This window comes from Nesterenkonia suensis, from assembly GCF_054782935.1.
On record NZ_BAAGRN010000005.1, the window covers coordinates 57,240 to 114,511 of the forward strand.

Annotated in this window: 49 protein-coding genes and 1 tRNA gene (2 of these 50 cut by a window edge); 34 read left to right on the forward strand and 16 right to left on the reverse strand. The window is 69.8% G+C overall.

Annotated elements, in window-relative coordinates:
- A protein-coding gene (locus tag ACYVKI_RS06760) for a proline dehydrogenase family protein (RefSeq protein WP_460689582.1) crosses the window boundary here: on the reverse strand, nt 1-2,928 show its 5' portion. The gene continues 681 nt to the left of window position 1, outside the view; the window shows 2,928 of its 3,609 coding nt (coding positions 1-2,928); it begins with the start codon at nt 2,926-2,928; its stop codon lies off the left edge, out of view.
- Between the two features lie 234 nt (nt 2,929-3,162).
- On the opposite strand from ACYVKI_RS06760, the gene ACYVKI_RS06765 reads away from it, so the two are divergent.
- The 3 genes from ACYVKI_RS06765 to ACYVKI_RS06775 all read left to right on the forward strand — a co-directional run bounded on the left by ACYVKI_RS06765 (nt 3,163) and on the right by ACYVKI_RS06775 (nt 8,724).
- Nucleotides 3,163-4,710: a GntR family transcriptional regulator gene (locus ACYVKI_RS06765; RefSeq protein WP_460689583.1), complete on the forward strand. Its 1,548-nt coding sequence runs from the start codon at nt 3,163-3,165 to the stop codon at nt 4,708-4,710.
- A 184-nt stretch (nt 4,711-4,894) separates the two neighbouring features.
- Nucleotides 4,895-6,031 carry a Gfo/Idh/MocA family protein gene (locus tag ACYVKI_RS06770; RefSeq protein WP_460689584.1) on the forward strand — a complete coding sequence of 379 codons (1,137 nt, stop codon included), beginning with the start codon at nt 4,895-4,897 and terminating at the stop codon, nt 6,029-6,031.
- 179 nt (nt 6,032-6,210) lie between these two features.
- Nucleotides 6,211-8,724, forward strand: a complete 2,514-nt coding sequence (locus tag ACYVKI_RS06775; protein WP_460689585.1) for an ATP-dependent Clp protease ATP-binding subunit — start codon at nt 6,211-6,213, stop codon at nt 8,722-8,724.
- A 153-nt stretch (nt 8,725-8,877) separates the two neighbouring features.
- On the opposite strand, the gene ACYVKI_RS06780 is transcribed toward ACYVKI_RS06775, so the two are convergent.
- Complete coding sequence (locus ACYVKI_RS06780) at nt 8,878-9,342, reverse strand: DUF3817 domain-containing protein (protein WP_460689586.1); 465 nt, start codon at nt 9,340-9,342, stop codon at nt 8,878-8,880.
- A gap of 155 nt (nt 9,343-9,497) precedes the next feature.
- Here ACYVKI_RS06780 and ACYVKI_RS06785 point away from each other — a divergent pair, with 155 nt between their 5' ends.
- Nucleotides 9,498-11,126 (forward strand): hypothetical protein, encoded by a 1,629-nt coding sequence (locus tag ACYVKI_RS06785; protein ID WP_460689587.1) that lies wholly within the window; start codon nt 9,498-9,500, stop codon nt 11,124-11,126.
- Between the two features lie 33 nt (nt 11,127-11,159).
- On the opposite strand, the gene ACYVKI_RS06790 is transcribed toward ACYVKI_RS06785, so the two are convergent.
- Nucleotides 11,160-12,104 (reverse strand): alpha/beta hydrolase fold domain-containing protein, encoded by a 945-nt coding sequence (locus tag ACYVKI_RS06790; RefSeq protein WP_460689588.1) that lies wholly within the window; start codon nt 12,102-12,104, stop codon nt 11,160-11,162.
- A gap of 108 nt (nt 12,105-12,212) precedes the next feature.
- Here ACYVKI_RS06790 and ACYVKI_RS06795 point away from each other — a divergent pair, with 108 nt between their 5' ends.
- Both ACYVKI_RS06795 and radA read left to right on the forward strand, forming a co-directional pair.
- Entirely contained in the window at nt 12,213-13,424 is a 1,212-nt protein-coding gene (locus tag ACYVKI_RS06795) for a hypothetical protein (protein WP_460689589.1), read from the forward strand.
- Between the two features lie 101 nt (nt 13,425-13,525).
- Entirely contained in the window at nt 13,526-14,941 is a 1,416-nt protein-coding gene (radA, locus tag ACYVKI_RS06800; RefSeq protein ID WP_460689590.1) for a DNA repair protein RadA, read from the forward strand.
- Between the two features lie 63 nt (nt 14,942-15,004).
- On the opposite strand, the gene ACYVKI_RS06805 is transcribed toward radA, so the two are convergent.
- The 4 genes from ACYVKI_RS06805 to arsB form a co-directional block, all read right to left on the reverse strand.
- Entirely contained in the window at nt 15,005-15,502 is a 498-nt protein-coding gene (locus tag ACYVKI_RS06805) for an OmpA family protein (RefSeq protein ID WP_460689591.1), read from the reverse strand.
- Nucleotides 15,503-15,675: 173 nt separating this feature from the next.
- Nucleotides 15,676-16,638: an HhH-GPD family protein gene (locus ACYVKI_RS06810; RefSeq protein ID WP_460689592.1), complete on the reverse strand. Its 963-nt coding sequence runs from the start codon at nt 16,636-16,638 to the stop codon at nt 15,676-15,678.
- A 41-nt stretch (nt 16,639-16,679) separates the two neighbouring features.
- Complete coding sequence (locus ACYVKI_RS06815; protein ID WP_460689593.1) at nt 16,680-17,096, reverse strand: arsenate reductase ArsC; 417 nt, start codon at nt 17,094-17,096, stop codon at nt 16,680-16,682.
- A complete protein-coding gene (gene arsB, locus ACYVKI_RS06820) occupies nt 17,093-18,211 on the reverse strand; it encodes an ACR3 family arsenite efflux transporter (RefSeq protein ID WP_460689740.1) in 1,119 nt (372 codons plus the stop codon). The genes ACYVKI_RS06815 and arsB overlap by 4 nt, the downstream gene beginning before the upstream one ends.
- Nucleotides 18,212-18,555: 344 nt before the next feature.
- Here arsB and ACYVKI_RS06825 point away from each other — a divergent pair, with 344 nt between their 5' ends.
- The 6 genes from ACYVKI_RS06825 to ACYVKI_RS06850 all read left to right on the forward strand — a co-directional run bounded on the left by ACYVKI_RS06825 (nt 18,556) and on the right by ACYVKI_RS06850 (nt 23,903).
- Nucleotides 18,556-18,954, forward strand: a complete 399-nt coding sequence (locus tag ACYVKI_RS06825) for an ArsR/SmtB family transcription factor (protein ID WP_460689594.1) — start codon at nt 18,556-18,558, stop codon at nt 18,952-18,954.
- 7 nt (nt 18,955-18,961) lie between these two features.
- On the forward strand, nt 18,962-19,186 hold the full coding sequence (locus ACYVKI_RS06830) for a hypothetical protein (RefSeq protein WP_460689595.1): 225 nt from the start codon (nt 18,962-18,964) through the stop codon (nt 19,184-19,186).
- A gap of 93 nt (nt 19,187-19,279) precedes the next feature.
- Nucleotides 19,280-19,963: a hypothetical protein gene (locus ACYVKI_RS06835; protein WP_460689596.1), complete on the forward strand. Its 684-nt coding sequence runs from the start codon at nt 19,280-19,282 to the stop codon at nt 19,961-19,963.
- A gap of 308 nt (nt 19,964-20,271) precedes the next feature.
- Nucleotides 20,272-21,321 carry a hypothetical protein gene (locus ACYVKI_RS06840; RefSeq protein ID WP_460689597.1) on the forward strand — a complete coding sequence of 350 codons (1,050 nt, stop codon included), beginning with the start codon at nt 20,272-20,274 and terminating at the stop codon, nt 21,319-21,321.
- Between the two features lie 127 nt (nt 21,322-21,448).
- Nucleotides 21,449-22,450: a YdcF family protein gene (locus ACYVKI_RS06845; RefSeq protein ID WP_460689598.1), complete on the forward strand. Its 1,002-nt coding sequence runs from the start codon at nt 21,449-21,451 to the stop codon at nt 22,448-22,450.
- 106 nt (nt 22,451-22,556) lie between these two features.
- Nucleotides 22,557-23,903, forward strand: coding sequence for an FUSC family protein (locus tag ACYVKI_RS06850; RefSeq protein WP_460689599.1), 1,347 nt, complete (start codon nt 22,557-22,559; stop codon nt 23,901-23,903).
- A gap of 9 nt (nt 23,904-23,912) precedes the next feature.
- On the opposite strand, the gene ACYVKI_RS06855 is transcribed toward ACYVKI_RS06850, so the two are convergent.
- The gene (locus ACYVKI_RS06855) at nt 23,913-24,455 is read right to left on the reverse strand and encodes an amino-acid N-acetyltransferase (RefSeq protein ID WP_460689741.1); all 543 of its coding nucleotides are present in this window, start codon (nt 24,453-24,455) and stop codon (nt 23,913-23,915) included.
- A gap of 291 nt (nt 24,456-24,746) precedes the next feature.
- Between ACYVKI_RS06855 and ACYVKI_RS06860 the strand changes: the two genes are divergently transcribed.
- From ACYVKI_RS06860 to pstB, 4 genes are all read left to right on the forward strand, one after another.
- Nucleotides 24,747-25,721, forward strand: coding sequence for a phosphate ABC transporter substrate-binding protein PstS family protein (locus ACYVKI_RS06860; RefSeq protein ID WP_460689600.1), 975 nt, complete (start codon nt 24,747-24,749; stop codon nt 25,719-25,721).
- 97 nt (nt 25,722-25,818) lie between these two features.
- Entirely contained in the window at nt 25,819-26,775 is a 957-nt protein-coding gene (pstC, locus tag ACYVKI_RS06865) for a phosphate ABC transporter permease subunit PstC (protein ID WP_460689601.1), read from the forward strand.
- The gene (gene pstA, locus ACYVKI_RS06870; RefSeq protein ID WP_460689602.1) at nt 26,772-27,695 is read left to right on the forward strand and encodes a phosphate ABC transporter permease PstA; all 924 of its coding nucleotides are present in this window, start codon (nt 26,772-26,774) and stop codon (nt 27,693-27,695) included. The genes pstC and pstA overlap by 4 nt, the downstream gene beginning before the upstream one ends.
- Nucleotides 27,696-27,827: 132 nt before the next feature.
- Nucleotides 27,828-28,598, forward strand: coding sequence for a phosphate ABC transporter ATP-binding protein PstB (gene pstB / locus ACYVKI_RS06875; RefSeq protein WP_460689742.1), 771 nt, complete (start codon nt 27,828-27,830; stop codon nt 28,596-28,598).
- Nucleotides 28,599-28,664: 66 nt separating this feature from the next.
- Here the strand turns inward: pstB and ACYVKI_RS06880 are convergent, their stop codons facing one another.
- On the reverse strand, nt 28,665-29,684 hold the full coding sequence (locus ACYVKI_RS06880; RefSeq protein WP_460689603.1) for an inorganic phosphate transporter: 1,020 nt from the start codon (nt 29,682-29,684) through the stop codon (nt 28,665-28,667).
- A gap of 10 nt (nt 29,685-29,694) precedes the next feature.
- On the reverse strand, nt 29,695-30,312 hold the full coding sequence (locus tag ACYVKI_RS06885) for a DUF47 domain-containing protein (protein WP_460689604.1): 618 nt from the start codon (nt 30,310-30,312) through the stop codon (nt 29,695-29,697).
- A 509-nt stretch (nt 30,313-30,821) separates the two neighbouring features.
- On the opposite strand from ACYVKI_RS06885, the gene ACYVKI_RS06890 reads away from it, so the two are divergent.
- Nucleotides 30,822-33,374 carry a GcvT family protein gene (locus tag ACYVKI_RS06890; protein ID WP_460689605.1) on the forward strand — a complete coding sequence of 851 codons (2,553 nt, stop codon included), beginning with the start codon at nt 30,822-30,824 and terminating at the stop codon, nt 33,372-33,374.
- Nucleotides 33,375-33,499: 125 nt separating this feature from the next.
- Here ACYVKI_RS06890 and ACYVKI_RS06895 read toward each other — a convergent pair whose 3' ends face one another.
- Nucleotides 33,500-34,249 (reverse strand): IclR family transcriptional regulator, encoded by a 750-nt coding sequence (locus ACYVKI_RS06895; RefSeq protein WP_460689606.1) that lies wholly within the window; start codon nt 34,247-34,249, stop codon nt 33,500-33,502.
- 189 nt (nt 34,250-34,438) lie between these two features.
- Here ACYVKI_RS06895 and ACYVKI_RS06900 point away from each other — a divergent pair, with 189 nt between their 5' ends.
- The 3 genes from ACYVKI_RS06900 to ACYVKI_RS06910 are packed head-to-tail and all read left to right on the forward strand — an operon-like array spanning nt 34,439 to nt 38,385.
- Nucleotides 34,439-35,689: a glycine cleavage T C-terminal barrel domain-containing protein gene (locus ACYVKI_RS06900; protein ID WP_460689607.1), complete on the forward strand. Its 1,251-nt coding sequence runs from the start codon at nt 34,439-34,441 to the stop codon at nt 35,687-35,689.
- A 12-nt stretch (nt 35,690-35,701) separates the two neighbouring features.
- A complete protein-coding gene (locus ACYVKI_RS06905) occupies nt 35,702-36,613 on the forward strand; it encodes a methylenetetrahydrofolate reductase (RefSeq protein WP_460689608.1) in 912 nt (303 codons plus the stop codon).
- On the forward strand, nt 36,610-38,385 hold the full coding sequence (locus tag ACYVKI_RS06910) for a formate--tetrahydrofolate ligase (protein ID WP_460689609.1): 1,776 nt from the start codon (nt 36,610-36,612) through the stop codon (nt 38,383-38,385). Before ACYVKI_RS06905 ends, ACYVKI_RS06910 begins: the two co-directional genes overlap by 4 nt.
- A 3-nt stretch (nt 38,386-38,388) precedes the next feature.
- Here the strand turns inward: ACYVKI_RS06910 and ACYVKI_RS06915 are convergent, their stop codons facing one another.
- On the reverse strand, nt 38,389-38,793 hold the full coding sequence (locus ACYVKI_RS06915; RefSeq protein ID WP_460689610.1) for an MmcQ/YjbR family DNA-binding protein: 405 nt from the start codon (nt 38,791-38,793) through the stop codon (nt 38,389-38,391).
- 205 nt (nt 38,794-38,998) lie between these two features.
- On the opposite strand from ACYVKI_RS06915, the gene ACYVKI_RS06920 reads away from it, so the two are divergent.
- The 4 genes from ACYVKI_RS06920 (at nt 38,999) to ACYVKI_RS06935 (ending at nt 41,585) form a co-directional block, all read left to right on the forward strand.
- On the forward strand, nt 38,999-39,385 hold the full coding sequence (locus tag ACYVKI_RS06920) for a VOC family protein (protein WP_460689611.1): 387 nt from the start codon (nt 38,999-39,001) through the stop codon (nt 39,383-39,385).
- A 72-nt stretch (nt 39,386-39,457) separates the two neighbouring features.
- On the forward strand, nt 39,458-39,853 hold the full coding sequence (locus tag ACYVKI_RS06925) for a VOC family protein (RefSeq protein WP_460689612.1): 396 nt from the start codon (nt 39,458-39,460) through the stop codon (nt 39,851-39,853).
- A 221-nt stretch (nt 39,854-40,074) separates the two neighbouring features.
- On the forward strand, nt 40,075-40,665 hold the full coding sequence (locus tag ACYVKI_RS06930) for a hypothetical protein (RefSeq protein ID WP_460689613.1): 591 nt from the start codon (nt 40,075-40,077) through the stop codon (nt 40,663-40,665).
- A complete protein-coding gene (locus ACYVKI_RS06935; protein ID WP_460689614.1) occupies nt 40,662-41,585 on the forward strand; it encodes an ATP-grasp domain-containing protein in 924 nt (307 codons plus the stop codon). The genes ACYVKI_RS06930 and ACYVKI_RS06935 overlap by 4 nt, the downstream gene beginning before the upstream one ends.
- Before the next feature lie 40 nt (nt 41,586-41,625).
- Here the strand turns inward: ACYVKI_RS06935 and ACYVKI_RS06940 are convergent, their stop codons facing one another.
- The gene (locus ACYVKI_RS06940) at nt 41,626-44,451 is read right to left on the reverse strand and encodes an aminotransferase class I/II-fold pyridoxal phosphate-dependent enzyme (protein ID WP_460689615.1); all 2,826 of its coding nucleotides are present in this window, start codon (nt 44,449-44,451) and stop codon (nt 41,626-41,628) included.
- 181 nt (nt 44,452-44,632) lie between these two features.
- Here ACYVKI_RS06940 and ACYVKI_RS06945 point away from each other — a divergent pair, with 181 nt between their 5' ends.
- Nucleotides 44,633-45,628, forward strand: a complete 996-nt coding sequence (locus ACYVKI_RS06945) for a hypothetical protein (RefSeq protein ID WP_460689616.1) — start codon at nt 44,633-44,635, stop codon at nt 45,626-45,628.
- A 16-nt stretch (nt 45,629-45,644) separates the two neighbouring features.
- Complete coding sequence (locus ACYVKI_RS06950; protein ID WP_460689617.1) at nt 45,645-47,081, forward strand: hypothetical protein; 1,437 nt, start codon at nt 45,645-45,647, stop codon at nt 47,079-47,081.
- Nucleotides 47,082-47,129: 48 nt separating this feature from the next.
- Here the strand turns inward: ACYVKI_RS06950 and ACYVKI_RS06955 are convergent.
- Nucleotides 47,130-47,205 (reverse strand) — tRNA-Lys (locus tag ACYVKI_RS06955).
- Between the two features lie 246 nt (nt 47,206-47,451).
- Here ACYVKI_RS06955 and ACYVKI_RS06960 point away from each other — a divergent pair.
- The 4 genes from ACYVKI_RS06960 to cutA all read left to right on the forward strand — a co-directional run bounded on the left by ACYVKI_RS06960 (nt 47,452) and on the right by cutA (nt 51,779).
- Nucleotides 47,452-48,081 carry a hypothetical protein gene (locus ACYVKI_RS06960; RefSeq protein WP_460689618.1) on the forward strand — a complete coding sequence of 210 codons (630 nt, stop codon included), beginning with the start codon at nt 47,452-47,454 and terminating at the stop codon, nt 48,079-48,081.
- A gap of 310 nt (nt 48,082-48,391) precedes the next feature.
- Nucleotides 48,392-49,849: a hypothetical protein gene (locus ACYVKI_RS06965; protein ID WP_460689619.1), complete on the forward strand. Its 1,458-nt coding sequence runs from the start codon at nt 48,392-48,394 to the stop codon at nt 49,847-49,849.
- Nucleotides 49,850-49,921: 72 nt separating this feature from the next.
- Entirely contained in the window at nt 49,922-51,292 is a 1,371-nt protein-coding gene (locus ACYVKI_RS06970) for an MFS transporter (RefSeq protein WP_460689620.1), read from the forward strand.
- Nucleotides 51,293-51,410: 118 nt separating this feature from the next.
- Nucleotides 51,411-51,779, forward strand: coding sequence for a divalent-cation tolerance protein CutA (gene cutA, locus ACYVKI_RS06975; RefSeq protein ID WP_460689621.1), 369 nt, complete (start codon nt 51,411-51,413; stop codon nt 51,777-51,779).
- Nucleotides 51,780-51,989: 210 nt separating this feature from the next.
- Here cutA and ACYVKI_RS06980 read toward each other — a convergent pair whose 3' ends face one another.
- Complete coding sequence (locus ACYVKI_RS06980; RefSeq protein ID WP_460689622.1) at nt 51,990-53,666, reverse strand: sodium:solute symporter family protein; 1,677 nt, start codon at nt 53,664-53,666, stop codon at nt 51,990-51,992.
- Nucleotides 53,663-53,989, reverse strand: a complete 327-nt coding sequence (locus tag ACYVKI_RS06985) for a DUF4212 domain-containing protein (protein WP_460689623.1) — start codon at nt 53,987-53,989, stop codon at nt 53,663-53,665. The genes ACYVKI_RS06980 and ACYVKI_RS06985 overlap by 4 nt, the downstream gene beginning before the upstream one ends.
- Nucleotides 53,990-54,309: 320 nt before the next feature.
- Here ACYVKI_RS06985 and ACYVKI_RS06990 point away from each other — a divergent pair, with 320 nt between their 5' ends.
- The 4 genes from ACYVKI_RS06990 to ACYVKI_RS07005 form a co-directional block, all read left to right on the forward strand.
- Nucleotides 54,310-54,810: a hypothetical protein gene (locus ACYVKI_RS06990; RefSeq protein WP_460689624.1), complete on the forward strand. Its 501-nt coding sequence runs from the start codon at nt 54,310-54,312 to the stop codon at nt 54,808-54,810.
- Between the two features lie 65 nt (nt 54,811-54,875).
- Complete coding sequence (locus ACYVKI_RS06995; protein ID WP_460689625.1) at nt 54,876-55,400, forward strand: hypothetical protein; 525 nt, start codon at nt 54,876-54,878, stop codon at nt 55,398-55,400.
- Nucleotides 55,397-57,178 (forward strand): sodium/solute symporter, encoded by a 1,782-nt coding sequence (locus ACYVKI_RS07000; RefSeq protein WP_460689626.1) that lies wholly within the window; start codon nt 55,397-55,399, stop codon nt 57,176-57,178. The genes ACYVKI_RS06995 and ACYVKI_RS07000 overlap by 4 nt, the downstream gene beginning before the upstream one ends.
- On the forward strand, nt 57,168-57,272 hold the 5' portion of the coding sequence (locus tag ACYVKI_RS07005; protein WP_460689627.1) for a histidine kinase. 1,326 nt of this gene lie beyond the right edge of the window; only the first 105 of its 1,431 coding nucleotides appear in the window; its start codon is at nt 57,168-57,170; its stop codon lies beyond the right edge, outside the window. The genes ACYVKI_RS07000 and ACYVKI_RS07005 overlap by 11 nt, the downstream gene beginning before the upstream one ends.

A 57,272-nucleotide genomic window follows, 5' to 3' on the forward strand; every position in this document is an offset into this window, starting at 1 on the left:
GTCGGCCCACCGGCCGAAGAGCATCACATAATTGGGGCCGCCGGCCTTGGAGCCCAGCCCCACTGAGGACTGCTTCCAACCGCCGAAGGACTGACGCTGCACGATCGCGCCGGTGATGCCGCGGTTGACGTAGGCGTTGCCCGCCTCGACCCGCTCGAGCCAGGTGCGGACCTCCTTGGGCTCCAGCGAGTGGATGCCTCCGGTCAGGCCGAAGTCGACGGCATTCTGCAGCTCGATGGCCTCATCCAGGTCCTTGGCCTTCATCAGGCCCAGCACCGGTCCGAAGACCTCGGTCATGTGGAAGAACGAGCCGGGCTTCACACCCTCCTTGATGCCGGGGCGCCACAGCTTGCCGGTGTCATCCAGCGGCTTCGGCTCCACCAGCCAGGACTCACCCTCCTCCAGCGTGGTCAGTGCCCGCTGCAGCTTCTCGCTCGGCAGCTCGGTGAGCGGACCCACAGTGGCCGAGAGGTTGGTGGGCCAGTCCACCACCAGGGAGGCGGCGGCGTCGACCAGCTGACGGCGGAACCGCTCAGAGTCATAGACGCTGCCGACCAGGATGCCCAGCGAGGCGGCCGAGCACTTCTGCCCGGCGTGGCCGAAGGCGGAGGTCACCAGGTCCTCCACGGCCAGGTCACGGTCGGCCGAGGGGGTGATCACCAGGGCGTTCTTCCCGGAGGTCTCGGCGTTGATCTGCATCTCCGGACGCCAGGACCGGAACATCGCGGCAGTCTCCGAAGCGCCGGTGAGGATGATCCGGTCGACCTCCGGGTGGCTGACCAGCTTCTGGCCGGCGTCGCGCTCGTCCGGGTAGACCCCGTGGAGCACCTCGTGCGGCACTCCGGCCTCCCACAGGGCCTCCAGGATCGCCATCGAGCAGTGCGGGGTCGGCTTCGAGGGCTTGTGGATCACTGCGGCGCCGGCGGCCAGCGCGGCGAAGGTGGAGCCGGCGGGGATCGCCAGCGGGAAGTTCCACGGCGGGGTCACCAGCACCAGCCGGTCCGGGGTGAACTCGGCGTGCTCGACCTCCTCCAGCTCCAGTGCCCGGTGGGCGTAGTAGCGGGCGAAGTCGATCGCCTCGGAGACCTCGGGGTCGGACTGGGCCACAGCCTTGCCGACCTCGGCGGCAGCGATCGAGACCAGGTGACCGCGGCGGGCCGCGAGGATGTCAGCGGTGCGGTAGAGGATGGCGGCACGCTCCGCCGCCGGGCGGGCGGCCCAGTCGGCGGCCGCATCACGGGCGGTGGAGACCAGCGTGTCGACGTCGTCGGCGGAGATCTGCTCAGGCACCGGCTGGGCGTCCAGCCAGCCCGGCTGGGCGGCGCGTTCCATGGCCTCCCGGGCCCAGGCCTGGTTGGCCGGCAGGGCCGGGTCGGTGTCCGGTTCGTTGACGAACTCCGGGATCCCAGTCGCGTAGTCGTCGGCCTCGGCCGCGGCCTCAGCCAGGTTCCGGTCCTCCTCGCGGCGATCCTGAGTGTGCTGCGGAGACGGCGGCAGGTGGCCGTGCGTCTCGAGGATCTCTCCCAGGGTGCCCAGCGAGGCGCGGAAGCGGTCCTCCTCGCGGTGGAAGATCTCGCTGCCGGGCGCCAGGTCGAAGATCCCGGACATGAAGTTCTCGGAGGAGGCGTTCTCCTCCAGGCGACGGACGAGATAGGAGATGGCGACGTCGAACTCGGCCGGACGCACCGCCGGCACGTACAGCAGCAGCTGGCCGACATCGGCGCTGACCGCCTCGGCCTGCTCGGCGGCCATGCCCTGGAGCATCTCGAACTCCAGGCGCTCGCTGACGCCGCGCTCGACGCCGAGCAGATGGGCGAAGGCGATGTCGAACAGGTTGTGTCCGGCCACCCCGAGACGTACCCCGGCCATGTTCTCCCGGGTGAGCAGCCAGTGCAGCACCAGTTTGTAGTTGGCGTCCGAGGCCTGCTTGGACTCGCAGACCACACTCGGCCATCCGGCGATCTCGGCGTGCACGGTCTCCAGGGCGAGGTTCGCCCCCTTGACCAGGCGCACCTTGATCCCCGCGCCGCCGTCGGCGACACGCTCTGCCGCGAAGCCGGCCAGGTCCTGCATGGCGGCCAACGCGTCGGGCAGGTAGGCCTGCAGCACGATGCCGGCCTCCAGGTCCTTCACCTCGGGCAGGGAGAGGAGCCGCTTGAACACGGCGATGGTCAGGTGCAGGTCGCGGTACTCCTCCATGTCCAGGTTGATGAACTTCGAACCTGCGGGGGCCTTGGCGGCCTCCTGGTACATGGGGACCAGCCGCTCGACGACGTAGTCGACCGTCTCGTCGAAGCCCCACATGGACAGCTGGGAGGCGATGGAGGAGACCTTGATGGAGACGTAGTCGACGTCGTCACGGCGGAGCAGCCGCAGCGTGTCCTCCAGGTGCTTGTCCGCCTCGGCCTCGCCGAGGACAGCCTCGCCGAGGAGGTTGATGTTCAGCCGGTGCCCGTCCTTGGTGATGGTGTGCACCGCCTTGCCGAACTGCTTGTCCCGGGCGTCGACGACCATGTGGCCGACCATGGAGCGCATGCGGGCGCGGGCGGCGGGGACGACGACGTTCGGCAGCATCCGGCCCAGCGCAGAGCCGGCCTTGATCTGGGCCCGGTCCAGCGATCCGAGGGTGTCCGGGGCGATCTCGCCGAGCTCGGCCAGCGCCTCTGCGGCGGCCTTGGTGTCCTCGGTGCGGATGACGCGGTCGACGAAGCCGACGGTGAAGTCGAGCCCACGGGGGTGGGAGAGCACGGCGGAGAGCCGCTCCGCGGAGGCGTGGGGTTTGGCGCCGGAGGTCTGGGTGGACTCCAGCCACCGGGTGACCTTGTCCACGGCGGCGTCCGCGATGGCGGTGAGCTCCGAGGGCGCCTCGGGGAGCGGCTGGAAGCCGTCGGCGGGCGGGGTGGGGGTGTCCTGCAGGTCTGCCGTCATAGTGCCTCGCTCGGGTCGTGGGGTGGGTCTGGAGCGCCGCCGGCCGGGCGGTGGTGCGGGGCGGTGCGGGGTGTCCGCCACGGCGCCCGGCGCGAGGGGCGGCCGCCTGCGTGGCATGCGACCGATGCCCTCCGGCAGGTGCTCGGGTCTCTTCTCTGCCAGTGTGCGACCGGGCACAGGCGTGGGGGAAGGGTGATCGACCCCTCCTCGGCGAGAATGAGTCAGAATAGATCCATGACATCATCCCGCGGGCGGCCCCGCATCCAGGAGACCGCCGATGAGATCGTGGCCAGCGTGCTGGCCACTGCCGGTCCACGGGTCAGCACTCCGGAGTTCTCGACACGACGCGTGGCGGAGCTGACCGGCCTGAGTCAGGCCGTGGTGTCGAGGTCCTTCCGGCGGATTCGGCAGGGCGGTGGGGCAGTGGCTGCGCGGCCGGGTGCGGCAGAGGCCGCCGGCGCTGCGGCCGGTGGTGCGGCGGAGCCGCCTCGGGGGCCGCTGCAGCTGGAGAGGATGCAGCTGGAGAGGGTGCAGGTCAGCTTCCCGGTGATCCGGGTGGAGTTCGGGCCGATCGCCGGGGAGAGGGAGCGCAGTGTGGCACCTCGGCCCACGGCGTTCAGCCGGCGGGCGGCGGCGTTGATGGCCGCGCTGCAGGTCTCCGGTGCACGGGACTGGCCGATCCCGGACGAACTGATGGGGTCGGCGGAGCTGACGGAGCTGACGGAGTCGGACGAGCTGAAGAGGTCGGAGGTGCCGTCGGGGCGGGCCGAGCAGGCGGAGGACACGGTCCGCGGGGTGCCAGGTGACGGTGCGGGGCGGGGTGACCCGGAGGGTGCCGGCAGGGTGCGGGTGATCTGGCGGCCGGGCCGGGGTGACTGGGAGGACTTCGCCCGCCAGGTGGCCGGACTGCTGGACCGCAGTCCGCCCGGTGATGACGCAGTGCCCGGTGATCTGCTCCGGCAGCTCAGTGCCCGGGCCGGCCGCGGGCTGCACGGGGTGGACTGGCGTCGAGGCAGGCCCAGCGAAAGACGTCCAGATTTTGACTCAGAATCCCTGGCGGTTCCGGAATATCCTGCCCCCGGACGGGCGAGTCGCTGGTTGCCGCATGCGCAGCTCTCGGTGACCGAGCAGATCGCGATCGCCCTGCGCAAGGAGATCATGAATGCCGGGTACCGGCCGGGAGACCGGATCACGGCGGCCCCTCTGGCCTCCCGTCTGGGGCTCGGGGCTGGAACGGTACGCACTGCCATGCGCCGGCTGGCCGACGACGGGCTGCTGGCTTCCGGGTCGGGCGGGTTCAGCGTCCCGCAGGTGACCGGGGCTGATGTCATCGACCTCTACGCGGCGCGCCTGCATGTGGGGATGGTCCTGCTGCGCGGCTGTGCGATGCAACCCCGTCACCGGCTGCTGCCGGCCCGGCTGGCGTTGGGGGCGGTGGAGGCGGCCGTGCGGGAGGGCGACGGCGCCGACGTCGACCAGGCGGACCTGCAGTTCCAGCAGGAGCTGGCCGATGCGGCGGGACTGGACCAGTCGGCGCGCAGCTTCCACGCGCTCACACTGCGGGTTCGGATGTTCATCTCGGTGCTGCAGCTGGACTACACCCCCGCAGTCGACAGGATCGTCCATGACGATCGCCGTCTCATGGCTGAGCTGCTGGCCGGCCGGGCGGAAGAGGCCGTGCGGATCTGGCGAGGGAAGCTGGACAACGCGGTGCGCCACATGTCGGCCCTGGCGCCGGAGGCCTTCGACGCCGACCTGTGGACCCGGCTGAGCCGGGGGTGAGGGTGGCATGTCCTGCCCTGGACCTGGTGCCGCCCGGGCGGACCGTGAAGGATGGACCCATGACACCCGCTGACCACACCGCCCCCTCCCTCGGCGTCACCCCGCCCGGCCGGGTGTCGGCTCACCCGCCCGGCCGGGTGTCGGCTCAGACGATCTCCGGGACGCCGTCGGGGGAGGCTCGCGCATGAGCACCCCGCTGATCCTCGTCGGCGCCGGCGGAATGGGCCGGGCCTGGCTGCAGACCATTCGGGACGAGCCCCGGGCCGAGCTGGTCGGCGTCGTCGACCTCGACCTCGAGGCCGCCCGCGCCGCCCTAGGTGCGGCTGGCTGCGATGAGGTGTCGGTGGGCGACGACGCGGTCGCGCTCGCCGCGAAGACGGGCGCCGAGGCGGTGGTGAACGTGACGATCCCGCGGGCGCATCACCCGGTGTCCATCGCGGCGCTGTTCGCCGGGCTGCCAGTGCTCAGCGAGAAGCCGGTGGCGGATGTCCTTCCGCGGGCCCTGTCCCTGGCCGCCGCCTCCGCACTCACCGGACAGCTGCTCATGGTCAGCCAGTCACGCCGGTACAACCAGCAGCTTGTCGCCCTCCGTGCACAGGCCCGCGGCCTGGGTGCGCCGGGCGCGCTGGTGACGGAGTTCTTCAAGGCCCCGCGTTTCGGCGGCTTCCGAGAGCAGATGTCCCATCCGCTGCTGCTGGACATGGCTATCCACCCGTTCGACACCGCACGGTTCCTGCTCGACGCTGATCCGGTGTCCGTGTACTGCGAGGAGTTCAACCCGTCCTGGTCCTGGTACGACGGCGACGCCGCGGCCACCGCGATCTTCCAGATGTCCGGCGGCGTGCGATTCGTCTACACCGGGAGCTGGTGCAGCCCGGGGCAGGAGACCTCCTGGAACGGGTCGTGGCGGCTTTCGGCCGAGCACGGGACGGCGATCTGGGACGGCGACCACGAGCCCAGGGCGGAGGCACCGGAGGCACCGGAGAAGGCGCCCGCGGTGGCAGGCGCCGCTGACGAGACGGTCGCCGGCGAGGCCGCCGTCGCGCCGAGGGAGGGCATCGCCGGGGCGCTGGTGGAGTTCCTGGACGCCCTGGAGGCCGGCCCGGGCGACTCCGCCCCGATGGGCGAGGTCCACCAGAACATCATGAGCCTGGCCATGGTGGAGGCCGCCGTCGAGTCTGCCTCCCGCGGCGGGCGCGTGCGGATCGACGAGGTGCTCGACAACGCCTGGCGTCAGGCGCTCGCCGAAGAGGCCCGCGCCGACGTCCGCGCCTGGATGGCGGCCTGGCCCTCGGTGCGGGAGGCACTGGCACCCCGCTGAAGATCGTCTCTCTGTGAGAGATCGTCCCTGGATTCGGGGACGATCTCTCACAGAGAGACGATCCGCGAGGGAAGGGTCCGACCCGGACCGAACTTTCCCCGGTGGCGAACAGGCGCCCCAAAGCGGTCGCACCCCCGTAGCATCGAAGGTGAGCATCAACGCGAGGAGTGTCATTGGCCATGTTCGAGAGATTCACCGACCGCGCACGGCGAGTGGTTGTGCTGGCCCAAGAAGAGGCCCGCATGCTCAACCACAACTACATCGGCACCGAGCACATCCTGCTCGGCCTCATCCACGAGGGTGAGGGCGTCGCCGCCAAGGCCCTGGAGTCTCTGGACATCTCGCTGGGCGGAGTCCGCGAGAAGGTCCAGGAGAAGATCGGCCCGGGCCAGAACGCGCCCAGCGGCCACATCCCCTTCACGCCGCGCGCCAAGAAGGTCCTGGAGCTCTCGCTGCGTGAGGCCCTGCAGCTGGGCCACAACTACATCGGCACCGAGCACATCCTGCTCGGCCTGATCCGCGAGGGCGAGGGCGTCGCCGCCCAGGTCCTCGTGGAGCTCAACGCTGACCTGAACAAGGTGCGCCAGCAGGTCATCCAGCTGCTGTCCGGCTACCAGGGCGGCGGCCAGGAGAAGGCGGGCGCCGGCGTCGGGCAGGGGGCGACCGAAGGTCAGCCCTCGGGCTCCGTGGTGCTGGACCAGTTCGGCCGCAACCTCACCGCCGCGGCCCGTGAGGCCGCACTGGACCCGGTGGTCGGCCGGGACTACGAGCGGCAGCGTGTGATGCAGGTGCTCTCCCGCCGCACCAAGAACAACCCGGTGCTCATCGGTGAGCCCGGCGTCGGCAAGACCGCCGTCGTCGAGGGTCTGGCCCAGGCGATCGTGAACAACGACGTCCCGGAGATCCTGCGGGACAAGCAGCTCTACACGCTGGACCTCGGGTCCCTGGTGGCCGGCTCCCGCTACCGCGGTGACTTCGAGGAGCGCCTGAAGAAGGTGCTCAAGGAGATCCGCACCCGCGGTGACATCATCCTGTTCATCGACGAGATCCACACCCTCGTGGGCGCCGGTGCCGCTGAAGGGGCCATCGACGCCGCCAACATTCTCAAGCCGCTGCTGGCCCGTGGCGAGCTGCAGACCATCGGTGCGACCACTCTGGACGAGTACCGCAAGCACATCGAGAAGGACGCCGCACTGGAGCGCCGCTTCCAGCCGATCCAGGTGGACGAGCCCTCGGTGGAGACCACCGTGCAGATCCTGCGCGGGCTGCGTGACCGCTACGAGGCCCACCACAAGGTCTCCATCACCGAGGAGGCCCTCGAGGCGGCCGCTTCCCTGGGCCACCGGTACATCAACGACCGGTTCCTGCCGGACAAGGCGATCGACCTGATCGACGAGGCCGGTGCCCGACTGCGCATCCAGAAGATGACCGCGCCGCCGGAGCTCAAGGAGTTCGACGCCAAGATCGAAGACGTCCGGCGGGAGAAGGAGGCCGCCATCGACGCCCAGGACTTCGAAGGTGCGGCCTCCCTGCGGGACACGGAGCAGAAGCTCGTCGAGGAGCGTCAGAAGAAGGAGGACGCCTGGAAGTCCGGCTCCATGGACGAGATCGCCGAAGTCGATGCCGATCTGATCGCCGAGGTCCTGGCCTTCTCCACCGGCATCCCGGTGTTCAAGCTCACCGAGCAGGAGTCCGACCGCCTCAAGCGGATGGAGGAGGAGCTGCACAAGCGGGTCATCGGCCAGGACGAGGCTGTGAAGTCCCTGTCCCGGGCGATCCGCCGCACCCGCGCCGGGCTGAAGGACCCGAACCGGCCGTCGGGCTCGTTCATCTTCGCCGGCCCCACCGGCGTCGGCAAGACCGAGCTGGCCAAGACGCTGGCCGAGTTCCTCTTCGGCGACGAAGACGCGCTCATCACCTTGGACATGTCGGAGTACTCCGAGAAGCACACCGTCTCCCGGCTCTTCGGTGCGCCCCCCGGCTACGTGGGCTACGAGGAGGGCGGTCAGCTGACCGAGAAGGTCCGGCGTCGTCCGTTCTCCGTGGTCCTGTTCGACGAGGTGGAGAAGGCCCACGCGGACCTGTTCAACTCTCTGCTGCAGATCCTCGAGGACGGTCGGCTCAGCGACTCACAGGGCCGCGTGGTGGACTTCAAGAACACGGTGATCATCATGACCACCAACCTCGGCACCAGCGAGATCTCCAAGAGCGTGATGACCGGCTTCCAGTCGACCACGGACACCACCACGAACTACGAGCGGATGAAGGGGAAAGTCAGCCAGGAGCTGCGCCAGCACTTCCGCCCGGAGTTCCTCAACCGTGTGGACGACACCATCGTCTTCCCGCAGCTGCAGCAGTCCGAGATCGTCAAGATCGTGGACCTGTTCGTCGACCGCCTGCGGGAGCGTCTGGCCGAGCAGGCGATGACCCTCGAGGTCTCCCAGCCGGCCCGCGAGTTCCTCGCGGACAAGGGATACGACCCCTCGATGGGTGCCCGTCCGCTGCGCCGGGCGATCCAGTCGATGGTCGAGGACCAGCTCTCCGAGCAGATCCTCTACGGGGAGATCCCGCACGGCGCCGAGATCAGCATCGGCCTGAAGGGCGAAGGGGAGGATCGCGAGCTCACCTTCGACTGGAAGGCGCCGGCGCCCCAGATCGAAGGCACTGAGGAGCCGGCGGCGATCGAGAGCTGAGCCGGCCGGTCTGAGCCGGTGGTGCTGATCCGGTCCTGCTGAACGAGAGCGGGGGCCGGGTTCCTTTCCAGGAACCCGGCCCCCGCTCTCGTCTGTGCGTCGGATGTGCCGAACTCGCTGCGGCGTGCCCGGCCGGGGCGCCGACGCCGGGAGTCAGCCCTTCGGCACGGGCGGGCCCACCGCCAGCAGTCCCACGAACACGACGACGACGCCGACCGCCAGCGCCCCGCCGACCAGTGCCGGCCGGTTCAGCAGGACCCGCAGCAGCCGGTCATGCCAGCGGTGGTCGCGCGGATCCTCTCCGGGGCGGGTGCGCCACGCGCCGTCGAGCCGGCCGCTGCGCTTGAGCCAGATGTCCACCGGCACAGTGGCGTAGGGGACGATCGCGCTGATGATCGCGGTGGTGGCCGGACCGGCGCTCCAGCGCTGATTCTTCGCCACGATCACCGCGGTGGCCGCATAGGCGAGGAACACGAAGCCGTGGATGCCGCCGCCGATGGTCACAGCGACGTCGAGCCCGTGGGTGGCACGCAGGATCATCCCGCCGATCAGCAGGGTCCAGGAGATCGCCTCGGCGATCGCCAGCACACGGAAGAAGATCTTGGGGGAGCGGAACACGCTTCTCCTGGGGGTCTGGGGTGAACGGTGTGTGAGGGGCGACGTCGGCGGCCCCGGTGCCGGGTCGCGATCGCCCGCCAGCATGGTACGGGGTCCACCTGGGAACGACGGTCAGGGTGTCGGGACGGTGCCAGCGGATGTCATAGGGTGCTCCAGTGATGGAGAACCACCAGCACCCTGCCGCACAGGCCGCAGCCGACTCGGACGAGCCTCCTCTTCTCCTGCAGCACCACGGCGATCAGCACCGCTGGGTCCCCCACCTGACGGCGTCGGTGCTCGGCCTGGCGGTCGGCCTCGCCGTGGTCGGCCCGGGTGGGGGTGCGTGGGGATGGGGCCTGGGCGTCGGACTGTTCGTCGCGGTCATCGTCTGGGGTCCCCTGAGGGTCTTCATGGAACCACGGGCCCCGCACCTCGAGATCGACTTCCCCGCTGAGGAGCTCACCATCGGGAGGAGGCGCCGAGTGCCCTTCGCGGCGTTCGTCGGGGCCGCGACGGTGACCAGGCCACGGACCGAGGTCGGATCCGAGGTCCGGACCGTGGGCCTCGCCCTCGACACCGCCACCGGTGCTGAGGAAGCCGCTGCTGAAGCGGGAGGAGAGGTGCCGCGCCGGTTCACGCTGATGCACGAGCTGAGGATGGATTCTGGGGAGCCGTTCCGGATCGTGCTGGGCGGCAGACGCGCAGGCGCGTCCCAGGAGTCGCTGGTGCTGTATGCCCGGCTGCTGGAGGCCCTGGACTTCAGCCCCCGCAACTGGGTCGTGGCCGGGATGCAGTCTCGTGAGCCGGATCGCTACGGCCTCGACGCCGACAGCGACCATCCCCAGGCAGGAGCCTGGCAGCTGGCGGAACTGCGGCGCCAGGTCGACTCCCTGCGCCGAGCGGGGCACGACGGCGGGCCCGTGACGCACCAGGATCTGGGACACGCCACGCTGGTCGAGCACATGACGGAGGACGAACACCAGGCCTGGAAGCTGCGGGCCGCGCGTCAGCGCAAGCTCCGTGGACGGGCAGACGGCGCGGAAGGACGCCGTCGGGAGCGTGACGCCGTCGGGCACCAGACCCGCGCTGCTGCGTCGACCTGGAGACGATGGCGCCGCGTCTGTGGTGGGGCCGCCGCGCTGCTGCTCGTGGGCGCGTCCGCGGTGCTGTTCTACGCCACGGCGGCTACCACTGACGTGGCTGGCGCAGTGTCACAGTCTGCGGGTCTGGCGATAGGGCTCGGATGGCTGCTGATCCTGGGGCATGGAGCTCTGTGGGACCAGCAGATCCGGGTGCAGCGACGGACAGCTTCGCGCCTGCTCGCCCCTGGAACTGACACCGGGCAGGCGACGGCGGGTCTCTACTCCCAGTGGTGGTGGCGCGTGATCGGTAGCCCGTCGAAGCGACGCGTCCCGGCCGGGCCGGAGCCCGCACCCGAGCAGCGGAACCACGGACCGACGCCGATCGACGCCCACCTCGGACTCGGAGCCCGTGAGGCGCTGGTGGCCTCCGGAGCACTGGCGGAGGTGGTCATCGACTCCTGGACCGATCATCCTCGCCGCCTGCTGCGCCGCCTCGCGATCAGCGGGGAGCTGCTGGCCGTGGGGGTGCTCCTGCTCCTGTTCGCCTCGGGGTGGTGGGGATTCCTGCTGATCGCCGGGGTGCTCGCCTCGGTCAGCATCTGGTGGCATGGACGTCTGAACCGTCATGGACCCCATGGATCTCGGGCGGAGATCCGGCACCTGCTCGACCTCCTCGAGCGCATGCGCACCGACCCGGCCTACGGGGCTCACCCGCTGCGCTGACCAGGGGCGCCGCCGTCGTCGAGGGTGGGGCCATCAGCCGCCGACGGACACCGCCTCGCGGACGGCGTCGACCATCCTCTGCCGGGCCCGCCGGCCTTCAGGGGTCGGCAGCAACGGGTAGACGTGCAGGTGGCCGGGCTGCTCGTGGTACTCGACCTCGGCCCCGTCGTCCGTCGCGCGTCGGACGAACAGTCGGGTGTCGGGGTTGAGGATGTCTCGGGTGCCGCTGAAAACCAGCAGCGGACCGATGCCTGTCAGGTCACCGAGGAAGGGGTTGAGGACAGGGTCCGCCCCGTGCTCGCCGATCCACCGCTCCGAGAGTTCGAGCTGGCCCTTCTTGACCAGCCACGGGTCCTCCGGTTGGCGGGCGTCGATCTCCGGGTTGCCGAACCGCAGGTCCAGGGCCGGAGAGATCAGCGCGGTCAGTGACGCCGGCCGCTCCTGCTGCGCCAGCATCAGGGCGGCGGACAGGGCGATGGATCCCCCCGCAGAGTCACCCATGAGCACCAGAGGCCGTTCCGCGTCTGCGGCGAGCTCCGCGACGCGCGGCACCACCGTGGCCGCCGTGCCGCCGTCCTGCACCAGGGGGTAGGCAGGCATGAGCACCTGCACCTGGGCGTCTGCGGCCAGGCGCTGAACCCACCGCCAATGGGCCGGAGCCGCCTCATGGACCCAGCCGCCGCCGTGCAGGTACAGCACGGTGCCGCGAGGAGGGGCACCCTCCGGAGCGATCCTGTGGATCAGCCAGCCCTCGCCCTTCCACGCGGAGATCCTGATGTCCTTCCGAGGTCGGCGGGGCGGGTCCACGGACTGGGGATGCTGAGTCAGGTCCTCCAGGTGTCGGAGCACATGCTCGCGGGTGCGGTAGTGCCTGTCGGCCCGCCGGGCGCGCATCACCAGCGGCATGAGCCGTGCGGCGAGGCTCATGGGTCGGTGCTGTTGCCGGGTTCGGGTGCCGGTCGCCGAAGCATCTGTCATGGTCACCGATGCTAGCGTGTGCCTCGCCCCGGGGCGGCTCCGCCCCAGGACGAAGCCAGCGGAACGTCGGGTGATGCTGTCAGGGCTCGTCGGTACAGTGTCCTGGTCATGACTCAGCACACTCCTCAGCATCTTTCGCAGGTCGACGGCGCCGCGGGCGGGGGAGCTCTGCTGGTGGAGGGTCGCGAGATTCCGGTCCACCGGATCATCGGGGGAGATTCTCACGAGTCCCCGCTGACCATGCAGGGGGACCCCGCCGGGCTCCTCGGCGTCTTCGGGCAGCGGCCGGATGACGACGCTCCCGCCGCGCCACGGACGGCCGATGTGACCCGGACAGCCGATGTGACGTTGCGCCACACGCTCATCACCACCCTGGGTCCGGTGGACCTGGACCTCGCAGGGCCCGGGTCGGAGGGCATGGACGCCCAGCAGCTGCGAGCCTATGCGGAGATCCTGGCGCAGGCCGACGCCAGCGGAGACAACCCCGCCGTCGTCGCGCACCAGGACGAGGACCCGGAGGATTACGGCATGGCTGTGGACCTGACCCACCCGCGCCAGGAGGAGTGGCGTCTGGCCCAGCTGCGTCGGATCGGGGAGCAGATCGACGACGCCGCCCAGCCGCAGCGCCGCCTCGAGCGCAGAGCCCGAGGCTCCACGGTGATCAGCGGCGTGCTGGCCGTGGCTGCACTCGGTGTCGCCTATCTGGCCGCGTATCTGGAGGCGGAGCAGCTCCTGCAGCCGCTGCTCGTGGTGTTCCTGGCGATGCTGCTGGTCCTGTGCGTCGCGCTGCCGGTGCTCGGCGCGGTCCACGACCGCAGGATCCGCGCGATGCGCGCGGTCTCCATCCGGGAGCTCGCCGCGGACACCCCGGGGGGTCGCGCGACAGCGGTGCTCCATACGAACTGGTGGCAGCGGGCGGTCGCCGCACCCGGAGATCTGCAGGACCCGGACGCTGAACAGGAGCGGGCGGATCGGGCGGCCGCCTATGATCCGATGCTGCGTCCGCTGGAGGTCGTGCGGCACAGCCCGGCCACGTCTCCCTCTCTGGTGGGCGCCTGGAGGACGGGGCCACGCCTGCTGCGGAAGTGCCTCAGTGCCGTGGCTGTGATCGTGGGAGTGCTGGGGCTCTTCTGGGCCGGCGAGCGGGAGGACTGGCTGCTGGCGGGCGTCTGCCTGGCCGGGGCCGCCGTCGCGGGCCTGACCCTGTGGGTGTTCATCGGCCGCGAGGAGACGCTTCAGGAGCGTGACCTCCGGAAGCTGGCGGGCACGCTGGAACAGATCCGCACCGACCCGGCCTACGGGGCACATCTGGTGCGCTGAGCAGCTGCGGCGGGCATGGGCGTCGCGGCCAGACGGGGCCGGTTCTTCGCAGCCGGCGACGACGCTCCGGCGTGTCAGCGGCCCGCGGTACGGTGGTCCCCATGGCCACCCGCACCACCAGTCGCAGCAAGGGGAAGAACGCCCCTACCTTCGAATGCTCCGAATGCGGATGGCAGACGGTCAAGTGGGTCGGACGCTGCCCGGAATGCCAGTCCTGGGGCACGGTGGAGGAGAAGGGGCAGGTCACCGCGCGGACCACTGCCGCCTCGAATCTGGCCGCCCCAGCGAAGGCCATCGGCGACGTCGACGCCTCGGTGGCCGAGTTCCGCGCCTCCGGCATCGGCGAGCTGGACCGTGTGCTCGGCGGCGGGCTGGTGCCCGGGGCGGTGATCCTGATGGCCGGGGAGCCCGGCGTCGGGAAGTCCACGCTGTTGCTGCAGGTGGCCTCCGCCGTCGCGCAGGCCCACCCGGACCAGCCGGTGCTGTACCTGACCGGCGAGGAGTCCGCCGCGCAGGTGAAGAAGCGCGCCGAACGCATCGACGCCATGTCGGACGGGCTGTATCTGGCCGCGGAGTCGGACCTGGGGCAGGCGCTGGGGCAGATCGACCAGAGCTCCCCGCAGCTGACCATCATGGACTCGGTGCAGACCCTGTCGTCGGCAGAGGTGGAGGGAGCCGCCGGTGGGGTGACCCAGATCCGTGAGGTCACCGCCTCGATGATCGAGGCCGCCAAACGGCGGAACATGACCACCATCCTGGTCGGCCACGTGACCAAGGACGGCGCCATCGCCGGTCCCCGGATGCTCGAGCACCTGGTGGACGTGGTCTGCCAGTTCGAAGGCGACCGCCATTCGCGGCTGCGCCTGCTGCGCGCGGTGAAGAACCGCTACGGCCCCACCGACGACGTCGGCTGCTTCGACCTCACCGAGGGCGGGCTGACCTCCCTGGCCGACCCGTCCGGACTGTTCGTCTCCGCGATGACCGACCGGGTCCCGGGGACGTGCATCACCATCACCTTGGAGGGTCGGCGCCCGCTGACCGCCGAGGTGCAGGCCCTGGTGGCTGAGTCCCCCGCTTCGCAGCCGCGACGTGCCGTCTCCGGGCTGGACTCACCCCGGGTGTCCATGCTGCTGGCGGTGCTGCAGCGGCGCGCTCGGCTGGCCACCCTGTTCAAGTCGGAGACCTATGTGGCCACTGTCGGCGGGGTGAAGATCACCGAGCCGGCGGCGGACCTCTCCATCGCGCTCGCCGTGGCCTCCGCCGCCCTGGAGAAGCCGCTGCCCAACCGGTTCCTCGCCTTCGGGGAGGTCGGACTGGCCGGGGAGGTGCGTCAGGTGCCCGGGTTGCAGCGCCGTCTGCAGGAGGCCCAGCGGCTCGGGTTCACCCACGCGATCGTGCCCCGCGGGGCGTCGACGAGCGACATCCCCGAGGGGATGACGGTGAAGGAGATCGGCTCGCTGCCGGAGGCGATGGCGCTGCTGTTCGACGGCGGCTCCGCGCAGGCTTCGCAGAACTGAGGTCCTGCGGCGTATTGCCAGAGCTGCCGGGCGACGCGCGTCATGCCCGGCAGCCGACACTGATCAGTCCTCGAAACGGATCTCCACGCGACGATTCTCGGCGTACGTGCTCGGCTCGGTGGGGTCCTCTTCCACTGCCGGATCCGTGTCGGCCCGTCCCTCGATCGTCAACAGGAGATCATCACGTTCCGAACTCAGGGCGTCGGCCACCGACTGCGCGCGCCTCTCTGAGAGCTCCTCATTGGTGAGGTCTTCATCGCTCTGGCGAATCGGCCGCGAATCTGTGTGGCCGATGATATGCACCTCGGCGCCCTCCGGCACTGCCTCCGCCAGCTCCGCGATGAGCACGTCAGCACCTCGCGGCAGCTCCCAGCTGTTGGCGCTGAAGAGGATGTCCGACTCGAGGACGATCGAACCGTCCTCCGCCGTGCTGACAGAATCCTCGAAGTCCTGTTCGTCGACCGTTTCTTCCGGTGCGAAGATGCCACAGCCACTGAGAGCAAGTACGGTGGCGAGTCCGGCCACCGGTCCTCGACGTTGCCAGCGATGGTCGTGCCTCATCCAGGTCCCTATCCTCAGGTCGAGTGCGATGCGCGGAGCCGAAGGCGCCGCGGCTCGCCCCTCCCTCGGCGAGCTGAATCGCCAGCGTAACCCGGCACGTCGGAGGACTACAACGGAGGCGGGAGCGGCCGGGCAGGCTGGAGGACATGCAGCTGACGGCGCCGCGGCGACACTCAGCCGCCCAGCACTCCCGGCAGTGCGACGACGTCGCCGCGCCGCCCCGCCAGGCCGTCCCGCACCAGCGAGTCCAGGCAGCGGCGGCGCTGGTCGTCTGCGGCCTCGGGAAGCGCCAACCCGGCCAACAGGGCTTCAGCCTCCACCGGCTCGCCGCGGCGCAGCACCGCCATGATCGCCCCGCGCACCTGCCGGTCTGTGCCCGCCCAGGCCTGGCCGCGGGTCTTCTGCTCCTCGGTCGGCGGCGGGGAGCCGGCCGACCGCCACGCGCACAGGTCGGCCACCGGGCAGATCGCGCACTGCGGGGAGCGAGCGGTGCAGATCAGCGCGCCCAACTCCATGGTGGCGGCGTTCCAGGCGCAGGCGCGGCGCCCGCCGTCGTCATCCGTGGCGGGCATCAGATCTCGGGCGAGCCGCCGCTGGGCAGCCGTGTAGGTCTGTCCGGGCAAGGCGACGCCGGTGAAGATGCGGGCATGCGCCCGACGGATGTTGGTGTCCACCACGACTTCCGGGATCCCGAAGGCGAAGCAGGCCACCGCGGCGGCCGTGTACTCTCCGATTCCCGGCAGGGCGCGCAGCGCCTCCGGGTCCGCCGGGACCTCGCCGTCGTGCCGCTCGACGATCGCCTCCGCCGCAGCCTGGAGGCGCAGCGCCCGACGGGGGTACCCCAGCCGGTCCCAGACCGTGAGGATCTCCGACTGCGGGGCCGCCGCACAGGCGTTCGGCGTCGGCCAGCGGTGCATCCAATCGTCCCAGCGTGGCAGCACCCTGACGACGGGGGTCTGCTGCAGCATGATCTCGCTGACCAGCACACCCCACGGGGTGCACTCCGGGCGACGCCACGGCAAGTCCCGGGCGGACCCGGCGAACCACTCGATCACCCGGGTGTGCACGTCCTCCGGCGCCGGCGGGATCGGAGCGTCGGCGAGGGCCGCGTCATCAGGCAGAGTGGTCTCAGACATCCCTGCGATTCTACGGACGAACGGCACGGGTCGACGCGACCTCAGGCCGGGGTGCGCAGCGAGGCCACCAGCTCCTCCACGCGGGTCCGGATGTCATCCCGGATCGCCCGCACCGTCTCGATGCCCTGACCGGCCGGGTCGTCCAGCTGCCAGTCCTCGTACCGCTTGCCCGGATAGAACGGGCAGTCGTCCCCGCAGCCCATGGTGACCACCACGTCCGACTCCTGGACGGTGGAGGCGGAGAGCTGGTGGGGCACCTGGTCGGAGATGTCGATGCCGACCTCGGCCATCGCCTCCACCGCCACCGGGTTCACCGCCTCGCGGGGCTGGGTGCCGCCGGAGCGGACGACGACGTCGTCGCCGGCGATCTCCCGCAGGAATCCGGCGGCCATCTGGGAGCGGCCGGCATTGTGCACGCAGACGAACAGGACGGTGGGCTTGTGGTTCTCGCGGGTCATCGGCGGATCCTCTCCGGAGTCTCGGCAGGGGTGGCAGTGGCGGTGCGGGCCGCCGGCTCGGCGGGCCGCGGCGTCTCGGGTACGGCGGCGGCCGCCGGCGTCGACGTCGTGAACCAGCGGCGCGCCCACAGGGCCACATAGACCAGGGCCACGAGGATGGGCACCTCGATGAGCGGGCCGACGATCCCGGCCAGCGCCTGGCCGCTGGTGGCGCCGAAGGTGGCGATGGACACGGCGATGGCCAGCTCGAAGTTGTTGCCCGCCGCAGTGAAGGATAGGGTGGTGGAGCGCTCGTAACCCATCTTCAGGAGCCAACCGATCAGCATGGAGGCCGCGAAGGTCACCAGGAAGTAGATGGTCAGCGGCAGCGCGATCCGGGCCACGTCCAGCGGGCTGCTCAGCACCTGGTCGCCCTGCAGGGCGAAGAGCACCACGATGGTGAACAGCAGGCCGTACAGGGCCCAGGGACCGAGGCGCGGCAGGACCGTCTCCTCGTACCAGTCGCGCCCGCGGGCGCGCTCGCCGAGGGTGCGGGTCAGGTACCCGGCCACCAGAGGAATGCCCAGGAACACCAGCACGGAGACGGTGATCGCCACCACCGAGAACTCGGCGCTGGTGGTGGGCAGCCCGAGCCAGCTGGGCAGCAGCTGCAGGTAGAACCAGCCGAGCACTCCGAACATGACCACCTGGAACACCGAGTTGATGGCCACCAGCACAGCGGCGGCCTCACGGTCCCCGCAGGCGAGGTCGTTCCAGATCAGCACCATGGCGATGCAGCGGGCCAGCCCCACGATGATCAGCCCGGTCCGGTACTCCGGCAGATCCGGGAGGAAGATCCAGGCGAGGGCGAACATGAACGCCGGGGCGAGCAACCAGTTGATCAGCAGTGAGGTGATGATCAGCTTCCGGTCGCCGATGACCTTCGCCGTCTCGTCGTAGCGGACCTTCGCCAGCACCGGGTACATCATGATCAGCAGACCCAGGGCGATGGGCAGGGAGACTCCGGCGACCTTGAACGATTCCAGCGCCTCGCCGAAGCCGGGGGCGACCGCGCCCAGGCCGAGACCGACCGCCATAGCGGCGATGATCCACACCGGAAGGAACCGGTCCAACATCGAGAGCTTGGCGACGACGCCGGAGGCGTCCGGTGGGGCTGATGAGGTGGGTGCCGAGGTGGTGCTCTGTGACACGGTGCTCCTGAGCTCTGTGGGGAGGATGTTTCCTGACGACAGCGGCGCATCCGGGAAGGGTGCGCTGCAGAGGGTGCGACGACGGCATCGACAACCATCGATGTGCCGAGTGTCGTCAGAGGTATCGACGAATGTCAATGTCACTGCGAGGTGAGCACTGCGAGGTGAGGCCGCTGCGTGGTGATGTCATCGCTCATGGATGGCACGGAGCGTCCATGCCATCAGACGGCGCGGTCGAACCGGCCGTCGCCCCATCAGTCGGAGGACCCATGACTCTCTCCCTCACGTCGGGCCAGACCGACGGCGAGACGTCGAGCTGCTGCACTCCCCAGCCTGGCGTGCCTGCGCTCGACGCCGAGGCCGCCGTCGAGATCTCCGCGAAGCTCAAGGCCCTCGCCGACCCGAACCGCCTGACCCTGCTCTCGCTCATCGCCGCCGACGCCCGCGGGGAAGCCTGCGTCTGCGACCTCACCGGCCCGCTGGACCTGGGCCAGCCCACGGTCTCCCACCATCTGAAGATCCTGGTCGACGCCGGCCTCCTCACGCGGGAGAAGCGTGGCGTCTGGTCCTACTACGCCGTCGTCGACGGGGCGCTGGAGAGCACCGCCCACGCCGTCGGTCATGAGATCGTCCCACCGCGCCCGACCCCTCTCCAGCAGTCCGCATGACCTCGGCGTGGACATCACCGGCGAGACTCCCACGCCGCCCACCGAGGACATGATGCGCCGTGCCGGGCATGTGGTGGTCCTCGGCGCCGAGGCGCAGGTGCCGCAGCCCGACGGCGTGCTGGTGAAGAGAAGACCGACGAGCCCAGCCTGCGCGGCATCGAGGGCCGCGAACGCATGGAGCTGGTCCGTGACGACATCCGCCGCCGCGGGCAGGAGCTCGTCGAGCGGCTGACTGCCTGACCCTCCGGCCGACAGGTGAAGATCACATCCGGGTCGGGGTGATGCGGGCCGCCGGTGTCCAGGCTCCGGGGATACCCTGGTGCGCATGGCTTCCCCCGGTCCCCGACGCATGCCCAGGCGTCAGTCCGCCGCGGTGTATCGGCGTCGTCGGCTGGTGGTCGGTGCGTTCGCAGTGATCGTGCTGGTGGGTCTCTGGTGGGCCGGGGCGTCGATCTTCGCGCTGCTCGTCGACGACGACCCCGACAGCCCCGACGCGCAGCAGACCGACGGTGGCGGTGAGTCCGGTGAGTCCGGTGAGTCCGGTGAGGCCGGAGGCGCCGAGACTGATGGCGCCGACACGGACGACGCGGCGGGCGATGGGGAGGACGAGTCGGAGGGCTCTGAGGGTTCCTGCGCCCCCGGTGACATCCGGGTGATCGCCGACACCGATGACACCAGCTATGGCAGCACAGTGGCGCCGATGCTGATCCTCACGGTGGAGAACGCCGGCGGGGAGGAGTGCATGCTCGACGTCGGCACCGCCGAGCAGGAGTTCGTCGTCTCCCATGGGGGGCGTGAGATCTTCACCACCGCGCAGTGCGGCGACGGCGGGGACTCCTATGAGCTGACGATGGAGCCTGGGCAGCAGGAGCGGGCGCAGCTGACCTGGCCCCGTTCGGACTCTTCGGAGAGCTGCACGGAGCCCGCAGAGCTTGAGCCGGGCACCTACGAGCTGACGGTGAGCATCGGCGGGATCACGTCCGAGCCGCATCGGTTCATCCTGCAGTGAGGGCGGTCCCCGTCGGCCCCGTGCTACGGCGCCACCGCTCGTCGACCCGGCCCGCCCTGTCCGTTCTGCACCTCGGTATCACGTCTGCCCCACGAGATCTGACTGTGCAGACATGATGTGGGTGTGCAGACCGGCGTTTTCCACAGGGTCCCCGGACTCGGCCGCACCGACACCCGGAATCGGCCAGAGTGGTGGGCATGGTCACTCACGCTGTCAGATCCGAGCCACGCGATCCCGTGCGATTGCACTGCGTCGGGGACCTGCCCGATCAGGAGCGGGCCCATCGGAGCAACAGGTGGTCGACGGCGGTGCGTCGTGGCGAGATGCTGCGCCTGGCCCATGGCGTATACATCGAGCCGGGGCGGTGGCTCAACGCCCCGCCGTGGGAGCGGCATCTTATGGCTCTCGGTGCGACGGCGGCCGCAGCCTCACCGCTCTTCTGTCGCAGCTCGGCGCTCGCCCTATGGGGTGTCCCGCTGCTCCGCACTCCGGGAGAGATCACGACCCGGGAAACCCGTCGTGGGCGTGTGGGGAGCCGCAGGGCGGGTCCGCTCACCGGGACAGCCGACGCCGTCGTCGTCGCTCGCCTGCTGGCGGACCACCAGACTCCGTCCGCTGCCCTGGGCAGACCGCTCAGCGACCGTGACCTGCAGCCGATCCCCCTCCGTCGCCTCGGGGCTGCCTTGCCCGAAGGAGTCGGTCGCGAGGAGCTGCAGCTCAGGATCCGGACAGGGGAGTACACGGTGCCCCAGGACTCCCTGGGCTTCGTGGTGCATCCGTGGCTGCGGGGAGTTCCCGAGCGGGTCGATGTCGAGCCGCTTGCCTTCGCCGTTCTGGACACCGTGGCGGAGTCCTCCCTGGTCGAGGCGGCGGTGATCCTGGACGCCGTGCTGGCCGGTCGGATCACGTCCGGGCGGACCCTCGTCCTCGACGACTTCGTGGAGTGGGAACTCTATCTGCGCACGCGCCGACGGAGGGGACGGTGGGCTCAGGCCGTGGAGTTCGCCGACCCTGCCGCCGAGTCCCCGGGAGAGTCCGCGGTACGAGCCCTGATCCGGGAACTGGGCTTCCAATCCCCGGAGCTGCAGCGTGAGTGCATCCTGCCCGATGGGCGGCGCGTCCGTGTGGACTTCGCCTGGGAGGGCGTCGTCGCGGAGTTCGACGGGATGGTCAAGTACCGGAGGTCCCACGAGCTCAGCGGAGTGGGCCCGGTGGAGGCCCTCGAGGCGGAGAAACACCGCGAGGACGGGCTTCGAGCGCTGGGGCTGGTCGTCGTCCGGATCATCTGGGAGGACATCCTGCGGCCCGAGCGGCTCCGTCGGAAGCTGCTGCAGGCCGGAGTGCCTCGTGCCCGGTGATCGCTGGTCGGTGCGTCCTGCCTCCCGAGATCACGTCTGCACCACGAGATCTGGCTGTGCAGACGTGATTCTGTGGTGCAGTTGTCCCCCAGGTCTGCTCGGCCCCACAACAGCTAGGCTGATGCCCGTGTTCCTGCTGATCCTGGCCGCCGTCTTCGGGGCTCTCTACGTGTACTTCCGTAACCGGGACCGGCGCATGCTGCGCAACGGGGTGTTCCTGGTCGCGGCGCTCGGCTGTGGGCTGCTCGGCCTCTTGGAGATCTTCTCCCGCGTGGTGCCGGGCTTCGGCCTGGTCAACCTCGCGCTGGTGCTGCTGCTGCCGCTCAGCGTGCTGGTGCTGTGCTGGTTCCTCATCGCCAACGGGATCACCATGCTGCGCCGCGAAGGTCGACGTGTGGGCAACATGCTCTCGCTGTTCGCCGGGCTGGCGATCCCGGCGCTGCCGGTGATCGCGGTGCTGCTGGTCGGCACGGGGGACCCATATCTGGCGACCGTCGCGGTGCTGCTGTTCCTGTCCACCGGGTATTTGAGCGTGGCCTTCGTGATCTTCCTCAGCTATGCGGTGGCCTACGGGCACATGAACCACCGGGACCATCCGGACGCCGTCGTGATCCTCGGCTCGCGGCTGATCGATGGCGAGGTGCCGCCGCTGCTGAAGGACCGCCTGGACCGTGCCCTGGAGATCTACGGGCAGTCCGAGCAGAAGCCGCTGCTCATCCCCTCCGGAGGACAGGGACCGGACGAGTCCCGCCCCGAGGGCGAGGCGATGGCCGAGTATCTGCTCGCCCAGGGGGCGGCCGCCGAGGACGTCATTCCGGAGAACCGGGCGGTGAACACGGCACAGAACCTGCGGTTCGCCCAGCAGATCCAGGACGACGCCGGCCGTTCGGGCCCGCTGCTGGCGGTCACCAACAACTACCACGTGCTGCGTGCGGCGCTGCTGGCCCGCAAGGCGGGGCTCCGTGCTGAGGTCACCGGCGCGACGACGGCCCGCTACTACGTGCCCAGCGCCTTCCTACGCGAGTTCATCGCCGTGATGCGGGGGCACTTGTTCCTGCACGTGGTGCTGTTCCTGCCGTTCCTGGCCTTCGCCGGGCTCGTGCTCGCGTCGGCGCTGGCCGCGGGCTGATCCGAACAGTCCCCGCCTGCTGTCCTCACCGCCGGCCGCTCCGGCCTGGCATGGCGGTGGCCACATCTGCGCTGATGACCTGGCGTGCAGCACCTAGACTCGAAGGGTGAGCACAGCCTCGGATGTCCCGGACCCCGCCGGCAGCAGCCGGACGGGCCTGTTCGCGTACCTGCGGCACATGGTCCGCACCGCCCGCCGGGTCACGACCGACCGGGCGCGCTCCGGAGGCCTGCGGGCGGGACGTTCCGTGGTTCCGGCCCTGCAGATGACCGTGGCCGGCGTCGGCGCCTTCGCGCTCGCCGAGACTCTGCTGGGCCATGACGGGCCGCTCTTCGCCGCGGTCGCCGCGCTGATCGCCCTGGGTTTCACCAAGGAGCCTCGGCTGCGCAAAGTGGTGGAGGTCGCCCTGGGGTGCACGCTGGGCATCTTCATCGGGGACATGGTGCTGCATGTCTTCGGCGCCGGTCTGCTGACGGCCTCGTTCGTGCTGTTCATCTCGATCATGCTGGCCCGGCTGTTGGACAACTCGTCGCTGCTGGCGATGCAGATGGGCCTGCAGGCGCTGCTGGTGGTGCTGATCCCCGCCCCGGAGAGCGGCCTGCTGGGGCCGTTCTCGCGCAGCGCGGACGCCGTCCTCGGGGGCACGGTGGCCATGCTGATCGCGCTGTTGACCCCGAAGGACCCGCGCCGGGAGCCGATCCGTGAGCTGCGCCGGGTGGTGGATGACCTCACGCGGGCGCTGCGGGAGACGGCGACGGCGATCCGCACCTCGGAGTCCCGGGAGGCCTGGCATGCGCTGATCCGCTGCCGGGGCATCCAGTCCCAGCTCGACGACGCCCTCGCGGCGGTCTCCTCCGCGGAGGAGCTGACTCGGTATTCGCCGGCCTACCGTCGGCATCGGCACTATGTGCGGCGGATGGGGCGGTTGGCCGAGAAGATGGACCTGGCGGTGCGCTCCATGCGGGTGATCACCCGACGGGCGGTGTCGATGGTGGACCACGCGTCCTTGACCGATGAGGCCACGGAGAGCCTGTCCTCACTGCTGGAGGAGTTCGCCGACGCCGTCCAGCTGCTCTCTCGGGCGGTCTCGGAGCCGGGCCCGGCCTCGGCGCAGCGGATGGAGGTGGCCCAGCACGGGCTCTCGGCGGTGGCCACCCGGCTGCATCCCACGCGCCTGCAGATCCACACCCTGGAGGGTGAGTCGGTGGTGCTGATGCTGCGCACCATGATCGTCGACGTGATGGAGGCCGCAGGGCTGACCCATGAGGAGGCCGAGGAGCTGCTTCCTGCGCTGGGTCAGCGGGACACGCTGACCGGGCGCATCCGGATCGTCAACGCCGAGCGCCGGGCTGAGCGGGCGGAGCGGAAGGCCGAGCGGCAGGATGAGTGGCCCCGCGAGCATTTCGAGGAGGACGACGACGGCCCCCCGGAGAGCGAGCCGGGAGGCCGCTGATCCTCCGCCTCAGAGCTGCAGGATCATGCGGGTGTTGCCCAGGGTGTTGGGCTTCACCCGTGCGAGGTCGAGGAACTCGGCCACGCCTTCATCTTGGGAGCGCAGCAGCTCGGAGTAGACTTCCGGGTCCACGGCATCCTGGTTGGCCATCACGGTGAAGCCGTGTCGGGTGAAGAACTCCTCTTCGAAGGTCAGGCAGAACACCCGGCTGACGCCGATCTGGCGGGCGGTGTCGAGCAGGCGGTGCAGCAGCGCGGAGCCGACGCCGTGGCCGCGCCATTCGTCCCGGGTGGCCAGAGTGCGCACTTCAGCGAGGTCCTCCCACATGACGTGCAACGCCCCGAAGCCGATGAGCTCCCCGTCGTCGGATTCGGCGATCTGGAATTCCTGCAGAGACTCGAAGTAGGCGACCTTCTCCTTGGCGACCAGGACTCGTCGTTCCACCAGTGGGCGGGCGAGTTCGACGATCGATGTCACGTCCGGGGTGCGCGCGGGGCGGATGCTGAACGATCCGCGGGCCCGGCGGTGCGGCGGGGCGCCGGGGGTTCCCATGGCGTCGCTGGAGTCGCTGGAGTCGCTGGAGTCGCTGGTGTCGCTGGAGTCCATCGGTCCAGTCTACGTCCGGGCGCCGGGGGAAGGCGGTCCTCGCGGCGCAGGCCAGTTCACGGACAGTTCATCGAATTCGTGCGACGTCGTCACCTGTCTCGACGGATCTCGTCATCTGGTGTCCCTAACGTGGCTCAGGGCTCGGGCGATGCTCGGCGGCGCCGTCGTCGTGACGTCCTCGGCCGACGGACAGAGACAGTCCACCATGAGGCATGACCACCTGTGAGAGGGAGACACGTGAAGGCATATCGATTCGGTCGCGCAACGGCCGTCCTGACAGCGGCATCGCTGGCCCTGGTCGCCTGTGACGCGGCCGCCGACGATTCCTCAGCCGCCGATGAAGGCACCGGCGACGCCGGAGCCTCCGGTCAGGTGGCGATCGACGGGTCGTCGACGGTGGCGCCGCTCGGCGAGGCCGCGGCGGAGATGTTCATGCAGGAGAACCCTGATGTCCAGGTGACCGTGGGGACCTCCGGCACCGGCGGCGGCTTCGAGATGTTCTGCCGGGGAGAGACCGACATCTCCGAGGCCTCACGGCACATCAACGACGACGAGTCCCAGAACTGTGCCGATGCGGGCATCGAGTTCGCGGAGATCGGCATCGCCAACGATGCGCTCTCGGTCATCGTCCATGAGGACAACGACTGGCTGGACGGGATCTCCCCGGACGATCTCTCCGAGATCTGGAATCAGGACTCCGAGGTCGAGAACTGGTCTGACCTGGACCCCTCCTACCCGGAGGAGCCGATCGAGCTCTACGGCCCCGGCACGGACTCCGGCACGTTCGACTTCTTCACCGAGGTCATCAACGGTGAGGAGGGGAACATCCGGGCCGACTACAACGACATCGGTGAAGACGACTTCGCCGCGATCACCGGAACCTCCGGCAATCCCTACGCGATGGCCTTCGTGCCGCTCTCCTATGTCCTGGAGGCGGAAGGGGAGGCGATCCGCGCCCTGGAGATCGAGAACGAGGACGGCGAGCTGGTCGCCCCCTCCTCGGAGACCGTCCAGGACGGCAGCTACAACCCGCTGGGGCGTGAGCTGTTCATGTACCCCTCGGACCTCGCCGTCGAGCGCCAGGAGGTCCGCGACTTCCTGCAGTTCGCCTTCGAGAACAACGACGCCATCGCTGAGGCGGCGAACATGATCGCACTCACCGAGGAGCAGGCGGCGGAGGCCCAGGAGGCTGTCGAGGCGCTCTCCGAGTGATCCGACCTCACCGTCCCGGGCGGTCCGGCGACCAGACCGGGTCCGGACCGCCTGGGACGGCGAGCAGCACCCCGTGGACGACGTGGAAGGAGAACAGGTGAGCAGCATCGGCACCGAGGATCGGCCCAGCGTGATCCTGGTGAGTCGGTCCTCGCGCTGGGGGGAGAAGCTCATCCAGGGCTGGTTGGCTCTGTGCGCATTGGCCTCGGTGATCATCACCGCCGGTATCGTCCTGTCGCTGTTCAGCCCGCTGCCGGAGTTCTTCAGCCGGGTCAGCATCGGGGAGTTCTTCTCCGCCGACACCTGGGCGCCTGCGCTGGCGAACCCCTCGTTCGGCGTGTGGAACATCGTGGTGGGCACGTTGAACGTGACCATGTATGCCCTGCTGGTGGCGATCCCCGCCGGACTGGGGGCGGCCATCTACCTCAGCGAGTTCGCCGGCCGTCGCGCCCGGAAGGTCCTCAAGCCGGCTCTCGAGGTCCTCGAGGGGGTGCCGACGGTGGCGTACGGCATCTTCGCGTTCACCTTCGTGACGCCGTTGCTCCGTGATCACTGGCCGACGTGGCTCCCCGGCGCGCTCGGGGACCCTCCGGGGATCTTCTCTGCCGGTGCCGCCGGCATCGTGCTGGGCATCATGATCATCCCGACCGTCGCCTCGATCTCGGAGGACGCGATGTCCGCGGTGCCGAGGGGGCTGCGGGAAGGGGCCTACGGCCTGGGCAGCACACGGATGCAGGTGGCGACCCATGTCGTGGTGCCGGCTGCGCTGTCCGGCATCGTGGCCGCCTTCGTGCTCGGGGTCTCCCGGGCGATCGGCGAGACGATGGTGGTGCTGATCGCCGCCGGCGCCAACCCGAATCTCACCCTGCTGCCCAACGAGTCGGTGCTGCCGATGACGGCGTTCATCGGGCGCACCGCCACCGGTGACATCGGCACCGGGACCACGGTCTACTACACGATCTTCGCGGTGGGGGCCCTGCTGTTCCTGATGACCTTCATCATGAACATGATCTCCATCGCGCTGGTCCGTCGCTTCCGGGAGAAGTACGAATGATGCACTCACGCACGGCCCATGCCTCCGCCGTCGCCCGCAGCACCACCCGGCAGATCGTCATGGGGCGGCGGTCCGGCGTCTGGCGGGAGATCGTCTTCAAGTACCTGCTGATCCTGTGCCTGGTGATCGCCTTCGTCACGCTGCTGGCGCTGATCGCCCACTCGGTGTGGGTGGGCCGCGGACGGCTGGACCTGAATCTCATCACCCAGATGCCCTCGACGCTGACCCCGGAGACCTCGGGGATGCAGTCGGCCCTGTGGGGCACGATCATCATCATGCTGGGGGTGCTGTTCACCGTGGTGCCGTTGGGAGTCTCCGCCGCGGTCTACCTGGAGGAGTACGCGGACCGGGAGCGCTGGTGGAACCGGTTCATCGAACTGAACATCCAGAACCTGGCGGCAGTGCCGTCCATCGTCTTCGGCATCCTGGGGCTCGCCTTCGTGGTGCGGCAGGGCTTCTCCCTGGGACCGGTGGCCTACGCCGGCTCGTTGACCCTGGCGATGCTGGTGCTTCCGACCGTCATCATGGCCTCCCGGGAGGCGCTGAAGGCGGTGCCCGACTCGATCCGTCAGGCGTCGCTGGGCATGGGGGCGACGAAGTGGCAGACGATCTGGCATCAGGTGCTGCCGTCGGCGGTGCCGGGGATGGTCACCGGCACGATCCTGGCGATGTCCCGGGCGATCGGTGAGACCGCGCCGCTGCTGCTGGTCGGTGCGACGACGTTCGTCACGTTCAACCCGGAAGGACCGTTCAGCGGGGCCTACACCGCGATCCCGGTGCAGATCTTCCAATGGGCCACGCGGCCGCAGCCCGAGTTCCGTGAGCTGGCCGCAGCAGGTGTGATCCTGCTGATCGTGGTGCTGCTGCTGATGAACTCCGTGGCCGTATGGCTGCGCAACCGGTACACCCGCGACTGGTGAGGGCGGTGCCGGCCGGACGGCTCGCGACTCGCCGCTGCTCACAGACACCCCCGATCTCAGGAGACTCAGGTGAACTTCATCGCCACAGACACCGCCGATCCCTCGACCGCTCGAGGGCACGTCCCTCCGGTGATGGCCGCGCGCGGTCTCACCGTCCACTACGGGAACTTCCACGCGGTGGACTCGGTCGACATCAGCTTCCATCGGCGCGAAGTCACGGCGCTGATCGGACCCTCGGGCTGTGGGAAGTCGACGGTGCTGCGCTGTCTGAACCGGATGAACGACCTCATCCCCTCGGCCCGGGTGGACGGGGAGGTCACCTACCACGGTCAGGACATCTACCAGCCGAAGATCGACCCCATCGAGGTGCGCCGCCGGATCGGCATGGTCTTCCAGAAGGCGAACCCGTTCCCGAAGAGCATCTATGACAACGTCGCCTATGGGCCCCGGGTCACGAAGATGAAGGTCTCCTCCATGGACGACCTGGTGGAGCAGTCGCTGCGCCGCGCCGCCTTGTGGGACGAGGTCAAGGACAAGCTCAGGGAGTCGGCCTTCGGGCTGTCCGGGGGGCAGCAGCAGCGGCTCTGCATCGCTCGGGCGATCGCGACATCCCCTGACGTGGTGCTCCTGGACGAGCCGTGCTCGGCGCTGGACCCGATCGCGACGGCCGCGATCGAGGACCTGATCACGGACCTGAAGCAGGAGTACACCCTGATCATCGTCACCCACAATATGCAGCAGGCGGCGCGGATCTCCGACTGGACGGCGTTCTTCACTGCCGCGGTGGAGGAGGGTACAGGCCACCGCATCGGCCGGCTCGTCGAGTACGCCGACACCTCCACCATCTTCAACAACCCGCGGGAGAAGTCCACTGAGGACTATGTCTCCGGCAAGTTCGGCTGAGCCGGCAGCTGACTGCGGGCACGGTCCCGGGGCACAGTCCCGGGGGAGGAGCCCGGAGGAGTGCGGTCAGTGCTCCAGCAGCGGCGAGATGATCAGCAGCAGCATGGCGGATGCCGCACCGGCCACCAGCGGGGTCGCCGCCCAGTAGAGGAAGAGCCGCACGGCCTGCGGCCAGTTCACAGTGGCGAAGCGCTGATTGGATCCGGCGCCGATCACCGAGGAGGCCGCGGTCAGCGACGTCGACAGCGGCAGCGTCATCGCCAGTGAGCCGACGAACAGCAGCGAGGACGTCGTCGTGGTGGAGACCATGCCGCGCATCGGGTCCATGGTGACCAGACGATGGCCCAGCATGTGGCCGATCCGCCAACCACCGGTGAGGCATCCCAGCCCGATGAGCGCGGCGAAGACCGCGTAGGCTGGCGGCATCCAGAGGGCGGGATCCTCGACGCCGGCGGCCGGCAGGGCGAGCAGCAGGACGAAGGAGAACCGCTGGCCCTGCTGCAGTCCGGTGCCCAGACTGGTCAGGCCCGCGCACACCGCCTGCACTGTGCGACTGGTCTCGTTGACGGTGTGCGGGTCCGCGCCCCGGGCCACCCGCACGGCGAGGAACACCAGTAGGTAGGCCAGCCCGAAGGCGACCAGCGGTGAGAGCAGCAGGGCCACCAGCGGGGCCGCCCACGGCAGGTGGAACACCTCGGTGGACTGGGCACCGGCGAGAAGCATCGAGGCCAGAGCGCCGCCGAGCAGCGCGGCGAGCAGGGCGTGGGTGGTGGAGGTCGGGATCCCGCGGAAGTAGGTGTAGAGGTTCCACCCCAACAGGGCGATCAGCGAGCTCAGCACCACCCCGAGGACCATCTGGGGCTCCATCTGCGGGAAGTCGAACCAGGAGAACAGGTGCACGCCCAACGGGATGGTGATCAGCACTCCGAGCGCGTTGGCCCCGGCGGCCAGCCGGGTGGCGATCCGCGGGGTCAGGGCCCGGGTGCGGGTGGGGATGGCGATCGAGTTGGGGACATCATGCATGCCGGCGACGAACAGGTTCGGCAGCAGCGCGACGAGGATGAGGGTGAGCAGCAGGATCTCCACGTGGGCGGCCTCAGGACTCGCGCACGATGATCGACCCCGCGGTGGTGCTGACCTTCCGCAGGGACTCGACCGCCTGCAGCATCGCGGTGGCGATCTGGGCCTGCTGCAGGGCGATGTTCGGCTGGAATGCGCTGTCGGACGAGGTCAGCCACTCGCGGTGGGTCCGGTTGGCCTGCTTGGTGAGCCGCTGGATCTGGATCCAGTACTCCTCGAGGTGGTCGAAGTCGTCCAGCCGCGCCAGGGCGTCGATGGTCAGGTCCACCTGGCGGCCCATGGTCTCCAGCTGGTCGGAGCTCTGCCGCGGGAGCACGAGGTTCTCTCGGGCGATGATCAGGTCGCCGGCGGCGACGACGTGCTCCAGGGTGCGGTTCAGCAGCCGGGAGAGCGCGTAGATGTCCTCGCGGGGCAGCGGAGTGAGGAAGACGCTGCGGATGTGGGTCAGCAGGTTGAAATGGAGGTCCATGGCGGTGCCCTCCAGCCCGATCAGCTCCTCGCGCAGCGGACGCCGGTCCTCCGGCGGCATGCCGAGCAGCTGAGAGAGCAGGTGCACGCCGGTGCGGACCTCCCGACCGATGCCGGTCAGCAGCTCCACGGCCTGCGAATGGCGCTGGCCTCGTCGTGTGATCATCCGGTGGTCCTCATCTGGTCTGCCCTGCAACGGTGTCCGTGGAGAGTGTATAGCGGGAAGGTGAACTGCTCGGCCGCGGTGCGGCGGGCCGGCGCCGTCGTCGGACCTGCCGGTGCAGACAGCTGAACCCGCCGCATGCCGAAGCATGGGCGGGTTCAGGCCTGATGACGACGTCCGAGACGCCGTTCAGTGTGACGTTAGGGTGTCGGGCTGGGAACGCCTCACGGCGCGTGGCCGCTCGAAGCGGCTAAAGGTTGGAGCCCGGGGGTTACCTGCAGCCCGACACATTCCTAGTGTCCCCCTGGATTCTCCTGAGGTCAACCAGGAACTCTGATCCGGGCGGAGAGTCCGCTCATCGCAGGGACGAGGACCCTTCCGGTGTGGCTTCCAGTGCGGGTGCCAGCCTGCTGCGGGTGTCGTCATGGGTCCCTCCGCCACCATGGTCAGGCGGCGGAGCGCGGCGGTACCATCAGGGGCACAGGCTTCGCCGGGCAATGGTGGTGAGAGCGATGGAGAACATCCCTGACCGTGCACAGGTCGTCGTCATCGGGGCCGGAATCGTCGGCAGCTCGATCGTCCGACACCTCGCCGAACTCGGCTGGCGGGACATCCTGCTGGTCGACAAAGGCCCCCTGCCCGAACCCGGCGGCTCCTCCGATCATGCCTCGAACTTCGTGTTCCCGGTGGACCACTCCCGGGAGATCACCGAACTCACCCTGGACTCGCTGAGGCAGTACGCCGCGCTCGACGTGCTCACCGAATGTGGCGGCATCGAGGTGGCGCGCACCCCGGAGCGTCTCCAGGAGCTGCGCCGAAGGATGAGCTCGGCTGCCGCCTGGGGCGTCGACGCCGAACTGCTCAGCCCGGCGCAGGTCGCCGAGCACATGCCGTGGATCCGACAGGACCTGCTGCTGGCCGGATTCCACACGCCCACCGGGGCCATCGTCGACGCCGTCCGCGCCGGGGAGCTGATGCGCGCCCGGGCAGAGGAGCTCGGCGCGCTGACGATCGCCGACCGCACCGAGGTGACCGGGATGGAGGTCGACGACGGCCCCCACCTCGGGGTGCCCGGCCGCATCCGTGCGGTGCAGACCAGCCGCGGCCGGGTGGAGGCGGGCCACGTCGTCGTCGCCTGCGGCGTGTGGAGCCCGCAGATCGCCGCACTGGCCGGGGCCAGCATCCCGCTGGTGGCCGCAGTGCACCAGATGATGGACCTGGGTCCCATCCCGGAGCTCGCCGCCGCCGACGAGTGGATCTCAGTGCCGCTGGTGAGGGACATGGACGCCCGCATGTACGCCCGGCAGCGTGGGCCGGACCTGGAGCTCGGATCGTACGCGCACCGCCCCATCCTCCACGAGCCGTCCGATATTCCGCCGCTGGGTGCGCCCGGACAGGCCTCGCCCACCCAGATGCCGTTCATCGCGCAGGACTTCGCCCCGCAGCTGGCCCACGCCCGGCAGCTCTACCCCCAGCTGCTCGGCCAGCACGGCCGCGACGGCGTCGAGGTCACCCACGCCATCAACGGACTGCTCTCGCTCACCGCCGACGGCGCCCCGCTGCTGGGCGAGACCGCCGAGGTCCGCGGGCTCTGGTCCACGGCCGCGGTCTGGATCAAGGAGGGTCCCGGCGTCGGGCGAGCGATCGCCGAGTGGATGACCGACGGCGCCTGTGACGTGGATGTCCACGCCGCCGACGTCACCCGGACGCCGCCGCATGCCCGGACCCGGCGTCATGTCCGATCCCGCGCGGCGGAGGGCTTCCCCAAGGTCTACGGGATCGTCCACCCGCGGGAGCAGTGGGCCAGCAGCCGCCCGATGCGCACCAGCCCCTTCCATCCGCGCACCCAGGCGCTGGGCGGGGAGTTCTTCGAGGTCTCCGGCTGGGAGCGGCCGCAGTGGTACGCGGCCAATGCGTCCCTGGTGGAGGAGTACGCGGCGCACATCGATGACCGGGTTCACGAGTGGGACGCCCGCTGGTGGTCGCCGATCATCGAGGCGGAGCATCTGGCTATGCGGGAGCGGGCGGCGATGTTCGACCTCACCGCCTTCAGCGTTATCGACATCACCGGCCCCGCCGCCCTGGAGGGCGTGCAGCGGGTCGCGATGGCGAACGTGGATCGTGCCGTGGGTCGGGTCATCTACACTCCGCTGCTGGATGCCCGCGGCGGCTTCCGCTCCGATCTGACCATCGTGAGGCTGGGGAAGGAACACTTCCGCGTCATCACCGGAGCCGCCGACGGCGCCCGCGACCTGGCCTGGTTTCGCCGCCACCTGGCCGCTGAACTCGACGACGGCCGGGTGGTGATCCAGGACCTGACCTCGGCGACCTGCGCGATCGGGCTCTGGGGGCCGCGTGCCCGTGACGTCGTCGCCGGGTTGACCGAGGACGACGTCTCCGACGACGGGTTCGGCTTCGGCACGGCCCGGACAGTGGTGCTCGCCGGGATCCCCACGCTGATGGTACGCATCTCCTACGTGGGTGACCTCGGCTGGGAGATCCATCTGCCGGTGGAGCACGGCCTGGCCCTGTGGGACGCGCTGTGGGAGGTCGGGCGGCCGCAGGGTCTCATCGCCGCCGGAGGTGGGGTCTATGGCACCACCGGCCGGTTGGAGAAGGCGCACCGGCTCTTCGGGGCCGAGCTCACCCCGGACCATGACCCGGTGGAGGCCGGGCTCGCGCTGCCGACGGTCAAGCAGGCCGAGTTCCTCGGCAAGGACGCCTACCTGGCGGCCCGGGTGCAGGAGTCGGCCGCGTTGCTGTGCACTCTCGCCCTCACCGGCGCCGGGGCCGCTGAGCCGCGGTTCCCCACGGGGAACGAGCCGGTGCTCGACGTCGACGGCTCACCTCTGGTGGACGCCATCGGTCGGCGCAGCTACGTCACCAGCGCGGGCCCGACGCCGTCGCTGGGGCGCTACGTGATGCTGGCCTACCTGCCGCCCGAGCACGCGGCCGTCGGCACGGAGCTGCGGGTGGAGTACCTGGGGGTGCGGCTGGCGGCCGAGGTGCTGACGGTGGGGCGGACTGCCCCCTTCGATCCGGAGCACCGTCGGGTGAGGAGCTGAAGGGCTGAGTGAGCCCCGCACCCCCAGGGAGCACCCACTATGTGAGGTCGCACCCGCAACGTTGCGGGTGCGACCTCACATAGTGGGTGCGACTTCGGGGCGGGGCTCGCCGAGTGCAGGTGCGTTCAGCGGCGTCCCGAGTGGCCCAGGCGCTTCGACAGCGTGTCGGCGGCCCGGATGACCGGTTCGCGGACATCAGGGAGCCGGTCCGGGGGCAGGCGGTAGGAGGGCCCGGCCACGCTGATCCCGGCGACGACGGCGCCGCTGTGGTCGTAGACCGGTGCGGCCACGGCGTTGAGGCCCTCCTCGAACTCCTCCACGGCGAAGGTCCAGCCGCGGGTGCGGATCCGATGCAGCTCCTCGGCCAGCTCGGCGGGGCGGATCAAGGTGTGTGCGGTGAAGGGCTGCAGGCCTGCGTGGAGCACCGCGCGCCGGTCCTCCTCCGGCAGGTGGGCCAGCAGGACCTTGCCGTTGGAGGTGGCGTGCAGCGCGGTGTGCTGGCCGATCCAGTTGCGCATGGCGACGGCGCTGTCGGCCTCGGACTGGCAGACGTTGATCGCCACGCCCTCGCGGGTGATGGCCACGTTGGTCGTCTCGCCGATGGCCGCGGAGAGCTCGTCGCACACCGACTGGGCCTCCAGGCTGAGATCCAGGCGGGACGCGGTCGCGCCGGCCAGACGCAGGCAGCCGACGCCGAGTCGGTAGCCGCCGGATCCGTCCGGGGCCTCCACCAGGTCGTGACGCACGAGGGCCTCGGCCAGGCGGCCCACGGTGGATTTGTGCACTCCGAGCTCCCGGGCCATCTGGCTGAGGCTGGCCTCGCCGTCACGCGCCAGGATGCTCAGGACTGTGAGCGCTCGGTCAACTGACTTCACCGGAGGATCAGAGGTCGGGGATCCGTTCTGCCTCGGGGGTGCTGCCTCGGTGCTCATGATGTCTCGAGCATGCCGGGCGAGGGGCTCCAGGGCAAGGTCTGCCGTCTCGCATCACGCAACCTATTGTGTGATGCGAGACACAGTGTCATGCTGGAAGTGTCCCGATGATGTGGCAGCAGGGAGGCTCCCATGACTCTCAACGAGGGTACTTTCGCCATCTCCGACGGTGTTGATGCGGTCATCCCGGACCCCCGGGTCCTGCTGTACCCGAGGCTCCGGAAATCCCCCTTCTTCTGGGCGTCGCGCCGCCATGGCGTCGCGATGTACAGCGTCTACAACCACACCTACCACCCGCGCCACTACGGTGATCCGGTCTCCGAGTACTGGGCGCTGCTCAACGGGGTGACACTGTGGGACGTCGGCGTCGAACGGCAGATCGAGATCACCGGCCCCGACGCCTTCGACTTCACCAACATGCTCGTCCCCCGTGACCTCTCCAAATGCGAGGTCGGGCAGTGCAAGTACGTCTTCATCACCGGAGAGGACGGCGGCATCCTGAACGACCCCGTCCTGCTGCGGCTCGGGGAGAACCACTTCTGGCTCTCCCTGGCGGACAGCGACATTCTGCTCTGGGCCCGCGGGCTGGCCCACGGCTCCGGCATGGACGTCACCATCGAGGAGGCCGACGTCGGCCCGGTGCAGGTCCAGGGGCCGCTGTCCGGGCAGGTCATGTCCGCGATCTTCGGTGAGAGCGTCTTCGACATCGGCTACTACCGGCTGCGGGAGTACGTGCTCGACGGCATGGAGGTCATCGTCTCCCGCACCGGGTACACCGCCGAGCTGGGCTTCGAGATCTATGTGAAGAATGCCTCGCGTGACGGCGTCCGACTCTGGGACACGGTCTGGGCGGCCGGCGAGCCGTTCGGAATGAGGGTCATCGGCCCATGCCACATGCGCAGGATCGAAGCCGGGATCCTCGCCCACGGTTGCGACATCACCTTCGACACCAACCCCTTCGAGGTCGGGATGGGATATGACTGGATGGTGGACCTGAACCAGGAGGCCGACTTCATCGGCAAGGCGGCCCTGACCCGCATCAAGGAGCAGGGAGTCACCCGCAGACTCGCCGGCGTGGACATCGGCGGAGCCCCGCTGGGGACCTTCAACGACGGCTCCATGATCGAGGCCTTCCCGGTCTGGCGCAGCGGAGAGCGTGTCGGAGAGGTCACCTCGGCCTGCTTCTCCCCGCGTCTGGAGCGCAACATCGGCTACGCGATGGTGCCCGCCGGGCTCAGCGAGATCGGCACCGAACTCGAGATCGAGACCCCGGCAGGCCCGGTGCCAGCCGTGGTCGTCCCCAAGCCCTTCATCGATCCCACGAAGGACACGCCGAAGCAGTCCTTCGCCCCGGGAAACGGCCAGCTGCACACGGAGAACTGAGAGCCCCCGCCGGTGGTCCGCAAGGCACGCGCCGACCCCCTGGGGGGTCCGGCACAGAGGAGTGGCCTGGGTGAGCTGCTGGGTCATCCCCGGTTCGAAGTGCTTCCGCTCGACGGGATCGTCGACGACGTCGTCGCCCACCTGCCGGCCGGGGCCACGGTCACCGTGACCGCCTCCCCGGCCCAGGGGCCACGCCCCACCGTGGAGACCGCCACGGCATTGGCCGGACGAGGATTCCGAGCTGTGCCGCATCTGGCGGCGACCCAGCATGGGGAACACACTCTGCCTCGCACTCTGGAACAGCTCCAGACAGCGGGGGTGGAGGAGGTCTTCGTCGTGGGCGGGGACGGGGCGGTCGGGGGGTCCGCCCGTGGCGAGGATCCCGTCGGGGGCGACGCTCCGTTCTCTGACGGTGAGGCACTCCTGGCGGCGGTGCATCGACTGGCCCCGCAGCTGCGTCTCGGAGTGCCGGGCTACCCGGAGGGACACCCGAAGATCCCCCGGACGTCGCTCGACGCCGCCCTGGAACGCAAGGCCGAACGGGCCTGCTGCGTGGTCGGTCAGCTCTGCTTCGACGCGCAGACGGTGCGCGACTGGGCCGTGACGCTCCGGACCCGTGGCGTGCAGCCCCCGGTGTACGCAGGCATTCCCGGGGCCGTGGGCTCGGCCCGACTGATGCGCATCGCCTCCCGGATCGGCGTCGGGGACTCGCTGCGATTCCTGGCCTCCGGCGGTGCCGGCGTCGCGCTGCGGCTGGCCTCGCTCGGACACTACGACCCCACAGACCTGGCGGCAGGTCTGGTCGGTCAGGAGGGCGACGTCGTAGTGTCGGGCATCCACCTCTACACCTTCAACGCGCTCGAAGAAACTGAGCTGTGGCGCCGGCGACTGCTGGCCCGCCTCGAGGAGGGAGACCATCGATGACGACCACCCACCACCCCGCAGGCCGAGGACACGACACTGAGGAGACGCCCGCCGCCCCGCTGACCGCCCAGGACAGCCTGGGGATCTCTTCGCGGACGCAGCTGCGGCCCATCCACCAGATCGGCGCGGAGCTGGGGCTCGACGAGGACCTCATCGAGCCGTATGGGCGGGGCGTCGGGAAGGTGGACCTCGCCGCGATCGACCGGCTGGCGGATCGGTCGCAGGCCAAGTACATCCTGGTCACCGCAATCACCCCGACACCGCTGGGCGAGGGCAAAACCACCACGGCGGTGGGCCTCAGCCAGGGGATGGCGCGTACGGGCCGGCGGGCCGCCGTCGCCGTCCGGCAGCCGTCCCTGGGGCCGACGATGGGGATCAAGGGCGGGGGCACCGGTGGCGGGTGGAGTCAGGTGGTGCCCATGGAGCGGCTCAATCTGCACCTGACCGGCGACATCCATGCGGTCACCGCGGCGCACAACCAGCTGGCCGCCATGGTGGACAATCACCTGCACCGCGGCAGCCCGTCGGGCCTGCACCCGGAGCGGGTCACCTGGCGCCGGGTCCTGGACGTCAACGACCGCTCCCTGCGGCAGATCGTCTCCGGGATGGGGCCCGCGGGTGGAGGGCCGACGTCGAACGGTCCGGTCCGCCAGACCGGATTCGACATCACCGCGGCTTCCGAGGTCATGGCCACCCTGTCCCTGGCGCGCTCACTGGAGGATCTGCGGGCCCGGTTGGGACGGATCGTGGTGGGCACCACCGGTGACGGCGAGCCGGTCACCGCTGAGGACATCAACGCCGCCGGGGCGATGACGGTGCTGCTCAAGGAGGCCATCCGGCCCAACCTGCTGCAGACCGTGGAGCACACGCCCGCGCTGGTGCACTGCGGGCCCTTCGGCAACATCGCCACCGGCAACTCCTCGGTGGTCGCGGACCTGATCGGCTCTCGGGCCACCGACTACCTGATCACCGAGGCCGGCTTCGCCGCGGACATGGGGGCGGAGCGGTTCTTCAACATCAAGTGCCGCATCTCTGGGCTGGCGCCGGATGCCGCCGTCGTCGTGGCCACGGTGCGGGCGCTGAAGGTGCACTCCGGCCAGCACCGGGTGGTGGCCGGGCGGCCGCTGCCCGAGGGCATGCTGCAGGAGAGCCCGGAGGACGTGCGCACCGGCGCGGAGAATCTGCGGGCGCAGCTGCGGATCATCCGCCGCCACGGGGTGACCCCGGTGGTGGCGGTCAATGCGTTCCCCACGGACTTCCCCAGCGAGCACGAGGTCATCGCGCAGGTGGCCGCCGAGGAGGGCGCGCGGTGTGCGGTGTCCACGCATTTCGCCGACGGCGGCGCCGGCGCCGCGGACCTGGCCGATGCGGTGGCGGAGGCCGCGGAGGAACCGAGCGAGTTCCGGTTCCTGTACTCCGATGAGGCGCCGCTGGTGGAGAAGATCGAGACCATCGCCACGCAGGTCTACGGGGCCGACGGCGTGGACCTCTCGCCGACGGCCGCCAAGGACCTGGCGGCCTACACCGAGGCCGGATACGGGCGGCTGCCGGTGTGCGTGGCCAAGACCCACCTGTCGCTGTCCTCGGACCCGACGCTGGTGGGGGCTCCGAGCGGCTGGCGGTTGCCGGTGCGGGAGGTGCGGCTCTCCGCCGGGGCCGGGTTCGTCTACCCGATCTGTGGGACCATGCAGACCATGCCCGGGCTGGGCTCCTCCCCGGCGGCGGAGGGCATCGGCATCGACGCCGACGGGCAGGCGATCGGGCTCTTCTGAGGCTCAGCGCGGCTCTCGGCGGCGGGCCAGGAAGTCCTCGGCGACGTCGGCCGGTGCGCAGGCGAACCAGGCGTCCTCGAGCGCCACACGCAGATCCTCGCCGCTGACCGCGTCCAGCTGGATCAGCACGGAGGGATGCCCCTCGAAGTGCGGGGTGCTGAACAGTCCCTGGACGCCGGCGGCGAGGACGGCTTCCTTCTCCCCGAGGTCATCCACACGGGCGGCCAGGGTCGGGCCCGACGGCGGCGTCTGATCGCCGAAGCGCCGGATGTCGGCCTGCGTGAACGGTCGCTCCCAGGCGAAGGCCGCGCCCCGCACCGACCACTGGGGATGCCCGCGAAAGGTGCCTTCCACGACCTCGGGCAGGGACAGGGCGAGGGTGCGGACGTCGTCGACCGTGGGAGCCATCGGGTCACTTCCTGAGCGTGCCGGACGAGCTGAGCAACGGGTGGGACGCTGCGTCGTCGTCGCCCGCATCCCCAGGCTACCGGGGGCGGCGTCTGCCGCAGGAGGGCCGGCGGCCCATTCCCTGGGGTTCTCGGGACGTGGCAGGATGCTGCCAGGCCGCCCGGGGGCGCCGGACGGCCGTGACGAGACGAAGGAGCGACTGCCCATGGCGTGCAGGATCGGAGAGCTGGTGCTGGAATGCCGGGATCCGGAGCGGCTGGCGGAGTTCTGGTGCGAGGTGCTGGACTTCGTGGTCCTGGACCGCCCCGGCGACGGCAGCCTCGAGATCGGGGCCCGGGACGGGTTCGGCGGCTCCCAGCCCACCATCATCCTCAGCCCCCGGGACGAGCTCTCCTCAGTGGACACGCCACGGCTGCACCTCGACCTCAACGCCACCGACCGGGACCAGGGGGCCGAGTTGGACCGGCTGCTGGCCGCCGGGGCCCGCCCCGCCGATGTCGGGCAGTCCGGGGAGGAGAACTGGCACGTCCTGCAGGACCCCGAGGGCAACATCTTCTGCCTGCTTCGGGCCCGCATCGCGCCCGTGGGGTGACCGATGGCCCGGGAGGCTGAGACCGGGCGGCAGCCCGGGACCCGGCCCGTACGCGGATGTCAGGATGCGTCCATGAGGTTCGCGCAGCAGATCGTGGTCCTGGACGCCGACGACGTCGCCACAGTCGCCTCCTTCTGGGCCGGCGTGTACGGGGGTCGGGTCAGACCCTCCGATCCCAGCTGGTATGAGGTGGAGGTGGACGGCGCCTACCCGCTGGCCGTGCAGCACGCCCCGGGCCATGTGAGGCCTGAGTGGCCGGACGGGCAGCCGCAGCAGATCCACCTGGACCTCTATGTGGAGGACATCCGGGCCGAGCATGAGCGGGTCATGGGGCTCGGAGCGGAGTTGCTGGAGGCGGCCGAGGACCTCGACGCCGCCACCGGATTCCAGGTGTACGCCGACCCGGCCGGGCACCCGTTCTGCCTGTGTTGGGGCTGGCCGGTATGGCGGGCCCAGCTGGACGACTGACGGTTCAGGTGTCGATTCGGTCCCGTCCCGATCGTCCTCACTGAGGAACAGCTCGGCGAAGGGATGCGCGCGTTCGACGCCTACGTGACGTCGCTCGAGGAGGCCGGCGTGCTGCGCGGTCTGGAGGTCCTGCATGACACCCACGCGACGACGTCGAGACGATTCCGGACAAGTGTCTGGAGCTGCTGTTCGCCTGCGCCCACCGGGCGATCGGAGAGACCATGCGCACTCCGCTGATGCGGCGGGTCGTTTTCGGCCGCGACGCCGCAGAGGGCGCACGGCTCTGCGACGTCTCGGAGGCCACGATGGCGCAGCGGCTGGTGCGCACCAAGCGGCGCGTCCGCGACGTCGGCATCCCCTTCCATATCCCCACCCGTGAGGGCATGCCGGCCCGGCTGGCTGCCGTCCTGGAGGCCATCTACGGGGCGTATGCGAGTGACTGGCTCGACCAGTGCGACGCCGTCCGGGAGTCGCTGGCTGACGAGGCGTGGGGACTGGCTGCGCTGCTCACCTTCCCCCAGTCGCGCGCTCCGGCCCGTGTCTCAAAGCCGTGGCCGCCCATCCAGTCGGCGCATTGCGATCGGAAGCGCACCGGGAGGCTGGACACGGGCCGGCTCCTGCAGCTCTATGACGGGCTGATCGCCGTCGCACCCCACACAGGGGGCGGTCACCGCTCGCGCCGCTGTGCTGGCCGCCGAGGAGTGAGGCGCAGGACTCGGCGGGCGGCGGTGCCGCCCGCCGTTGTATCGTCGAGAGGCCCGGCGTCGTCATCCTGCCGAGGCGTCCCGAGGATCAGCGGAGGTGGACCGTGACCGCACACGTCGGCGTCGTCGTGACCGATCAGTACCTGCCGGGGGTGCAGGACCCGGACACTGAGGTGCTGCTGCCCGCGCTGCGCGCTTCCGGGATGCGAGCCACTCCCGTGGTCTGGCACGCGCACACCCCGGGTGAGGGCGACTACGACCTCCTGGTGCTGCGCAGCCCCTGGGACTACCCCTGGCGGGAGGACGAGATCCGCGCCTGGCTGCATGAGACTCATCGGCACGTGCGGGTGCTGAACGCTCCGGCCCTGGTGGACTGGAATCTGGACAAGGTCTACCTGCGGGAGCTCGAGTCCCACGGGGTGGCCACCGTGCCCACCCGGTGGGCGGACACTGCTGAGCAGCTGAACGCAGCCCTGGCCGCCTACGACGACGACTGGATCGTGCTGAAGCCCAGGGTCTCCGCCGGCGCCCTGCACACTGGGCTGCTGCAGGCCTCCAGCGACGACGCACGGCGCCTGGGCGAGCAGATCCTGGCGGCAGGACGCACCGTGATGATCCAACCGGAGGTGCCGGAACTCTCCGCGGGCGCGGAGAAGGCGCTGTACTTCATCGACGGGCAGCACACCCACACCATCAGCAAGGGCGCGATCCTGGCCCGCGGCGGAGGATTGGCCGGCGGCGAGTATTCCGAGGACCCGCAGCCGGTGGAGGCCACCGCCGCCGAGGCGTCCTTCGCCCACCAGGTCATGGCCGCCATCGACGCCGCCTCCCCGGCGGAGTCCCCGCTCTATGCCCGAGTCGACCTGGTCACCACCGCCCAGCACGGCATCGTGCTGTTGGAGGCGGAACTGTTCGAGCCGGTGCTGAACCTGCACAAGGTGCCGGAGGCGGCGACGGCGCTCGCCGCGGCGATCTCGCGGCGGGTGGCGCGCGTCTCTGACGGCGCCTCCTCCCTGCCGCGCCGGTGAGCCCGCCGCTGAGTGGCGCCGCGCGGCGGCACGAGGCCCGTCACACGGCCGACGGCGGCGTCGCGAAGATCCGGTAGCCCCGGTGCGGGTCATAGCCGTGGACCTCACGGGTGCTGAGCACCGCCATGAACTCCAGCACGTCGCTGGTGATGACCTGCCCGGGGACCAGCACCGGGAAGCCGGGCGGGTAGGGGGTGACGAACCCGGCGGAGACCGGGCGCTCGCCGGCGGCGACCCGGGCGCGCAGCTCCTCCGGGAACACATGCTCGGTGTTCCGGCGCTGCTGGCCGGCGAAGAACGCAGTGCGCATGTCGCCGTCGGGAAGCGTCGCATCGGTGGCATGGTCGGGGGAGAAGGTGCTGAAGTCAGGCAGCGGGGGCAGGGGCTCCTCGGCCGGGGCCCGGTCGTCGGGATGCCGCCGGGACAGGGCGTCGTCGAAGCGTTCGGCCAGCTTCACCAGCACCTCGATCAGGTAGGCGATGGCGCTGCGGGAGGTGCCGATGTTGGTCATGAACAGCACCGTGTTCCCGCTGGTCTTGTTGACCTGGATCCCGTACCGGTCCATCAGGTGCTCGTGTTTGAACGTGTCCCCGTCGACGCCGGTGCGGCTGATCTCGATGGTGATGCGGCTGGGGTCGACGACGAACTCGTCGTGCGCCCAGGCTTCCCACATCGGCGCCAGTCCATGGCGCAGCGGCATGGGTCTGCCGACGCCCCGGTGTTCGGCCGGGATGAGGTCGTGGGCGGTGAGCACTCGGAAGGTGCGGCGCAGCAACGGGTGGCGGGCGATCGTCTGGGCCAGGCTGGAGGCCAGGTCCAGTTGGCGCTGCACCAGGGCGTAGCCCTCCAGCTCCACCTGACGGCGTCCGATGTCCAGGGTGGAGAGGATCTGATAGTTCGGTGAGGTGGAAGTGTGGGTCATGTACGCCTCATGGAATGCCTCCTCGGCCTCCCGCTCCCAGTCCTGGTCGTAGACGTGGATCATGGACCCCTGCCGCAGGGCGGTCAGCGTCTTGTGGGTGGACTGGGTGGCGTAGACCCGGATGCGGGCCTCCGGGCTGGGGATGAGCTGCTCGGCCAGCCAGACCTCGTCCTGGGCGGGGGCGCCGTCGGCGTCGTGGAGCCGTTCCTGCTGGGCCCGGTGGGCGGCGGCGTGGGCGGGGGACTTCAGCCGCTCCTCCAGGTTCTTCGCCGCGTTCATGGCCGTGCGACGTCGGGTGACCGGGTGGAACGCGGCGAAGGCGAACCACGCCTCGTCCCACAGGAACACCAGGTCAGGCTTGATGGCCAGGCATTCGGCCATGACCCGCTCCGGGTCGTAGACGATGCCGTCGAAGGTGCAGTTGGTCAGGGTCACCATGCGCACCTCGTCGAGCCGGCCGACGGTCCGGTAGTCGAGCAGCAGCTGCTTGATGCGGTCCAGCGGCACGGCCCCGTAGAAGGCGAAGTCGTTGAGCGGGTACGCCTCCAGGTAGGCGGGCTTCGCCCCGGTGAGGACCACTGCATGGTGGTGGGACTTGTGGCAGTTGCGGTCCACCAGCACGACGTCGGCCGGTGCCGTCAGCGCCTGGTGGACGATCTTGTTCGCGGTGGAGGTGCCGTTGGTGACGAAGAACGTCTGCCGGGCGCCGAAGGCCCGGGCCGCCAGGTCCTGGGCCTTCTTGATCGTGCCGGTCGGCGCCAGCAGGGAGTCCAGCCCGCCGGAGGTGGCGCTGGTCTCGGCCAGCAGCAGATTCAGCCCGTAGAACTCCGCGAGATCCTTGATCCACTGGGAGGACACCACGGAGCCGCCGCGGGCCACCGGCAGCGCGTGGAAGACCCCGACCGGACGACGTGCGTGGTCCTGCAGGGCGGTGAAGAACGGCGTGTCATACAGGTGGGAGGCCCGGCGCAGCAGGGACAGGTGCAGCTCCAGCTGATCCTCGCGCCAGAAGACCCGCCGGAAGCGGTGGGTGAGCGCCCCGGCCAGGTCCTCCAGATGGGCGCCGGCCATCAGGTAGAGGTCCAGCTCCGGGCGCAGCGCGGCCAGCGTGTCCGCCAGGCGCAGCACCCGCTGCACCGAGGCCAGCTGGCTGTGCGACGACGCCGGCCCCTCCGAGACCTGGGAGCGGGCCAGGGCGATGGTCTCGCGGAGGTCGCGGCTGAGCGGCTGGTGGGTGTGTTCGCTGAACCCCGGACGCACCACGCAGGCGAGGATGTGCGGATTCGTCAGGACCGCGGCGACGGCGTCGTCCGCGGAGGGCACGACGACGAACTCGTAGGTGAACGCGTCGGCGGGTGAGCGCAGCCGCAGCCCTTCGGAGCGGATCGTGTCCCGGTCGGCGGCGGTGGTCTCATCGACGATCAGCACCTCGAACCGTGGGCGCGTGTCCGGGTCGGCGGCCGTCTCGGGCCGCTCCGGCTCCTCCAGGTGCTCGTCCCGGGGCTCCTCCGGCACGGTGTCGCCGCGCAGCCGGTGCACCACACGGCCGATCAGGTCGAAGGCGGTGCGGTAGTCGCCCTCCTCCAGGAGTTCACCGATGCTGCGCACATAGCGCTGGCCGAAGCCGGCCCAGTACATCTCGATGGTCTCCAGGGCGCGCAGGGAGCGGTGGATCTCGCTGTCGGAGGCGAGGACCTCGACGTCGTCGCTGCCCAGCGCCAGGCGCTTCACGGCGAACCGCAGATACTCCCAGGCGTCGCTGCGCAGCCGCCAGGTGCTCGCCGGCATCCCCGGGTCACGTTCCAGTGCTGGCGTCCAGGACGGGGCGCTGCGCGGAGACGTGCGGCGCGGGGATGTGCGCTGCGGGGGCTCGCCGTCGGCGTAGCCGGTGCCGGGGGTCGGAGACTCCGGGGGTGCGGGGTGGTCAGCGCCGTTGCTGATCATGATCGGGTGGTGTCCTTCCGAGAGTCGGCAGGCCGTGTTCCGATGATAGGTGGCATCATGTCAACGGCATGTTGCCGGACGTCATCCGAGGACTCGGCAGTGAGGTGCGCACGGGTTCATCTGGCGGTGATGACCACTATCCTCGTGCAGAGAGGCGCACGTATGAGGGGGGAAGGTCACGATGGTCGGACAGGCCGGGCAGGACCAGTCCATGGCCGCGCTCGGCAGGACCATGGGGAGCATCGGCCGAGTGGTCCGGGGGAGCTCTGCGCAGCTTGTGGGGCAGGTCGGCGGGCTCACCGGCTCGGCCGCCGAGTCGGCCGAGCGGCTGATGGAGAAGGCCCCCGACCCGTACGAGGAGGCCATCGCCGCGTACAACGGCGCCTTCACCTCCATGAGCGATAGAGGGGTCGCGCTGCTGCGCCAGCGGGAGCGGGCTGCCGATCTGATCCAGCTGACCGAGGAGCTGGTCAACAGCATCGCCCACACTCCGAAGTCCTTCCACGCGGACGTCGACGCCATGGAGTTCCACCGGGCGAGCTTCGTGGCGGCGGAGCAGTTCGCCCAGGACGACCTGGAGTCGGCGCGACGATCGGCGGTCGGCACAGGAGCCGGATTCGCGGCAGGTGCCGCCGTGGCCAGCATGGCCCCGACGGCGGCGATGTGGGTGGTGACGACGTTCGGCACCGCCTCGACGGGCACCGCCATCTCGACGCTGTCTGGTGCGGCGGCCTCCAACGCGGCCCTGGCCTGGTTGGGCGGCGGCGCTGTGGCCGCAGGCGGCGGGGGCACTGCTGCGGGCAGCGCCGTGTTGGCCCTGGCCGGTCCCATCGGGTGGACGGTCGCGGGCGCCACCGTGCTGACATCGATCGCGCTGTTCGCCAGGAAGAAACACGCTTCCCGTGAGGCCAGGCGGGAGGCGTTGGCATCGGTCGAGCAGAACACCGCGGCGGTGAGGATGATAGACACCCAGCTGGAGGACCTCCTCCGACGCACCGAACTGATCCGCACAGAGCTGATGACGAGTTACCGCCGGGCTGTCAGGTTCACCGACGCCGATTTCCTTGCCCTGACCCCGGATCAGCAGTCCTTCCTGGGGGCGCTGGTCAACAGCGCCAAGGCCTGCGCGGTCCTGCTCAGCACTCGCGTCGAGTCGGAAGCGACCGATGAGGGATGAGACTCAGCGGCAGTCGATGAGCACGCAGAAGCAGGCTGTCGCAGCATGGGTGGAGCACGTCAACGGGCGCCGTCTGAGTGCCTTGCTGAGTGAACTCCAGCAGCAGGACGTGCATCTCCGCGACGCGCTGGCCAGCATTGATCACGCGTTGGAGACCATCGCCCAGGATGTGGTGTCCACGAATCGGGGCGGGGTGAAGGGGATGCACGGATTCATCGCTGAAGTCGCCGAGGTGGGAGTCGGCAATGCTCGCAGCCAGGTCCGGGGCCGACATGCGGTGTATCAGTGGATCGATGACAACGGCGCGGTGGACCTGGTGCGCGAGGGTGTCGGCATCCAGCAGAAGTTCGTCGCCTCCGGAGGGCGCCTCGGGCTCGGCGCGATCGCCGAACACCTGCGGAGGTATCCCGATTTCCTCGCGCACGGCGGGAAGTACCAGGTGCCTCTGGACCACTACGAGACGATCCGGGCTCTGTATGAGATGCCCGCGGAGGAGGCCGGGAGGACTCTCTCGCGCGCCGGTGACGGGCCTTCCTTCGCCGACTGGAAGCGGATCCGCGATTTCTTCAGCGACGGCGTCGTCGACATCGAGGCGATCGAACCCTCCACGCTGCGATACGACCAGGTGCAGCGGGAGGTCTACGACACGACGTTGGAGTCAGAGCGCGAGGGTCTGCGCGTCACAGACCGGGTGGAGCGCGAGGGGGCGCGGCAGAGGAGCCGCCCGTCTGTGCGCCAAGCAGGACAGGTGGCCGCCGCCGCGGCGGCGACAGAGGGTGGCCTCTCCTTCGTCCGGGCTCTGGCCGCCAAGCGTCGGGAGGGCAAGAGATTCCATGACTTGGTGGAGCAGGACTGGATCGATGTCACCTCCGGCACCGCCGCCGGCGCCCTCACCGGTTCCCTCCGTGGGATCAGCCTCTACGCACTCACCAACGTCACCGCCGCCCCGGCGGCTGTGGCCAGCTCGGTCGCGACGGCCGCCTTCGGGATCGCCGAACAGGCCCACCAGCTGCGTGCCGGGACGATCGACGAGCTGCGATTCCTCGAGAACGCCGAGCTGATCTCTGTGGAGGCCTCCCTCAGCGCCCTGTCCTCGATCGCAGGGCAGGCACTCATCCCGGTACCCGTTCTGGGGGCGGTGATCGGCAACACTGTGGGAACGGTGATGCACCGGGCGGCCTCCTCCTCGTTGGCCGCCCGAGAAGCGGCTCTGGTCGAGCGCAGGGCCCAGCATCGGCGGCGACTCGCGGCCGAGCACGCCGCGCAGTACCATCAGCTGCTCGAGGTCCTGGACTCCGCCATGACGCGCTACCTCGACATCCTGGATCGCGCGTTCTCCCCGGATCCGGAAGTCGCCTTGGAAGGGTCGGTGGAGCTCGCCGTGGAGCTCGGTGTGGCGCCGGACGAGGTCTTGGACACCGACGCGAAGATCTCCGCCTACTTCCTGGAGTGAGGCCCCGTCGCCTCCGGGGAGGCCGGTGTCCGGCGCAGACGGCTTCACTGGTGGGCCCTGCGGGGCTCGAACCCGCGACCAGCGGATTAAAAGTCCGATGCTCTACCAACTGAGCTAAAGGCCCGCGATGCGGCTCTCGGGGAGCCTGTCCGGCGTCCCGAGGCGACTTCCATCGTAGACCATCGGCGACGTCTGGTCGTCGAGGTCGTGCTCGGGCGGCGACCCGGAAGGTCTCGCCGGACCGGGGTACGGTCGGCCCCGCCGGCGAACCGCCGCGCCCCAGGAGGTGCGCGTCTGCCGGAGGTGTCGGTGCCACCCTGGTGACCAGCGACGATAGGGGGCATAATTGCCCCCACCGGAAGGAGACGTGATGAGCAGCACGGCACGCCATCGCAGACCGAAGATGATCGATCCTGCGGCATTCGACCAGCAGGAGGGCGGAGCCGATCCGGCGACGATCGCGCAGGCCGCGCATGACACGGCCCACGCCCTGGTCTACCACGGCCGGGACTCGGACGATCCGGAGGTCACGGAACGCTTCATCAAGCTCGCCGAGACGGAGGGCATCGAAGCCATCGCCGAGCTCTGGTCGGATTCACCGGCCCATTCCCTGGCCGGCAGTCTGTGGCGGATCTACGCGATCCGTGCCGCCGTGCAGGAGAACCCTCGTCGCCTCGCCGAGTACTACGACGCTGGCCGGGGCCACGGCACCACGGCCGCGATCGCCGGAGTTCCCGAGCCGCCCACTGCCGACGAGATGACCAAGCTTGCTGACATGGTCCTGGCCGGGATGTACACCGGTGAGATCGACGTCGCCTTCGACCGTGCCGCCGCCTTCTGCCGGGTCATCGCCCGGGGCGAGGCCCATTGGGCGGACAGCCACGACGGGACCGCCGCCGACGTCGCCCGCCGGATGACCACTCGAGCCGATCAGCTGGTGCGCACGGCCGAGGAGCTGGAGGCCTCCGCCCGGGCATTCCGTGCCGGGACGCTGGACTGAGCGACGTCGGACGACAGAGGTGGTCGGCGTGAGACTGCGGGGTTGGGGCACGTCGGTCGGGCAGCTGTGTGTCGACGCGTTGGCCTGACGTCACGACTTCACAACGTTCTGGGATGGAGTCTGTCACCACGCAGGTCGTCGAGGATGATGAGGGTAAGGTTGCGCCCGAGGAAGCTCGGGCGTGACGGTCCCGAGGTCGCCCGCGACGGCACGCCGAGGGGCTGTGCAGGCCGGTGTCGTGCGCGTGGGCGTTCACCGCACTGTGATGATGACGAGGGTCAGCGGCGGCTGACTGACAGAGGGGCGACTCATGTCGGAGAACAATCCATACGGCCAGCAGGGTGGCTGGCAGCCGGGACAGGACCCGCAGCAGCCCGGTGAGCGGCAGTCGGGCTACGGATACCAGAGCGCATCGAGCCCGCATGCCGCGGGAAGTCACGGCCCACAGGACCACGGTCAGCAGAACTACGGTCAGCAGAACTACGGGGCGCAGGGCCAGTCCGGCTATGGCCAGGGCCAGCCGGGTTACGGAGATCCGCAGTACGGAGCCGGCGGTCACGGAGGCGCTGGCTACGGGGCCGGAGGTTATGGGTCTGGCGGTTACGGACCGGGCGGCCCCGCCGGACCTGGGGGACCGGGGGGACCCGGCCAGCCGGTGGGACCTGGGGCTCCTGACGGGCCGGCAGGCCCCGGTGGCCCTGGCGGCGGGTCTGGCGGGAAGGGGCCCGGCAAGGGCCTGATCTTCGGGATCATCGGTGGTGTCGTCTTCCTGGTCATCGTCCTCGCCGTGGTCCTGTTCATGCTGCTGGGCCGTGGTGGCGCAGATGACGCCGAGGGTGGCACCGGCGGTGAGGGTGAGGAGAACGGTGGATCGGCTGTCGAGCCGGGGGCCGACTCCACTCCGCACGGCGCTGTGGAGGCCTACCTGACGGCTCTGTCCGAGGGTGACGCCGAGGGCGCGCTCTCGCTGATCGACGCCCCCTCCGACACGACGCACATGACTCAGGAGGTCCTCGACGCCTCCCTGCAGATCGCTGACATCACCGACATCTCGGTCAATGAGGTTGAGGTCGGAGAGTATGCCTACAGCGAGGAAGTCACCGCCAGCTTCACCGTGGGTGAGGAGGACGTCACTCACCGCTTCTGGACCTCCACCGACGATGAGGGTGACTCCTGGCATCTGGATGCCGCGATCCGCATCAGCGAGCCCTCCGCCGGTTCGCTGGACGTCACCGTCAACGGGGTGGAGTTCGCCACCTCCGACGCCTACGTGTTCTTCGGGCCGGCCTACGAGCTGGACATCGCGCACGAGAACTTCACCTTCGACGGCGACAGCATCGTCTACGCGACCGAGACCTACGTCTCCACCAGCAACCTCTCCCCGGAGCTCACCGATGAGGCCGAGGACATCTGGCGCGATCTGATCATCGCCGAGGTCGAGGCCTGCGTGACCTCGAACGAGAAGGAAGCCGGCTGCGGACTCGACATGCCGGATGAGATCTCCGGGGCGGAAGTCATCGAAGGATCCATCGAACGGTCGCTGCCCTCCTCCGAGCAGCAGGCTCTGGAGAGCATCGAGCCGCGTCTGGACTTCTCCAATCCGAACCTGGTGACCACCGATTACGTGAGCATCACCATCGATGTGGAGTACGAGGGACGCGCCGGCGGCAGCACGGACCTCTACGAACTGTGGACCGGTGATCCGCGCTGGCTCGACGACCCGGTCGTGGACATGACGGCCGAAGAGCTGGAGGTCACCTGGGAGTGACCGCTCGTGGCTGAGACGGCGGCCCCGGGGGCTCTCCCCCGGGCCCGCCGTCGTCTGCTCTACACTCTCCTCGTGCAGCAGAACACCTCCACCACAGTCGACGACGCCCGCCCGACCGGCGAGGCGATCGTCCAGTCCCTTCCGTGGCGATGGAACGCCCAGGGGAGGATCTTCCTCATCGGCGGCCTCGGCTTCATGTTCGACGCCTGGGACGTCTCGCTCAACGGCATCCTCATCCCGCTGCTCAGCGAGGAATGGGGACTCACCCCCTCCCAAGCGGCCTGGATCGGCACCGCCAACCTGATCGGCATGGCGGTCGGCGCGGTGATGTGGGGAACCATCGCGGACCGGATCGGCCGCAAGCAGGCCTTCGCCTGGACGCTGCTGATCTTCTCGATATTCACCATCGCCGGGGCCATGACCAACGACCTCAGCTGGTTCGTGCTGTTCCGCTTCCTCGCCGGCATCGGGCTGGGCGGCTGCGTGCCGGTGGACTACGCCCTGGTCGGCGAGTTCACCCCGGCGAAGCACCGCGGCCGAGTGCTGACCGCCATGGACGGCTGGTGGCCCATCGGCGCCGCGCTGGCCGGGTTCGTCTCCGCCCTGCTGGTCGGCATCTGGGGTGACTGGCGGCTGCCCCTGCTGGCCATGATCCTGCCGGCCCTGCTGGTCTTCGCCGTGCGGCTCTTCGTCCCCGAATCTCCCATGTACCTCATCCGACAAGGCCGGACCGCGGAGGCTCGGCGGATCATCGATGACTTGGTGGCCCGCACCGGGGCGGCTCCGCGGGAGTACGTGCTCATCCCCGGCACGGAGTCCTCCAGCCTGACCCTGGGGTCGCTGGTGGTGCAGCTGCGGCGGGTCTGGGCGCACAGCTGGCGCATCACCACGGTGGCGTGGGTGATGTTCCTGTCGGTGATGACCGTCTACTACATCGCCCTGCAATGGATGCCGCACTTCCTCATCGAGGCCGGCTATGAGCAGTCCCGGGCCTTCATCACCTCCGCCGGCATGGCCGGCGTCGGGTTGGTGGGTGTGCTGATCTCCACGGCCCTGGTGGAGGTCACCGGCCGCCGGATGCTGCTGGCCGTCTCCGCGCCGACGGCGACCGCCCTGCTGGTGGGCCTGGCGTTGGTCATGGAGGTGCCTGCCCTGGTGCTGGTCATGGTGCTCGGCTTCGGGCTGATCATCCAGATCTCCATCCCGGTGCTCTACACCTATGTCTCCGAGCTCTACCCCACGGAGCTGCGCGGCTCCGGATTCGGCTGGGCGTCCACAGTCTCCCGCATCGGGGCCGGGGTGGGGCCGCTGCTGTTCATCGGGTGGCTGCAGCCGGCCCTGGGACTGGCCGGGGCCTTCACCGTCTGCCTGCTCGGGGTGGCGGCCGCCGTCGTCGTGATGATGCGCCTGGCTCCGGACACCACCGCCAAGCAGCTGGACTGACGCTCCCGTCCCTGCGTTGAGAGGGTGCGTTCTCGCCCGAACCGGTCGAGAATCCGGCCCATTCGGGCGGAAACTCACCCTCTCAACATGGCGGTGGCCCATGAGGCAGACTGGTGCCGTGACCGACGACATCGCATCTCAGCCGGCAGCGGCCACCCCAGCGCATACCGCCTCCGAGTTCGTCACCGTCCAGACCACGGTGGAGGACGAGCAGCAGGCCCAGCATCTTGCCATGGTCCTCCTCGAGGCCGGCCTGGGCGCCTGCGTGCAGCTCAGCCCCATCCGCAGCTTCTACCGCTGGAAGGGCGAGGTCCACGACGATCCTGAGCAGCTGCTCACCGTGAAGACCACCGCTGCCGCAGTGCCCGCTCTGAAGTCGCTGCTGGATCGGGAGCACCCCTACGAGGAGCCCGAACTGATCGTCCAGCCGATCATCGACGGCGCCCCCGGCTACCTGGACTGGGTGTGGGAGAGTATCACCGGCTGACTCCTCGCTTGAGTTGAGAGGGTGAGTTTCCGCCCGAACTGGCCGGAAATCCGGGCTATTCGGGCGGAAACTCACCCTCTCAACCGGCTCCGGGAGGTGTAGCACGACGACGACCCCGCTCGGGAGTCCGAAGACTCGCCGGAGCGGGGCCGCCGCCGTCCGGATGTGCGGCTCAGGCACGGGGCGAAGCTGGGCCCGATATCCGGAGCATCAGACGTCCGCGCCCACCTTCCGCTGCTGCGGGTAGCGGATGGACTCGACCATCTCCTGCACCTCGTGCGACGGCGGGGTGGTCAGCTTCGACACCACGAGGGTGACGATGAAGTTGACCAGGGCGCCGACCGCGCCGATGCCCTCGGGGCTGATGCCCAGGATGTGGTCGTTGGCGCCGGTGCCGAACACCTCCAGGGTGTAGATCATGTACGTGGCGGTGAATACCAGGCCGGACAGCATGCCGGCGGTGGCGCCGATCCCGTTGGCCCGCTTCCAGAAGATCCCGAGGATCAGGATCGGGAAGAACGTGGAGGCCGCCAGTCCGAAGGCGAACGCCACCACCTGGGCCACGAAGGCCGGAGGGTTGATGCCGGCGAAGATCGCGATGATGATCGCTGCGGCCATCGCCAGACGTCCCACCAGCATCTGCTGGCTGTCCGAGGCGCCCTCCCGCTTGAAGACCCGGAAGTACAGGTCGTGGGAGGCGGCCGAGGAGATGACCAGCAGCAACCCGGCCGCGGTGGACATGGCCGCCGCCATGCCGCCGGCGGCCATCAGGCCGATGATCGGGGCGGGCAGGCCGCCGATCTCCGGGGAGGCGAGCACCAGGATGTCGTTGTTGACGATCAGGTCCGCTCCGGAGGCCGCGTTGTTGGACACCGACTCGATGGTGTCCACCCCCTCAGCGACGCTCACCAGCCCGGTGGCTCCCCAGGTCTCGATCCAGTTCGGCAGCTGGTCCACTGTGGTGCCCTGCACGCCCTGCAGCAGGTTCAGTTTGGTGAACGCGCCCACCGCCGGCGCGGTCAGATACAGCAGGGAGATGAAGAACAGGGCCCAGAATGCCGAATAGCGGGCGCCGCGGACGGTCTTGGTGGTGTAGAACCGGATGATCACGTGCGGCAGTCCGGCGGTGCCGAGCATCAGCGAGGCGGTCACCAGGAACACGTCGAGCTGTCCGCCGTCGCGTCCGGCGAAGGCCTGGGTGAACTCGTGCAGTCCGAACTGCACGCTGAGCGCGTCCAGCTCCGCGAGGATCTTCCCGTAGGAGATCTGCGGGACCGGGATGCCGGTGGTCTGCTGGGCCACGGCCACGGCGGGAATCAGGTACGCGGTGATCAGCACCGAGTACTGTGCCACCTGGGTGTAGGTGATGCCCTTCATGCCGCCGAGCACCGCGTAGAAGAAGATGATGGCCGCGGCGAGGATGACGCCCCAGGTGAGGTTGAGTCCGAGGAAGCGGCTGAAGACGATGCCGCCGCCGTTCATCTGGCCGACCACGTAGGTGAAGGACACCACGATGGCGGCGACGGCGGCCACGATCCGCACGGATTCGGAGTACCGGTCGCCGACGAACTCCGGGACGGTGAACTTGCCCCATTTGCGCAGGTAGGGGGCGAGCAGCAGGGCCAGCAGCACATAGCCGCCGGTCCAGCCCATCAGGTAGACGGAACCGTCGGAGCCGAGGAAGGCGATGAGTCCGGCCATGCCGATGAAGGAGGCCGCGGACATCCAGTCGGCAGCGACGGCGGCACCGTTGGCGATGGTCGGCACGCCCTGGGAGGCGACGTAGAACTCCTTGGTCTCCTTCACCCTCGAGCGCCAGGCGATGAAGATGTAGAGGCCGAAGGTGAGGATGATGAAGAAGAAGGTCCAGAACTGGATGTCGTTCATGCTCGCTCACCGTCCCCATTGCGCTCGGCGACGCCGAACTCGTCGTCGATCCGGTCCATCCACAGGGCGTAGACCAGGATGATCAGCACGAAGGTGTAGATGGATCCCTGCTGGGCAAACCAGAGTCCGAGGGGGAACCCGAGGATCTCGATGGCGTTCAGCGGCTCGATCAGCAGGACGCCGAAGCCGAAGGAGACGGTGAACCAGACCGCCAGCAGGACGATCATCAGGCGCAGATTCTTCTTCCAGTAGCGCTGCCGCCAGGAGGTGTCCTGATCCGGCGGGGCGCCGCCGGAGGTGCTCTCATACGCCGTGTCGGCCATGGGAGGCTCCCTTCCCTTCCTCGGGTGTGGTCATCCGGGGCGGTGCTGCCCGGAGAGGGTGCGCGGCATCTGGGACCGCGCATGTCATGAATGCCGTGGGACCCAAGAAACCCCACTGTGAGTCAGCTCACAAGTGATCTCGCGCAGACGGTGCCCTTGTGTTCGCCAGCGGCGGGTATGGGTCCGTGAGCGGTGATCAGCCCCGCGGGGGCGCCGCTCACGGAGGCATGCATGCCGCTCATGGCCGCCACGGCACCGTTGGGCGATCCGTTGCGGCACAGGCTGGCCAGTGTGACCGGTGCCACTCGTAGAATCAGGGCATGACGACGACGGCGAACGGCACAGCGACGAGCAGCGGCGGCCCCGACCGTGGGATCTTCGGCGGCCTGACCGTCCGCATCCGTGAGGGGCGCTCCACCGGCTGGGGGGTGTTCCACCTCGGCAGCGGGGCGATGATCCTCGGTGGTCTGATGCTCATCATCTCCGCGTTCCTGCCGTGGGTGGTCATCCCCATCGCGGGGGAGTCCTTCTCGCTGCGCGGCACCGACGGGCCCGGCATCGCGGCCTTGGCCGTCGGGTTCCTCGCCTTCGCCGGAGCCTTCGTGCCCAAACGGGGCCTGGCCATCGCTCACGCCCTGATCCCCGGGGCGCTGGTGGGGCTGATCGTCGCCGCCCAGGCGTTCCGGCTCCTCCAGCTCTCCGCCCAGACCGGCTCCTGGGGCGGTCTGCTGCCCGGTATGGGGCTCATCCTCGCCGCCGGCGGTGCGGTGATCCTGATCCGCGTGGCGGTGCGGATGTGGAGGATGCGGCCCGCCGCATGAGCCTCTGTTCGGCCGGCCTCGCCTGTTCCGCCTGCCCCGTCGTCGACCCTGCCTAGACTGGCCGCATGAGACGCGATGACCTGGGGCTGCAGGGGTTCGGCGACCCCTGGGGCGGTTCTCCGGAGGTCCGGGACACCCCGGCCGAGGTCGATGCGGTCTTCCGCACCCTGCGGCGCATCGCCGGCACCTACTTCGTGGTCTTCCTGCTGCTGGTGGCCGCTTTCCCGGTGCTGACCATGGCCCTGGAGTGGTGGTCCGAGGCCCGCCTGGTCGGGGACCTCAGCCCCGGGTTCCTCACCGCTGGGATCGGGCTCTACGTGCTCTTCGCCGTCATCGGCATCGCCGCGGCCACCCTGAGCTCCTCGGTGGAGGCCCGCATGCTCGGCCAGGCCGGGCTCACGCTCAGTCATGCGGGGGAGGACGTGGCTGGGGAGAGGACAGCTGAGGACGGCGCCGCCGCGGAGGCAACCGGCACGCACGGCGACGGCGGCCGCATCCTGCTCGACGCGGACGTCCCGCCCGATGCACCGTTCCTCCACCCGGACGCGCACCCGGACGTCCACCCCGGTGACGAGGAGGCCCCGCGATGACCGCAGCCTCCATCATCACGCTCATCGCCGTGCTGGTGATCGTCCTCGGGGTCTCCTTCGTCACCCGGCCCCGGCATTCCTCCACTGTGGACTTCTACCTGGCCGGCCAGCGGGTCGGGGTGATCACCAACTCCTGGGCGATCTGCGGCGACTACCTCTCGGCGGCCTCCTTCCTCGGCGTCGCCGCCGCCGTCTACGTCTCCGGACTCGACGGCGCCTGGTATGCGGTGGGCTTCGCCGCAGGCTTCGTGCCGGTGCTGCTGCTGGTCGCCGCCCCGCTGCGCCGCTTCGGCGAGTTCTCCCTGGCTGACTTCCTGGGACGCCGTCTCCGGTCGGACGCCGTCCGGCTCTCGGCGGTGGGGATCGTCCAGCTGGTCATCCTCTTCTACCTGATCCCGCAGTCGGTGGGCGGGGGCATCACCTGGGAGCTGTTGGTCGGCCACGGGGCGTTGGGGCTGAGCCCGTATGCCACCGGGGTGCTGCTCTCCACCGCCGTGATCGCGGTCGTGGTGGCCTTCGGCGGGATGCGCGGCACCACTTGGAACCAGGCGGTGCAGTTCCTGCTGCTGCTCACCGCGCTGATCTGGCTGGCGCTGGTGGTCACCGGGGACGGGTTCCGCTACGGGCAGGCGGTGGAGCAGCTCAGCGCGGAGCCGCTGAGCAACCCGACCCAGGGTCCGGGAGGCTGGGAGCTGGAGCAGGAGGTCAACCGTATCGACGACGGCGGGGCGGCCGTCTTCGGCGAGCCCGGCGCCCGCTACGGGCAGCTCGGCCAGGTCGCGCTGGTGGTCACCCTCGGGCTGGGCACCGCCGGGCTGCCGCATGTGATGAACCGATACTTCACAGCCCCCACCGGCAAGGCCGCCCGCACCACCACCGTCTGGGTGCTGATGCTCATCGGCGCCTTCTACGCCTTGGCGGTCATGCTCGGCACCGCCGCCCGGGACATCATCCCCTCGGCAGTCGGTGAGCACCCCTGGCTGCAGGAGCTCACCGTCGACGGCGTGCTGCGCATCCCCGAGCACGCTCTGCCGGTGCTGGGTCGGATCTACGGCGGGGACTCCGGGCTGGGGCTGGTGGCCGCGGCCGCCCTGATCGCCGCGATGTCCACGGTGGCGGGGCTGCTGCTGGCCTCAGCGGCCACCTGGGGCCATGACGTCTATGAACGCCACATCAACCCGTATGCCACCCAGCGGCAGGCGGTCTGGGCGGGTCGGCTCACCACCCTGGTGGCCGCGGCGACCGCCGCCGGGCTGGCCATCGCCCTGCGTCCGGACGCCTTCACCCCGGCGATGCCCTCCTTGGTGGCGACGATGGTCACCTGGGCCTTCGCCGTCGCGGGCTCGGCCCTGACCCCGGTGATCGTGCTGGCCATCTGGTGGCGACGGCTCACCGCCCGTGGCGCGGTGGCGGGGATGCTCACCGGTGGGGCGCTCGCCGTGGTCATGTTCACCACCGGCAGCTTCCTGGAGCCGGTGTGGTGGCGGGAGCTGCTGGTCACCCCCACCCTGGTGGCCGCCCCGCTGGGCCTGCTCGTCGCCGCCGCGGTGTCCCTGAACAGCACCCCGCCCGTGGACGTCGAGCAGTCCTGGGTGATCATGCACGGCACCGCCGCCGATCGGCGGGCCGAGCGCCTGGCGCGGCTGACCATCGCCGCGCGGAGGGCCGAGCGCCGGGACCGGGCTGGGCGCCGCGGGCGGACCGGGCCTCGGGGCCGGGGTGGCCGCTCCGCTCTGCTGGGCACCCCGATGAGCCGGAGGAGGCACGATGCGCGGTAGCGCGATCCTGGCCGCAGCAGTGCTGGCCATCTGGACTGCGGTGTACCTGGTCACCCAGGTGCTGGTGGACCCGCCGCTGACCACGTTGCCCACC

Coding starts and splice junctions, on each gene's coding strand:
- ACYVKI_RS06765 (WP_460689583.1), top strand. CDS start 3,163: ATGACATCATCCCGCGGGCGGCCCCGCATCCAGGAGACCGCCGATGAG.
- ACYVKI_RS06770 (WP_460689584.1), top strand. CDS start 4,895: ATGAGCACCCCGCTGATCCTCGTCGGCGCCGGCGGAATGGGCCGGGCC.
- ACYVKI_RS06775 (WP_460689585.1), top strand. CDS start 6,211: ATGTTCGAGAGATTCACCGACCGCGCACGGCGAGTGGTTGTGCTGGCC.
- ACYVKI_RS06790 (WP_460689588.1), bottom strand. CDS start 12,104: ATGACAGATGCTTCGGCGACCGGCACCCGAACCCGGCAACAGCACCGA.
- ACYVKI_RS06795 (WP_460689589.1), top strand. CDS start 12,213: ATGACTCAGCACACTCCTCAGCATCTTTCGCAGGTCGACGGCGCCGCG.
- radA (WP_460689590.1), top strand. CDS start 13,526: ATGGCCACCCGCACCACCAGTCGCAGCAAGGGGAAGAACGCCCCTACC.
- ACYVKI_RS06805 (WP_460689591.1), bottom strand. CDS start 15,502: ATGAGGCACGACCATCGCTGGCAACGTCGAGGACCGGTGGCCGGACTC.
- ACYVKI_RS06810 (WP_460689592.1), bottom strand. CDS start 16,638: ATGTCTGAGACCACTCTGCCTGATGACGCGGCCCTCGCCGACGCTCCG.
- ACYVKI_RS06815 (WP_460689593.1), bottom strand. CDS start 17,096: ATGACCCGCGAGAACCACAAGCCCACCGTCCTGTTCGTCTGCGTGCAC.
- arsB (WP_460689740.1), bottom strand. CDS start 18,211: ATGTTGGACCGGTTCCTTCCGGTGTGGATCATCGCCGCTATGGCGGTC.
- ACYVKI_RS06825 (WP_460689594.1), top strand. CDS start 18,556: ATGACTCTCTCCCTCACGTCGGGCCAGACCGACGGCGAGACGTCGAGC.
- ACYVKI_RS06835 (WP_460689596.1), top strand. CDS start 19,280: ATGGCTTCCCCCGGTCCCCGACGCATGCCCAGGCGTCAGTCCGCCGCG.
- ACYVKI_RS06855 (WP_460689741.1), bottom strand. CDS start 24,455: ATGGGAACCCCCGGCGCCCCGCCGCACCGCCGGGCCCGCGGATCGTTC.
- pstA (WP_460689602.1), top strand. CDS start 26,772: ATGATGCACTCACGCACGGCCCATGCCTCCGCCGTCGCCCGCAGCACC.
- pstB (WP_460689742.1), top strand. CDS start 27,828: ATGGCCGCGCGCGGTCTCACCGTCCACTACGGGAACTTCCACGCGGTG.
- ACYVKI_RS06885 (WP_460689604.1), bottom strand. CDS start 30,312: ATGATCACACGACGAGGCCAGCGCCATTCGCAGGCCGTGGAGCTGCTG.
- ACYVKI_RS06890 (WP_460689605.1), top strand. CDS start 30,822: ATGGAGAACATCCCTGACCGTGCACAGGTCGTCGTCATCGGGGCCGGA.
- ACYVKI_RS06900 (WP_460689607.1), top strand. CDS start 34,439: ATGACTCTCAACGAGGGTACTTTCGCCATCTCCGACGGTGTTGATGCG.
- ACYVKI_RS06910 (WP_460689609.1), top strand. CDS start 36,610: ATGACGACCACCCACCACCCCGCAGGCCGAGGACACGACACTGAGGAG.
- ACYVKI_RS06915 (WP_460689610.1), bottom strand. CDS start 38,793: ATGGCTCCCACGGTCGACGACGTCCGCACCCTCGCCCTGTCCCTGCCC.
- ACYVKI_RS06920 (WP_460689611.1), top strand. CDS start 38,999: ATGGCGTGCAGGATCGGAGAGCTGGTGCTGGAATGCCGGGATCCGGAG.
- ACYVKI_RS06925 (WP_460689612.1), top strand. CDS start 39,458: ATGAGGTTCGCGCAGCAGATCGTGGTCCTGGACGCCGACGACGTCGCC.
- ACYVKI_RS06930 (WP_460689613.1), top strand. CDS start 40,075: ATGCGCACTCCGCTGATGCGGCGGGTCGTTTTCGGCCGCGACGCCGCA.
- ACYVKI_RS06940 (WP_460689615.1), bottom strand. CDS start 44,451: ATGATCAGCAACGGCGCTGACCACCCCGCACCCCCGGAGTCTCCGACC.
- ACYVKI_RS06945 (WP_460689616.1), top strand. CDS start 44,633: ATGGTCGGACAGGCCGGGCAGGACCAGTCCATGGCCGCGCTCGGCAGG.
- ACYVKI_RS06950 (WP_460689617.1), top strand. CDS start 45,645: ATGAGCACGCAGAAGCAGGCTGTCGCAGCATGGGTGGAGCACGTCAAC.
- ACYVKI_RS06960 (WP_460689618.1), top strand. CDS start 47,452: ATGAGCAGCACGGCACGCCATCGCAGACCGAAGATGATCGATCCTGCG.
- ACYVKI_RS06965 (WP_460689619.1), top strand. CDS start 48,392: ATGTCGGAGAACAATCCATACGGCCAGCAGGGTGGCTGGCAGCCGGGA.
- ACYVKI_RS06980 (WP_460689622.1), bottom strand. CDS start 53,666: ATGAACGACATCCAGTTCTGGACCTTCTTCTTCATCATCCTCACCTTC.
- ACYVKI_RS06985 (WP_460689623.1), bottom strand. CDS start 53,989: ATGGCCGACACGGCGTATGAGAGCACCTCCGGCGGCGCCCCGCCGGAT.
- ACYVKI_RS06990 (WP_460689624.1), top strand. CDS start 54,310: ATGACGACGACGGCGAACGGCACAGCGACGAGCAGCGGCGGCCCCGAC.
- ACYVKI_RS06995 (WP_460689625.1), top strand. CDS start 54,876: ATGAGACGCGATGACCTGGGGCTGCAGGGGTTCGGCGACCCCTGGGGC.
- ACYVKI_RS07000 (WP_460689626.1), top strand. CDS start 55,397: ATGACCGCAGCCTCCATCATCACGCTCATCGCCGTGCTGGTGATCGTC.